The organism is Gammaproteobacteria bacterium (assembly GCA_016705365.1).
Classification (GTDB): Bacteria; Pseudomonadota; Gammaproteobacteria; order Pseudomonadales; family UBA5518; genus UBA5518.
Genome location: JADIYI010000006.1, coordinates 173,015 through 230,685 on the forward strand (window position 1 = coordinate 173,015; position 57,671 = coordinate 230,685).

Here is a 57,671-nt window from a genome sequence, read left to right on the forward strand (position 1 = left end):
GGTGAGGGAGGGATTAATCGAAACAGCCTTTGGGCTGTTTCGACCCTGCGGGCTTCGCCGCTGCGCGGCTCGTTTCAAACTGCTGCGCAGTTAGTGACGCGCGCCATCCCTGGCGCTCGCCCTGCGGGCGCACTCGCTTCGCTCGTGCGTCCAAATCGGCAGTCCTGCCGATTTGTCGAACCGGAGGGTTCGTCCACCCTCCCTCACCGCCAGATACAGAAAAGGCCCCGATGGGGCCTTTCTGTATCTGGCGGTGAGGGAGGGATTCGAACCCTCGAACGGGGATTAGCCGTTACACACTTTCCAGGCGTGCTCCTTCAACCACTCGGACACCTCACCGGAACCTGGATTGCCGCGCCGTGGATGCGGGCCGGCCAAAACGAGGCGCGTACTCTATACAAGAGCATCTTTGCTTACAACCCGAGGACCCGCATCCAGCGCTCACTGGCGCGCCAGCCGGGTGTGGGGAGGAATGGTCTTGCCGGTGCTGCGGAACGGGTTGATATCGATGCCGCCGCGGCGGGTGTAGCGCGCATAGACGCTGAGGTCGCGCGGGCGGCAGCGGTCCATGATGTCGATGAAGATCCGCTCCACGCAATGCTCATGGAAACCCTGGTATTCGCGGTACGACACGAGGTAGCGCAGCAGGGCCTTGCGATCGACGCGGGTGCCGAAGTAATTGACCTGGATACTGGCGATATCCGGTTGCCCGGTCACCGGGCATACCGTGCGGAACAGGTTGCTGTACAGGATCTCGCCGGCCACCTGCCCGTCCTCGACCATCTCGAGCAGACCCGGGTCCGGGCGATAGATCGACATCTTGAGCTTGAGCGTGTCGAGACACTCGCCCTGGAGCGTTGCAACGCCCGCCTGCAGGGCCTGGCTCATCGACAGCAGGTTCACCACCACCGAGGTACCGACCGTGACCGAAAGATCCAGCTCGAGCGTGCGCACCACGTCGTAGGCACTGGCAAAAGTCGTCTGGCTGAAGGAGCAGAGATAAAGCTTCAGCGATTTGGATTCGATCACCGCGCGCGAGTTGCAGGGCACCTGCAGCTGCAGCACGCCGACCTCGGGCTTGCCATCGCGATCGAGCCAGGTGAGTTCCCAGGCGGTCCACAGGTCCGCGCCCTCGAACGGCAGCTTGCCGGCATCGATCAGCAGTTTCTGGCGCAGCCGGTCGCGCGCGATGGGCACCAGCAGCGACGGGGTGTACTGCGAAACCACCTCGCTGCGCTTGCCCAGTGGTGTGTCGGCAAAAAAGCTGTTGTCGCTCATACCCGTATCCGAAATTGCAGCAGCAATTGTAGACCATGAAAACAGCCACACGGCGTGGCCCGCAGCGCCTTGCGCAGGCGTCTCACTGGCGCAACCGCTTCCCGGAATTGAGCAGGTAGAGGCAATAGCACCAGCCGATGACGATGAACAGCGCGATCATCCCGACCGCCATCCCGACATCGATATCCGATACCCCGAGAACCCCGTAACGAAACGCATTGACCATGTAGAGAATCGGGTTGGCCTGCGAGACGCCGCGCCAGAACGCCGGCAACAGGTCCATCGAGTAGAACACCCCGCCGAGATAGATCAGCGGGGTCAGCACGAAGGTCGGGATGATCGTCACATCATCGAAATTGTTGGCATACACGGCGTTGATCAGCCCGGCGAGCGAAAACAGCACCGCGGTCTGGAACACCACCAGGATCGTGAGCGCAAGATGCTGTACCTGCAGATGCACGAAAGCGAGCGACAACACCGTCACGATCAGCCCGACACAAAGCCCGCGCGCCACCCCGCCCAGCGTGAAACCGAGCAGGATGATGTAATTCGGCGTCGGCGAGACCAGCAACTCCTCGATGCTGTGCTGGTACTTGGCGCCGAAAAAGGAGGACACCACGTTGGCGTAGGAGTTGGTGATCACCGCCATCATGATCAGGCCCGGCACCACGAACTGCATGTAGTCGAAGCCGCCCATCTGACCGATGCGCGAGCCGATCAGGCTGCCGAAAATCACGAAATAGAGCGTGATGGTGATCGCCGGCGGCACCAGGGTCTGGGGCCAGATCCGCACGAAGCGCCGTATTTCCTTGACCAGGATGGTGGCAAATGCCATGAACAGCTCGCGCGGATTCATGCCGCGGCCTCGGGGGCCTTGTTCTCGTTCAGCAGACCCACGAACAGTTCTTCCAGCCGGTTGGTCTTGTTGCGCATGCTGTTGATCTGCACCCCGCGCGCCGACAGGCTGGCAAACACCTCGTTGAGCGACTGTTCCTTGTCGACGGCGATCTCGAGCGTATGCGAGTCGATCACGCGCGTCGGGTAGCCCTCGAGCACGATGTCGGCAGGCAGATCACCCGCCGCATCGAGCAGGAAAACCTCGGTATGCAGCTGGCGCAGGAGTTTCTTCATGGTGGTGTTCTCGATGATCTCGCCGTTATCGATGATCGCGATGCTGCGACACAGGCTCTCGGCCTCCTCGAGATAATGCGTGGTCAGGATGATCGTGGTGCCGGCACGGTTTATCTCCTGCAGGAAGCTCCACATCGAACGGCGCAACTCGATATCCACGCCGGCGGTCGGCTCGTCGAGGATCAGCAGGCGCGGCTCGTGCACCAGCGCACGCGCGATCATCAGTCGCCGCTTCATGCCACCCGAAAGATTGCGCGCCGGCTGCTCGCGCTTGTCCCACAGATCGAGCTTGCGCAAGTATTTCTCGGCGCGCTGGCGTGCCAGTCCGGGGGCGAGTCCGTAGTAGCCGGCCTGGGTGGCAAGAATATCGCCGACCTTCTCGAAATGATTGAAATTGAATTCCTGCGGCACCACGCCGATATTGCGCTTGGCCAGCGGAAAGTCGCGGTCGATATCGGTGCCGAATACCCTCACCTGCCCGCCGCTCTTGTTCACCAGCGAGCAGATCACGCCGATGGTGGTCGATTTGCCGGCGCCGTTGGGTCCGAGAAGCGCGAAGAAATCACCCTCCGCGACATCGAGATCGATGCCTTTCAGCGCGGCGAAACCATTGGCGTAGGTCTTGCTGAGGTTGCGGATCTCGAGGGCATTGCTCATGGGGCGCGGGATACTCCGGACTGCGGCCGACTGCGGCGGCGCCGCGGTAGCCGCGTATGGTAAACGCCGCCTCCGGGTGCTGCCATCCCGGGCCGTCGCGATCGCGTTAAATTGCCGGGAATTGCGCCGCGGATCGCACTGCTCGGAGCACCGGGCGCGGCTCACACGACGTCGCCCGCACGCATGCAATTCATGCGCGAAGCCGTGATGGGGGAAAAGAGAAGAGCGCTTCCGCGACCGGAGAGGACGGGGGTCCTTCAGCCGGATCGCGGTTGCGCGTCGGCATCAGAAGCGACGGCGTGGGCCGCTGCTGTCGCGCTCCTTGCGTGCTTCCGCCTGGTTCACCTTGATCGTACGACCGTTCAGATCACGGCCGTTCAGCGCCTTGATGGCTGCGTCGGCTTCCGAGTTGTTGGCCATCTCGACAAAACCGAAGCCCTTGGACTGACCGGTTGCGCGATCGGAGATCACGGTGGCCGAAGTCACTTTGCCGAATGCCTCGAATGCTTCGCGCAGGTCGGCGTCGGTCGTGTTGTAGGAAAGGTTTCCCGTATAGATATTCATTTATTCACCATCTGTAGAAAGAGTGCTGTGCGGTATAAAACACTATCGAATATGCACGAGCACAAACTATCAGATAGCGACTGCAATCGGAGGTCTGTCGCGCTGGCAGGCGCCACTCCGTGGAGTATCCTGCTGTTTGCGAAGCGAATCCGGCTGCAAAACCCGGTCAATATACACGTCTGCGCGCCGCAACGCGCGTTTTGCGAGAAAGCTCGCGCACTGCGCGCGCTCGCTGGCGTCCCCTAGGGAATTACTCGGGCGCTACGCGCCCTCGCCCTTCGGGTCGTCCGAACTGCGTTCGGACGCTCGCTGCGACGCTGCGCGTCTTGCGTCGAACTCCGCTTCGATCACCGCCCTCATTGCTCGCGCACTGCGCGCGCTCGCTGGCGTCCCCTAGGGGATTACTCGGGTGCTACGCACCCTCGCCCTTCGGGTCGTCCGAACTGCGTTCGGACGCTCGCTGCGACGCTGCGCGTCTTGCGTCGAACCGGGGGTTCGAATCTTGTCCCTAGGGGCACCAAATAAAAAAGCCGGCACAAGGCCGGCTTTTTTATTTGGCGTCCCCTAGGGGATTCGAACCCCTGTTACCGCCGTGAAAGGGCAGTGTCCTGGGCCTCTAGACGAAGGGGACAAAACCGAAGTTCCAGGACGGCGCGCATTCTAGGAAGCCCTTGCCGGGGCGTCAAGCAAAGAATCCGGAGGCGGCATTATTGGGCATTGCGAAACTCCGACACGAGTTGCACGGACGCAAGGCGGTCGCTGCGCAACAACCGCCTTGCGCCGCGCCGCGCCTCCAGAGACTCATCCGGCTGCGCGCGGCTCGAGCTCCAGCGAGGCGGAATTGATGCAGTAACGCAACCCCGTGGGGGCCGGACCATCGGGGAACAGGTGCCCGAGGTGGGCGCCGCATTTGCGGCACATCACCTCGGTGCGCACCATCCCGAGACTGCGATCCGACTCGGTCACGAGACACTCGTCGTTGGCCGGCGCATGGAAGCTCGGCCAGCCGGAGCCGGAATCGTACTTGGTCGCGGAATCGAACAGCGGCTCGGCGCAACACGCGCAGCGGTAGATTCCCGATGTCTTGGTATCCCAGTACTTGCCGGTGAACGCGCGCTCGGTGCCCTTGCCGCGACAGATATTGAATTGTTCGGGGGACAGCTTGCCCCGCCATTGCTCGTCGTCCTGATGCTCCGACATGAATGCTTCCTCCCCGCAAGCGGGCACCCCAGCGTGCCCGAAACGCAATTATGCACAGCCCTGCGGCTGCAATTCCGATCACCTCACACCTTACCCTATACTATTGCGTTCATTCCCTGGCCCGAAACCCCGCCATGCGTGACTTTCTGAAATCGCTGAAATTGGCCAACGTCTGCTATGACATTCGCGGCCCCGTGCATGAGCGCGCCACGATCATGGAGGAAGAGGGTCACCGGATCCTCAAGCTCAATATCGGCAATCCCGCGCCTTTCGGATTCGAGGCGCCCGAGGAAATACTGGTGGACGTGATCCACAACATCCCGAAATCCCAGGGCTACTGCGACTCCCGGGGCCTCTACTCCGCACGCAAGGCCGTGATGCAGTACGCGCAGCAGATCCAGATCCCCAACGTCGAGGTCAACGATATCTACCTCGGCAACGGGGTCAGCGAGCTGATCGTGATGGTCATGCAGGCACTTGCCAACGATGGCGACGAGATCCTGATACCTGCGCCCGATTATCCGTTGTGGACCGCCGCGACCACTCTTGCCGGCGGCACCGCGGTGCATTACCGCTGCGACGAGCAATCGGACTGGTACCCCGACATCGCCGATATCCGCGCCAGGATCAACCATCGCACCAAGGCGATACTGGTGATCAACCCCAACAACCCGACCGGTGCGGTCTATCCGCGCGAGATACTCGAGCAGATCGTGGAACTCGCGATCGAGCACCAGCTGGTGATACTCGCCGACGAGATCTACGACAAGATTCTCTACGACGGCGTCGAGCACGTCGCGCTTGCCAGCCTCTCGCCCGAGCCGCTGTGCATCACCTTCAACGGGCTGTCGAAGGCCTACCGCCTGGCCGGATTTCGCTCGGGCTGGATGATCGTCTCCGGCGCCAAGCACAATGCCAGAGATTTCATCGAGGGGCTCGACATCCTCGCCTCGATGCGCCTGTGCGCCAACGTACCCGCCCAGCACGCGATCCAGACCGCGCTCGGCGGGTACCAGAGCATCAATGACCTGGTGCTGCCGGGTGGGCGCCTGCGCGAACAGCGCGATCGCGCCTGGGAACTGATCAACTCGATTCCGGGCCTGAGTTGCGTCAAGCCGCGCGGCGCGATCTACCTGTTCCCGCGCCTCGATCCGAAAGTGCACAAGGTGCTCGATGACGAGCGCCTGGTCTACGACCTGCTGGCGCAGGAAAAGATGCTGCTGGTTCAGGGCACGGCGTTCAACTGGGCCGAGCCCGATCATCTGCGGGTGGTATTCCTGCCGCGGGTCGAGGAGATCGAGGACGCGATGGGACGGCTGCAACGTTTCCTGGCGGGCTATGCCCAGGCCTGAGCGGATCTAGTCAGACGGCGTCGCGCAATCGTCATAACCCAGCGGATACAGAATCGCGTCGCGGTACCCGGTGACTACCTGCATGTAGCGGTGCAGCGCCTGGTCGAGCGCGGGATCGTTGGTATCGACCAGCAGCGGCCGGCCCTGCAGCGCGCCGATCTTGCTCTTGGCGGCCACGATCACGATGTTGTCGATGCCGACGCGCCGGATCACCGCCGCGCTGATCTGCTGGTTGCCGCGTCCGAACACGTGGCCCTGCCCGCCGATCGCGGTGACCACGATGCGCGCGGAACCGCTGTGTTCGCGCAGCAACTCCAGCAGGCGTGCTTCGCCGGCATCGCGCGCGAGGCATTCACGATCGCGCACCACGTCGACGCCGAGCAGCGTACCGTCGATGCCGAGCAGTTCCTTGATCGCGAAGGTGGTGGTGCCCGGACCGAGAATGTACAACTGCCCGGGCTCCATCTCCTCGACGATCTGCGCGGCGATGTCCGCAATCGCCAGTTCCTCGACTTCCCGCCCGCCCACCTTGGTGTGCTGGACGTAGCGTCCCTCGGCCGGTACCCGCATCTCGCCGAAATGGCGCGAGTTCACCCGCCCGCCGCGAAAGGCATCCTCGTCGAGATCGCGCACCTCGCCCGGGGCGATATCCACCAGTGCGCCATCGATCAGCGCGCGCACGACTTCGCCCGCGGCCTCCGGGGATACCGCGTAGACGCCGGAATGCATCTTCACTCCCGCCGGAATGCCGAGCACCGGCAAGCGCGATTCCACCACCGCGCAGAGATCGCGCGCGGTGCCATCGCCACCGGCGAAAAGCAGCAGGTCGACCGGGATCGCGCACAATGCGCGCGCCGCATCCTGGGTGTGCTGCGCCGTGGTGGGGCCGCTGACAGGGGGGCCGACCACCTGCGCCTCGAAGCCTGCCGCGTGTGCGGCATCCATGCCCATGACTCCCGCAGCCGCATACAACTCGATGCGCGAGCGCAGCCCGGTGAGCATCGCAAGTGCACGCACCGCGCGCGCCTGCGCCCGTGGCTCGGCACCGCGCGCCCGCGCCTCGGCTACGATCGCCGCACCATCGCTGCCCTTCAGGCCCACTGCCCCGCCGATTCCGGCCAGTGGATTGACGATCAATCCGAGCCGGAACGGGCGCTCGCCCGGCCCCGGTTTCATCCGTGGAAGCCTGCCGCAAGCAGTTGCGCGCGTTCGCTCTCGCGGGCACTGCCAATATGCCAGGCACCGAGCTCGCGCCGCGCCGGATAATCGCGCCGCAGGCGATCGAAACCGGTGGCGATATCCGCCGGCGTCGCAACCGCGAGCGCGCGCAGCTGCGCATCATCGGTGCGCGGGTCATAAGAGCCGAGCACCGCCTGCTGCCAGCCCGTCGCCTGCGCTGGCACCACCCCGGCCGGCGGAAGTTGCAGCGCGGCGAAGCTCTCGAGCGGCGCCCCGCCCTGCAGGAAATCGCACAGCGCGCGGTAGACCTGCGCCACGCCGCGCAACTTGCCATCCACCGCATAGCCCGCGATATGTGGCGTGCCGATCAGGGTGCGCGCGAGCAGCGCCGGCTCGATCCGCGGCTCGTGCTCCCACACATCGAGCACGACGCCGAGATCCGCGCGCGCGCGCAGCAATCCGAGCAGCGCGGCGTTGTCGACCACCGCGCCGCGTGCGGTGTTGATCAGCAGCGCCCGTGTGGCGAGGGCCTGCAACTGCGCGGCGCCGAGCAGGTATCGGGTCGGGTGATCGCCCTCGCTGGTGAGCGGCACATGGAGGCTCAGCACATCGCAGTCGAGCACCTCGTCGAAGGCGCAGGCCTCGGCAATGCCCTCGACAAACGGATCGTAAACACGACAGCTGATTCCAAGCGCCCGCAAGCGGCGCAACAGCCGCCCACCCACATTGCCGCAACCGACGATGCCGATGCGCCGCGAAGCGATGGATGCCGCATCCGGAAAACGCAATGCCAGCACGCCCAGCACATAATCCACCACCGAATCGGCATTGCTGCCGGGTGCATGCGCGAAGCGGATGCCGAGCGCATCCAGGTCCGCAAGACAGACATGATCGATGCCCGCGGTGGTACTGCCCACGAAGCGCACCCGGCTGCCACGCAGCAGCGCCGCATCGATGCGCGTCACCGAGCGCACCACCAGGATATCGGCATCGCGCACCACGGCGGCGTTGATCGCGCGCCCCGGCAGGCGCTGCACCGCTCCAAACTGCGCGAACAGCTGGTCGGCGCCGGGAATGTTTTCGTCGACCACCAGCTTCATTGCCATCCGGCCCCCACGCCCTGCACCCGCGTCCTGAAACCTGCGTCGAGGCCGTGCTCCTCGACGAATGCCACCAGCGCCGGTACCTCCGGTGCCTGGCGTTCGAAAGCCGGCAGCGCGGCTTCGCCAGCGAGCTCCCCGCAAAGGCAGGTGAGCCGATGCGCCATGCGGATCTGCGCCGCGTGCGCCTCCAGTGCCGCCGCGGTGCGCGCCGCCCCGCGACGCCGCGAGTTCGCGATTTCCCCGGTGGCACCGAGAATGGCCTCGATATCGGGGTAGTCCTGCAGCAACGCGGTCGCGGTCTTGATGCCGATCCCGGGCACTCCGGGAATATCGTCGATCGCATCGCCGGTCAGCGCCAGCAGATCGGGCACCTGCGCGGGACGTATCCCGTGGCGCGCCCGATACGCCTCGTGCCCCAGCGGCTCGCCGCCCGGAAAATCCCACAGCAGATCGCCATCTGTCTGCAGCAGTTGCCCCAGGTCCTTGTCGCGGCTGAGCACCACGCTGCTCAATCCGAGCGCCCGCGCCTGTACCGCCGCGGCGGCCAGCAGATCATCGGCCTCGTAACGCTTGCTCGCCACGCAGCCGATGCCGAGCAGCCGGGTGAACTCGCGGCAGGCCTCGAGTTGGAACGCGAGTGGCGCGTCGGGCAGCACCCGGCGGTTCTTGTAGCCGGGATGGATCTCGTTGCGAAAGCAGCCGCCGAGGCTCTCGTCGAAAGCGGCCAGCACCCGCAGCGGCTGCTCGCGCTCCAGCAGATCGAGCAGGAACGAGGCGTAGCCGCGCAGCGCATGGGTCGTGAAGCCATTGCGCGCATGCCAGCGTTCGGGCAGCGAAAAATAGGCGCGAAAGATATAGATCGAGGCATCGATCAGGTACGCCCGCCTCACTGGCAGCTGTCCGCTGCGAGCAGACGCGTGGCGACGTAGTGTGCGGCGTCCGGCGCGGCCTGCCCGCCCCGCCACCGGCACAGCGCGGCGTGGAACAGCCGCGCGCGCGGCGGCATTCCACGCACGCAGTAATCGCGCGCGGCCGCCGCGATTGCGTGCACAAAAGCGCCGGGGTCGTGCGCGGCGCCGCCGAGATTGTCGATGCTGGGGCGGAACACCGCGCCACAGGCCTCGCTGAGCAACCATTCGAGGGCCTGCGGGCGGGCCTCGAGACGTTCGAACTCGGCCTGCCGGAGCGCATCGCGCCCGTCGGGTGTGTACCAGTAGCCATAATCGAGCTCGCGGCGCCGGGCGCTGCCGGCAATGCACCAGTGGGCGATTTCGTGCAGCGCACTGGCCACGTAATCGTGGCGAAAGATGATGCGCGCCCTGGCGTGTGCGCAATCCGCCGGCACGTAGAGCGGCTCCTCACCGCCCGCGACCAGGCAGGTGTTCTCGCTCGCGCCGAACAACTCATCGAACAATGCGCACAGTTGCCGCGCATCGGGTGCCGCGACGCCGGGCGCCGGGCCCTCAGCCCTGCTTGCGGATGCGGTAGCTGTACTCGCCATCGCGTTCCTCGTCGGCGAGCAGTTCATGGCCCAGAAACTCGCAGAAACGGCTGATATCCCGGCGCGTGGAGGGATCGGTGGCCAGCACCGTGACCACATCATCGGGCGCCATGTCGCGGATGCGGTTGTGCAGCATCATCAGCGGCTCCGGGCAGAACAGCCCGCGCGTATCGAGCGTGGTTTCCACGACGCTCACCCTGCCTGCCCGTCGCTGGCCAGCACGCACCGCCGCGCGGCCTCGGCGCGCGTGAACAGTTGGCAGGTGGACAGATCGGTATCGAAAAACACTTGCACCTCGGCGCGTTCGAGCTGGCGGCGGATCTGCGCGACCTTGGTCGCCAGTTCCACCTCCCGCTCGCCGTATTCGGTTCCCTCGCGGGTCGCGAATTCCTCGATCACTCCGTCGAGCGTGGCGGCGGAGAGCTCGCGCCACGGTATCTCGACATGGCTCACTGCGCGGGCTTGCGCAAACGCAGGGTCATGCGATCGCTCTCGCCGATTTCGAGGTACATGGCGCGGTCCTGTTCGCCCAGCGCGAGCCGCGGCGGCAGGGTCCAGACCCCTTTGGGGTGATCGTGCGTGTCAGCCGGATTGGCATTGATCTCGCTGCTCTGCTCGAGCACGAAACCCGCAGCCGTGGCCGCCTCGATCACCATCGCCTCGGCCATATAGCCCGACTCGATGCTCTGCTCGCGGCTGGTCCCGGTGGCGGCGCGGTGCTCCACGATTCCCAGCACCCCACCCGGCTTCAGTGCCGCGAATGCCGCCTTCATGACGTTGAGCTCGTTGCCCTCGGGTTTCAGCCAATTGTGGACGTTGCGAAACGTCAGCACCATGTCGGCGCTGCCCGCGGGAGCAATCGCAAGCGCACCTGGCGGCGCCAGTTCGGTCACCACCACGCGATCATAGACCGCAGGGTTTGCCGCCAGCTTGTCCCTGAACGCCGCCAGTCCCTTGCGGAAATACTCGATATCCGAGTTCGCGGCAAAATGCGCGGCGTAGAGTTTGCCATTGTCGCGCAGGTACGGCGCCAGGATCTCGGTGTACCAGCCGCCACCCGGCCACAGCTCGACCACGGTCATATCGGGTTTCAGGCCAAAGAACGCAAGGGTTTCGGCGGGATGGCGATAGACATCGCGCGCCCGGTTCTCGGCACTGCGCTGATCGCCGGCCAGTACCGCATCGAAATCCGATGCCGCGTGACTGAACATGCAGAAACTCATCGCGATCGCCGCGCCTGCGGCCAGCCGGCGAATGGCCTGCGGGGAATATTTCATGTCGCTCTCCTGTTGCTGACGGTGTCGGGCACGCTGCGCGGCGCAATGCGAACGCGCAGGTGTGACGGCCTGCTATTATACCGGCCTTGAACGGCTACGGGGCACCGCGCCATGCAGATCCATATGCTGATCAGCTTTATCGCCGATGATCGCCCGGGGCTAGTCAAGAGCCTCTCGGAGGTGGTCAATGCGCACCAGGGCAACTGGCTCGAAAGCCGGATGGCAAAACTCTCGGGAAAATTTGCCGGCGTGGTGCGCGTCGCGGTGCCCGAGGAGCGCGTCGGGGAGTTCGACGGCGCCTTGCAGTCACTGGGCAACGAAGGACTCACCCTGCGTCTCGAGACCTGTCCGGATACACCGGTAGCTGCCGACCTTGTCCCGTACCGGCTGGAAATACTCGGTCACGACCGCCCGGGTATCGTGCATGAATTCTCCGCCGCGCTGGCGCGTCGCCATATCAATGTCTTCGATTTGCGCAGCGACATCACCAGCGCCGCAATGAGCGCGGACCCGCTGTTCACCGCGGTTGCGAGTTTCCATGCGCCCGCCGATCTCGATATCGACGAGCTGCGCGACCAACTCGAGGCGATTGCCGATGAGTTGCTGCTCGAGTACACCCTGAGCGCGCTCTGAGCTAGCGGCGACCGCGGTGCCGCAGCCAGCCCAGCAAAGCCGCGGCCGGCAGCGCGGCGAGAATCATCACGCCGATCAACAGCAGGGTTTTCAGGAAGAAGCGCCCGATTTCCACCGGATCCATATCGAAGCTGTACAGCGCCGACGCCACCAGGCAGGCCAGCGCGATCAGCCCGAAAATCAGGGTGCGGTTGGTACGCAAAAGACGAAACATTCTGTTCTCCCGTTCAGCGATCATCTGGCTGCTGCTTGACCGGGCGCCAGCTCGCCATCGCCGAAGCCCGGATTGTCCACCAGCGCACCGTGCACCGCCACACGCACCAGCCACCAGCCAAGCAGCGCTGCCGCCGCGGCCAGCATGAAGGCCAGCATCGGACTCAGTTCCCACGCGAAACCGCTCAGCAGGGCACCAAGCGCCCCGCCCGCACCAAAACTCACGGCGCTGTAGAGTGCCTGCCCCTGCCCCTGGTGTCCATGTCCGAAATGACGCCGCACCAGTTCCACGCCCGCGGAATGAAAGCTGCCGAAAGTCGCCGCATGCAGGCATTGCGCAATCAGTAACACCCACAGCTTGCCCGCGCCGAGGCCAATCATCAGCCAGCGCAATGCCGCAAGCAACAGGCTGGCCATCAGGATGTCGCGCAGGCTGAAGCGCATCAGCAAGCGGTGAGCCAGCGCGAACACGCCGATTTCCGCCACCACCCCGAGCGCCCAGAACTGCCCGATCGCACCACGACTGAAGCCGTGCTGGTCGAGCAGCAGGCTGAAAAAGCCGTAATACGGCGCGTGCGAGAACTGCAACAGGAAGGCAGCGGCAAGAAACGCCAGCACCACGCGCTGGCGCAACAACGCAACCAGCCCTCCGGGAGCCGGACGGCGCTCGATGCTGCCGGGATCGCGTATCGCAAAACTTCCAAGTGCGATCAGCGCCAGCAGCAATGCCAGCAGCCACGGCAGCTGGCCCACGCTCAGGTGATCGAACAGGACCCCCGAGAGCGCGACCGCCAGCACGAAACTCACCGAGCCCCACAGCCGTACCAGCCCGTAGCGGTGCACCGCGGTGCGCATCGAGGCGAGGGTGATGACTTCGTACTGGGCAAGAATCGCATTCCAGAAGAAGGTATGCAGCGTGGCCATCGCGATCACCCAGGGCAGGTCCTGGCGCCACACCAGGCTGGCCAGCGACGCGAATGCGCCGATCGCGCCCCCGCGGATGATCAGCAGCCGCCGGCCACCTCGATCGGCCAGCCAGCCCCAGAAATTCGGCGCCACGATGCGCGCGCTCGCCATCATTGCCAGCACCGCGCCGATCGCCGCGGCACCGAGCCCGGCCGCCTCGAGATACAGCGCCCAGTACGGCACCATCGCGCCGAGAAACGCGAAGTAGAGGAAATAGAAAGAGGAAAGGCGCCAATACGGATAGCTGGCGCTCTCCGTGCTCATGAACCCTCGGGCGGGGACACGCTCGCCGGCAATACCGGCGTCCTGCAACTCACATCCTGGTTCTGCGCACGATCGCGCAACACATGATCCATCAGCACGAGCGCCAGCATGGCCTCGGCGATCGGCGTGGCACGAATCCCCACGCAGGGATCATGGCGGCCATGGGTCGCGACTTCGATGGCATTGCCGAGGCTGTCGATGCTGCGGGCCGGGATGCGGATGCTCGAGGTCGCCTTGAGCGCGATCGACACCAGGATATCCTGCCCGGTCGATATGCCACCGAGGATGCCGCCGGCGTTGTTCGACAGGAAACCCCGCGGCGTCATCTCGTCGCGATGCTCGGTGCCACGTTGTTCGACCGCCGCAAAGCCGGCGCCGATCTCGACTCCCTTCACCGCATTGATACCCATCATCGCGTGCGCGATATCGGCATCCAGGCGATCGAAGACCGGCTCGCCGAAACCCGGCTGCAGACCGCTCGCCACCACGTTGATGCGTGCCCCGATCGAATCGCCCGCCTTGATCAGCGCTGCCATGTACGCTTCCAGCTGCGGCACCAGCGCCGGGTCCGGACAGAAAAACGGGTTGCGCTCCACCTGATCCCAGTCGAGCGTGGCGGCGCGGTGTGGCCCGAGTTGCGCCAGGTAGCCGCGCACCAGGATGCCGCCGCGCTCGCGCAGGAATTTTTTCGCGATCGCCCCTGCCGCGACACGCACCGCCGTCTCGCGCGCCGAGGATCGGCCGCCGCCGCGATAGTCGCGGAAGCCGTATTTCTGCGTATAGGCATAATCGGCGTGGCTGGGACGGAAGGTGTCCTTGATCGCGGTGTAGTCCTTGGATTTCTGGTCGGTATTCTCGATCAGCAGGCCGATCGGCGCGCCGGTGGTGCGCCCCTCGAACACCCCCGAAAGTATCCTGACCCGGTCCTCCTCGTTGCGCTGCGTGGTATAGCGCGAGGTGCCCGGGCGGCGCCGATCGAGATCGGGCTGCAGGTCCTGCTCGCCGAGTTCGAGCCCCGGCGGGCAACCATCGACGATGCCGCCGATGGCCGGACCATGGCTCTCACCAAAGCTGGTCAGCGTGAACAGACGCCCAATGCTATTACCCGACATGCCTCAAACCCGCTCCCGTCCCTTGACCGGTGACAGTAACCTTTTTGCCTGATTCGTGACAGTAACCTTTTGCCCTTGGGCCAAAGGTTAGCGTCACGAATCAGGCCCCCAAGTCGTGCGCAGCGATCAGCGCAACCCCGTGGCCGCCCTGTTCGAACTCCGGCCACAGGAACGGGGTCCCGGGCCAGGCGCTCTCCAGCGCCGCTGCGCTGTTACCCACTTCGAGCACCAGCAACCCGTGCGCGAGCAGATGCTTGCCCGCCTCGCCCATGATGCGGCGCACCAGGTCCAGCCCATCGTCCCCGGCCGCCAGGGCCATGCGTGGCTCATGCCGGAACTCCTTCGGCAAGGCCTCCATGTCGGGCGCATCCACATAGGGCGGATTGCACAGGATCAGGTCATAGCGCGCATCGCCGAGGGCGTCGAACAAATCCGATTCCACCACCCTCAGCCGATCCTCCACCCCATGCAGCGCGACGTTCTCGCGCGCCAGCGCCAGCGCTGGCGACGAGATATCGCTGATATCGACCGTGGCATCAGCAAAACGCAGTGCTGCGGCAATGCCGATACAGCCACTGCCGCAGCACAGATCGAGAATCCGCAGTGGCGAACTGGCGCTGAACCACGGCTCGAATCCCGCCTGGATCAACTCCGCAATCGGCGAACGCGGAATGAGCACGCGCTCGTCGACCCGAAAGCGCAACCCCGCGAACCAGGCCTCGCCCAGCAGGTAGGCGACGGGCACGCGCTCGACGATGCGCCGCCGCAGCAGCCGCCCGAGACGGGTGCGCTCGCTCGATGCCATGCGCGCATCGAGCACCCAATCCGGGCTGTCGAAAGGCAGACCCAATGCGCCCAGCGTCAGCCAGCGCGCCTCGTCCCAGGCATTGTCGGTGCCATGGCCATAATGCAACTTCGCGGCGCTGAAGAAACTCACCGCCAAACGCATCACATCGCGCAGCGTGTGCATTTCAGCCAGTTCGTGTTCCAGGTCCTCGGCGTGATTCACGGTGCTCTCCAGAATTTCAGGATGCGCGCGGCGATCTCGTCCGCCTGCGCCAGCATATGACAATGATGACAGCCGGCGACGCGAACCACCTCGAGCGCGCCGTACCATGCCATCGCCGGATGATCCGCGAAGCGCCCCGCATTGCCCTCGCTGGCCGCGATCAGCAAGCCGGGCAGTTCCAGGGCGCCCAGCACATGACGCAGATGTTCCTGGCCAAACTTCAATGCCGAGGCGTAGCGCAGCCGCGCATCGGTGCACCAGCGAAACCCGCCGTCGACCTGTTCGATGCCACGCGCGACCAGCATTTCGGCGGCAGCGCGATCGATGCCGGTTGCCTTGCAGCGCGCCTCCACCGCATCGCCCGGCGTCGCGAACACGCGCGCTGCGCGCGGTGCGCGACGCCCGTAATCATGGGCGAAGCTACGCAACTGCCTGACGGTATCGGCTTCATCAAAGGGTGGCGGAATCATTCCGTCGAGCAACACCAGGCTGCTCACCGCGGGTGCTTCGATCGCCGCCATCAGCGTCGCAATCACGGCGCCGCGCGAGTGCCCGAGCAATCCATAGCGCTCGAGGCCGAATTCGCGCACCAGCCCCACCAGGTCCGGCAGATCATCCCAGATGTTGTAGCAGCCATCGGCGCTGCGGTGCGAACTGCGTCCATGGCCCGGCAGATCCACCGCGATCACGCGATAGCCCTCGAGCAACGGCGCGAGCGCGTCGAACGAGGCGGCATTGTCGAGCCAGCCGTGAAGCGCCAGCACCGGGAAATCGCCATCCGCCCCCCACTGGCGATACGCGATGCGCGATCCACGCAGCGCGACCTGCCCTTCGCGCGCGACGCGCAACGACCCGGCGAGCGCAACGCTCACGGCAGCAGTTTCCGCAGCACCGCCTCGCATTCGGACTGGTTCATGAAACGCGGCACCGGATAGAAGCCCTGGGCCTCGTCCAGCGCGCGGCGCGCTATCAGCGGCACATCGGCGGCGCGCAGGGTATCGAGCTTTTCGGGTATGCCGATACGAAGCGCGAGTTCGCGCACTTTCGCGATAAAGCGCTCGGCCAGCACAGCCGCGGATTCGGAGCGCGTGCCGGCGCCGATTGCCAGCGCCAGGTCCGCGAGCCGTGCGGCGGCCGCATCGCGCGAGAAATCGAGAATATGCGGCAGCACGATCGCGTTCGCCAGACCGTGCGGCGTGTGATAGATGCCACCGAGATTGTGCGCGATCGCATGCACATAACCGACGCTGGCCCGGCTGAACGCAAGCCCCGCATAGGTCGAGGCCATTGCCATCGCCTGGCGTGCCTCGAGATCCTCGCCGTGCTCGCAGACCCGGGCAAGATTGGCGAACACCAGCTTCGCCGCGGCCAGCGACAGGCGCATCGTGCTGTCGTTGGCGAAACGCGAAAGATAGGACTCGACCGCATGGGTCAGCGCATCCATGCCGGTCGCCGCGCTGATGTGCGGCGGCAACCCGGTCATCAGCGCGGCGTCGAGCGCGGCCATCAGCGGCACCAGCTTGCCATCGACCACCGGGGTCTTCGCCTGTGCCGCGGTATCGGTGACCACGGCCACGACGGTGACTTCCGAACCGGTACCCGCAGTGGTGGGTATCGCATAGATCGGCAGCGGCGCCAGTTTGACCTTGAAATTCCCGACCAGATCGGAAACCGCCGCGGTGTTGGCAACGCACGCGGCGATGATCTTCGCGGCATCCATCGGCGAGCCGCCGCCGACCGCGAGCACCGCATCGCAGCCATCGCGGCGCGCCAGCGCCACACCGGCCTCGATCTGCCTGTGGGTGGGATCGGGTTCCACCCCGTCATACACGGTACACGCCACGCCGTGCGCTTCGAGAGCCTCCCGCAGCGGCCCGATCAGACCGAGCTTCACCAGCACCGCATCGGTCACGATCAGCACCTTGCGGGCGCCAAGATCGGCCATCGCGCGGCACATCCGCAACGAGGAACCCGGGCCGGAAAGCAGCAGCGGCTGCCCGGCGCTGACCAGTTTCATGACGATTTTCAGGACGAGCAGCTGCAGGTTGTGCAGCAGCAACTTCAGGGTATCGGGCATGGAATACTCCAGTCAGGGAACAGGTGCTTTCGGCGTCAGACCACGACTCGGTCAATCACCCGTCACGAAGTGCCGTTATAAACTGCCACGCAGAGATGCATCAAGCCCCGCTGCGGCGCGCGCGAGAACGATCGGCATGGACAAGAAAGCAACGACGCTGCCGCGCGGGGTAAAGATCCTGCACGATCCGGTGCGCAACAAGGGTACCGCATTCACCGCCAGCGAGCGCGAGATTCTCGGGTTGCGGGGACTGCTGCCACCGCGCGTGCACACCGTCGCGGAGCAGGAGCAGCGCGTGCTGGCGAACCTGCGCTCGCGCGCGACCGATCTCGATCGCTACCTGTTCCTGATGGATCTGCAGGATCGCAACGAGACCCTGTTCTACCGCGTCGTCATGAACCACATCGACGAGATGATGCCGTTGATCTACACCCCGACCGTGGGGCTCGCCTGCCAGACCTACGGCCATATCTTCCGCCGCCCGCGCGGCCTTTACATCGGCAACGACGATCGCGGCCGGATCGAGGCGCTGCTGCGCAACTGGCCGCACCCGGAGGCGCGGATCTGCGTGGTCACCGACGGCGAGCGGATTCTCGGACTGGGTGATCTCGGCGTCGACGGCATGGGTATCCCGATCGGCAAGCTCGCGCTGTATACCGCCTGCGCCGGCATCCAGCCCACGCAATGCCTGCCAGTGACGATCGATGCCGGCACCAACAACGAAAGCCTGCTCGCCGATCCGCTCTATATCGGCACGCCGCGCCCACGACTGCGCGGCGCCGCCTACGACGAACTGATCGAGGAGTTCATGAGCGCCGCGACCAAGGTGTTCCCGGGGCTGGTGATCCAGCTGGAGGATTTCGGCAATTGCAATGCGTTCAGGCTGCTGGAGAAATACCGCGAGCGGGCCTGCGTGTTCGATGACGATATCCAGGGAACCGGCGCGGTGGCCTATGCCGGCATGCTGGCGGCTCTGCGCCTGATCGGGCAGCGCCTCGAGGATCAGCGCATCCTGTTCCACGGCGCCGGCGAGGCCGGCATCGGCATCGGCGAAACGGTGGTTGCGGGGCTGATCGAGCGCGGCATGGACGCCGCCGAGGCGCGCCGGCACTGCTGGTTCGTCGACACCCGCGGCCTGCTGACCGCCGCGCGGGCGGAGATCCCGGCGCAGAAAGCACCGTTCGCGCACCCGCACCCGCCGCTCGCGACGCTGGAGGAAGCCGTCACCGCGCTGCGGCCCACGATTCTCGTCGGCACCTCCGGCCAACCCGGCCAGTTCACAGAGAACATCGTGCGCGCCATGGCAGAGTTCAACCCACGGCCGGTGATCTTCGCGCTGTCGAATCCCACCTCGAAATCCGAGTGCACGGCCGCCCAGGTCTATGGCTGGAGCGATGGCCGCGCGGTATTCGCGAGCGGCAGTCCGTTCGAAGCGGTGACGCTCGATGGGCGCACCCATGTACCCGGCCAGGGCAACAACGCCTACATCTTTCCGGGTGTGGGTCTGGGCCTGATCGCAAGCCGCGCCACCCGCGTCACCGACGACATGTTCCTGGCCGCCGCCAACGCACTTGCGCAACAGGTCAGCGACGAGGATCTCGCACTCGGGCGCATCTATCCGCCGCTGGCGAAAATCCGCGATGTCTCGGCACAGATCGCACTCGAGGTCGCGGAGATCGCCTACCGTCATGGCCTCACCGCACGCGAGCGTCCACCTGAGCCGATGGCCGATATCCGGGAACAGATGTATCGGCCGGAATATCCGCAATATGCCTGAGCGTGCAGCGCGACAGCGCCGCCAGATGTCGAGTCTCCGTCACCTGCCCTGCGCTGAACCCGATAACCCGCAGGGGGCTGGTTACCGCGAAAGACGGGCTGGCGCTTCCCGGCGCAGGCGCGCGGCCCTTCCCTGGCATCGTTCGAGGCACTGACTTTCTGGAACAGCGCATTTTCCGGTACGAAGCCTTTTTCGTGCTCCCAGGGGCGCACCCCCGAGCGCGAAACTCGCGTTCCTCGAGGCGACGCACATGTCAGGTTCATGATCAATCACCTCACCCGGCACTTTTAGGGGGGGGGGGGGGGGGGGGGGGGGGGGGAGGGGGGGGGGGGGGGGGGGGGGGGGGGGGGGGGGGGGGGGGGGGGGGGGGGGGGGGGGGGGGGGGGGGGGGGGGGGGGGGGGGGGGGGGGGGGGGGGGGGGGGGGGGTAACGTTCACTAACGTTACATTACTTTTGAAATGGTATTTGCCCGTGATCCTGCGGTCAATAATATCGATCGAAGCGATGGCTCATCCGCCGGCAATGGCATCCCGGGCCGCCACGTAGCCAAAGGTGGTTGCCGGACCCAGGGTTGATCCCGCGCCGGGATAAGTGCGCCCCATGACAGGCGAGGAACAGTTGCCCGCGGCGTAGAGCCCGGGAATCGGGTCGCCGGCTGCGGTGAGCACGCGGGCGCGCTCGTCCACCTTGAGTCCGCCTTTGGTACCCAGCTCGCCGGGGTAGACTTCGATCCCGTAAAAGGGCGGCTTTTCGATGGGTGCCATGCAGGGGTTCGGGGTGACCGATTTGTCGCCGTAAAAGCGATCGAACGCGTTCTCTCCGCGGGCAAACTCCGGATCCTTGCCCGAGCGGGCGAAGCCGTTCATCCGCGCGATTGTCTCACTCAGGGCATGCGGATCGATGCCCAGCATCATGGCCAGTTCCTCCAAAGAATCGGCTTTCTGGATGAAACGTTTGCGGATATCGCGGTTTACCAGCCAGTCGGGTTGCTGGCCGCCGGGCAACAGCGGTCCCGCGGGATATTTACGGCGAAAGTTCGCATCAAAAACCAGGTATGCGGGAATACAGGGCGAGGTATCGCTATGGTTGGCGTACATCGCCTTGACCACATCGTTATAGGCCGCGGTCTCCTTGACGAAGCGCTTGCCGAGCTTGTTGACGAGCACCCCTCCCGGCAGGGATTTTTCGATGACCAGCATGCGGGCACGTTCCTCGCCTGGAACCACGACCGTCGGCCCCCACCATGCTTCATCCATGAACTCCAGTCCTGCACCTGCTTCCAGCCCCATCTGCAGCGCATCACCTGTCGAGAAGGGATTACCGCAGCTCCAATCGGGGTGCGTGGGATGCGGCAGATACCGCTCGCGCAATGCGGCATTGTTGTCGAAACCGCCAGCGGCGAGCAGTACCCCGCGATCAGCGCGAATGCAGCGCTTCTTGCCCTCATGCTCGACCTGCACGCCCGCGACCCGTCCATTTTCCATGATGATCCGTCGCGCCGGCGTGTTCAGCCACAGCGGGATGTTTCGATCCTTCAGCGACAGGCGCAATGCGCCGATCAGCGCGTTGCCCATCGCGCAGCGACGATCACGCCGCGACTTGAGCCTCCAGCCGAAGTCGCCCAGATATTCGGCCATCCGCTTCGCAAGCAGCTTGATCCAGCCAGGAGAGCGGGTCAGGAACGCCTGTGCTTCCGAGATCACCATCGAGATGCGATTCATGATCAGTTCCTGCGGTGCTGTCTCGCGCATCTCGAGGAACTCCGCTTCGCTCAACCGTCTGCCGTCGAAAGGCGACGCCTCCAGGCAGCGTCCTCCCTCCTTCGCACCTGGCACATCCTGATAGTAATCCGCGTAATCGGGGACGATGTGCATCCGCAGATGGGTGTTTTCGCACAGATACTGCACGGCCCTGGGGGCGTTATCGAGGTAGGCCCGCAGACGTGCTTCGCCAACCTCTTCGCCAACGCATCCCCTGGTGTAGGTGAATGCATCGGCGGGCGAGTCCGTGAACCCCTCCTTCGGCATCAGGTGATTGTTCGGAACCCACAGCCCGCCACCGGACATCGCCGAGGAACCACCGTACTGCGGACTTTTTTCCACGAGCATTACCCTGGCACCAAGATCGTGGGCAGTGATTGCCGCTGACATCGCGGCGGCGCCACTGCCAACGATCAGAAAGTCGACCGCCTCATCCCATTGATTCATTGAAGTATGCCCTGCCATGGCTGTTGGCTTTCACATGCAGTTCGCGAGCACTACCGTGCCGGCGCACACGTCGCGCATCGATGCGTCGAGATTTCCGTCCGGGAAATTATCAATGGCCATCGATCCAGACCATTGATATCGGTCAACATTCCTGACTATTATGACTGCAAGGACTGCGCTCGATTCCCGCTGTTCGGCGACAAGCTGCCGCCCGGGCGTCATGACCGCGGAAGTCCGTACCGGCTTCGGAGGCATCGCTGGTTGCAGAGCACCATCAGGGGCCGCGCAGGTATGCGAATTCATTCCCTATAATCATCCGGCGTACTTTCACCCCTTTTGCGGAGTTGCTCGGGAACCCATGGCGAAGACAGATCTGAAACAGGCAGACCTGGATCACTACCGCAAAACCAATGTCGGCCAGGCGCTGCTTGAAGTCGCCAGGGATTTCCAGAAAGGCGCACTCGAGGAATATTCCAGGGTGGGTCACCGCAAACTGCAATCATCCCACCAGGCGATACTCACTTACCTCAGCCTGGATGGCACCCGACTTACGGAGCTTGCCGGGCGTGCATCGATGACCAAGCAGGCGATGGGACAACTCGTCGATGAAGTCGAGCGTCTCGGTTACGTGGAGCGGATCCCCGATCCGAGCGATGGCAGGGCCAAGATCGTCAGATTTACCCGCAAGGGACGCATGCTGATCAAGGAGGGCACCGAGATCGGCGAGGCGATTCAGCGAAAATACGCGTCCCTGATGGGCGAGACCAAAATGCGGCACCTGCGCGATCTTCTGGAAGAACTGCACCACAGGATTCATCAAAAAGAGCGATGAACCACCCGCGAGCAGGAAGCAGTACGGGCGGCGTTTTCTTCTCCATCCGTCCCCGGATCATGGCGCTCTGATGTTTCCCTCGGCTCAGGGATGTCGTGGCGCCGTGCGATAGCATCGGCGAAAGCCTTCAAAGTGACTTAGCCAAAGCGGCCCGAAGGCCGCCCCACGACACCGCCCGCAAGCGGATCAGTTGTAGTTGTAGACCACGTCGAGCCCGTAGGTGCGCGGTTCCCCGTAGGTGTTTCCGGTAAAACCCAGCGAGCCGAAGTCGATACCCCATTCGCGGTATTCCTCGTCGCTCAGGTTCTTGCCCCACAGCGATACCCGCAGCGAACCCTCTTCGCAGCAGCCCAGCTTGATGTCGTTCAGGCTGATGCGTCCGTTGACCAGGGTACGGTCGTCAGCGGAGTCATACTGGTTGTTGAACGGGTGGAACACGAACTCGTCCTTGTACGCCACATCCACGCGTGCCGACAGCGTCCCGAAACTGAAGGGCTCGAAGTCGTACTGCACCCCGAGCGAGGCGGAGTTCTCCGGCGCCTGGTTTACCGTGGTCACGTTCGAGATATCCTCCATCATGTCCGTGGCCGGGTTGAGCGCCAGGTACTCGTCGAACTCGGCATCAAGGTAGCCGTAGGTCAGGTCGATGGTCAGACCCTCGACCGGCACCATCGCGATATCGAACTCGATGCCTCGATAGGTGCCGGCGCCCGCGTTCACGATGCGGCTCGACGCACCACCGGTACCCGCCTCGAACTGGTTGATCTGGATATCGGTGTAGTCGTTGGTGAATAGCGCGACATTCAGGCGCAGGCGGTTGTCGAGCAGCTCGGACTTGAGACCGAGCTCCCAGGTCTCGACTTCTTCCTTGTCGTACGGTGTCTGGAACGATGGGAGGTTGCTCGCGCGCGCATTGAAACCACCGCTGTTGTAGCCGGTGGCGTAGCTCAGGTAGACGTTTATATCGTCGGTGATCGCGTAATTGCCGTTGACCAGGTAGCTGACATTATCCCACTTGTCGTCGGCCTTGCCGGGAGCAGCCGCGGTTGTGCCAAGTATGTTCTGATTGTAGAGATAGGCATCCTTCTCGTCTTCCGTATAACGGATGCCCAGCGTCAGGTCGAACTGATCGGTGATCGCATACGTCCCCTGGCCGTAGGCTGCCCATGATTTGGCGTGCTGGCCATAGACAAAGTCGACCAGCCCGGGAATACCGGGATCGCTGTCTCCGGGTATCGGCAGGCGCTGACTTCCCACGCACAGGTACCCGCCATAGGCGGCCGGGCAGAAGCCGGCCGCGTCATACAATTGCCCCAGTCCCGGGGTATAGGCGCCCTGGTCAGCGACGAAAGCGATCGGCAGCGAATAGGTTTGCGGATTGGTCTCCTCAACGTCTTCCTCATAGTAGAACAGGCCGCCGGTGTAGTTCAGCTTGTCCTCGAACGCCGTGCCGATGATCTGGAACTCGTGCGAGTCCATATCGATGAGGTCGTCGTCGAGCGCTGCGCTGAATCCCTGTATCGGAATCTTGCCGTTGTTGCCCGCGAACACGCCGTAGAACAGATCGCGCGCCATGTAGGCACCGCCATCATTGTCAAAGCTGCCGTAGCCCCATTCCGTCTTGCGCTTGCCGTAGAGGTACTTCAGTGTGAGGTTGTCGGCTGCTTCCCAGGCCGCGGTGAACGTGTGGCCTTCCACCTGGAGCCAGTCCTCGGTAGCCGAATCGATCCTGAAATCCGTGTGACGATCCTTGGGATTGCCAACGGTGTTGGCCATCTGCCGGTACAACGAGCCGCCATAGGCCTGAAAATCGAACGGCGTCGAGGTGAAGCCGTTGTAAATGCTGGTCTTGACCTCGGTGATCTGGAACGCTGCCGGCACACCTTTGTTGTCGGTATTGTCATAGCTGTAGTCGAAGCTGAGCGACTGGGTGGGTGTCCAGCGCAGCGCGATACGGTAGGCCTCGTTGTCCCTGGACGTCAGGTCGTCCTCGACCGTGGTTGCCGGTTGCACGGGGGCGCCGTCATAGTGGTTGTGCTGCCAGCCGTCGGTCTCCATGGCCATGTAGGAAATCTTGGCGGCGAAATCACCCACTGCCGGCAGGTCGAGACTGCCGCCGTAACGCATATAACCGTAATTGCCCACCGAGGCCTCGACCTTGCCGCCGAGTTCGCCGGTCGGTTTCTTGCTGGTCACGTTCATCGCGCCGCCCGTGGTGTTGCGTCCGAACAGGGTGCCCTGCGGTCCACGCAGCACTTCGATGCGCTCCAGGTCCACGATGTCGAACACCCCGCCGATGGTCTTGCTCACGTAGATACCGTCGATATAGACCCCGACCTTGGGATCGATCAGCAGCGCCGTTTCGCCGATGCCGACACCACGGATATTGATCCCCATATTCGAGTTCGTGCCAACTTGCTTCTGTATGGTCACGTTCGGTGCGAAGTTCGCGACCTGCGTCACGTCGAAAACGCCCAGATCGACGAGTCTGTCGGCGGTAAACGCGGTGATCGCGATCGGGGTGTCCTGCAGCGAAGCCTCACGGCGCTGGGCCGTGACCACGATTTCCTCGAGCCCGCTGCTGCGCGCGTCCTGAGCCATTGCGGGTGCGCCGATGCCTGCGGTCGCGGCAATCGCGAGCGACAGGGCGGACAGGCGAAACTTGTATTGCAGAGGATGGTTACGCACATGAAAGGTCTCCAGATATTTATAGATGCTTGCTTGAATAAAGCAGGGCTCCGTGGATACCGAACCGGATACTCGAGCAAGCGCCCGTGCCTTCAACCGGGTTTCGCTTGCGCGTCATGCCAGCTCCCGACTGGCTAATGAATTCTAGGGGGCCGTATTAATTATCGTCAAGTATCTTGATTATATTTAGCAAAAATCGCACCATGAAGGTCCGCACCGCACTACCATGAGTTGCTCGAGCAGCAGATCATCCATTGAGGTTCGAACCCGATGCAAAAGGAAATCAACGACGCCGGGGAGGCGAGACTGGAGGATATTCCCACCAGGGATCGCCGCTGGATCGGCAAGGAAATGCGTCGTCTCGAGGATCCGGAGCTGGTGACCGGACGCACCGAGTTCATCGATAACCTCAGTCTTGCCGGGATGCTCCACGGCGCGATCCTGCACAGTACGCATGCCCATGCGCGAATCAGGCGTATCGATACCCGCAGAGCGGAACAGCTCGCCGGAGTGAGCGCCGTGATCACCGGCGATGATGTGCGGCGCTGGAGCCATGTATCGAGCGGCTATCCCGAAGGAACAGGCCTCTACTGCCTGGCAACCGACAAGGTGCACTACGTGGGCGAGCCGGTCGCAGCCGTTGCGGCAAGCAGTCGCTACATTGCTGAAGATGCGCTGGAGCTGATCGAGGTGGAATACGAGCCACTCGAGGCGGTGGTAGACACACTCGCCGCAATGCGTCCGGACAGTCCGCGGGTGAACGAAACCCTGCCCTCCAACACGGTATTCCAGCGCAAATTTACCTGGGGCGAGGTGGACCAGGCGTTTGCCGGCGCCGATCATGTTTTCAGGGAGTCGTTTCGCTGGAACCGCGTCGGTGCGAATCCGCTCGAAACCTTCGGCTGCATCTGCCAATGGGACTGCCTCGGGAACGCTGTCACGGTACGCGGCAGCGTGCAGTCGCCCCGCCTGACAGCATTGGCGGTCGCCGGCGTGCTCGGCCTGCCCTCCAACAAGGTACGCCTGATCAGCCACCCGCGTGGTGGGAGCTTCGGCGGCAAGGGCAATCCACGAGCCATCAATATCATCTGCCTGCTGTCACGCAAAGCCGGTGGCGCTCCGGTCAAATGGATAGAGGATCGCATCGAGTACCTCACCAGCGGCGGCGGCCAGTCGTGGGACCGCTTCTACGAGGCGGAGCTGGCGGTGATGAACGATGGCCGGTTCACCGGGCTGCGGATCAGGCTGATCGACGATATCGGCGCCAGCGGCGAGAATTACGGCGCGATCGGTGCCGGCAAGCCGCTGGCGGCGTTCACCGGCTGTTACACCATCCCCGTCGCGTCCTATGACGTCACCATCGTTCTCAGCAACAAACTGTCGACCAGCGCCTATCGCGGCATGGGACCTCCACCGCACTTTTTCGTGCTGGAGCAGATGGTCGATATTGCCGCCCGCCAGCTCGCCATGGACCCCGCCGAGATACGCCGGCGCAACTACATCCGCCCGCAGCAGTTCCCGTACACGATCCCGAGTGGCAACGAGTACGACAGCGGCGAATACGAAAAAACCCTGGACGCCGTACTGAGGCGCGCCGACTATCCCGCGCTGCGCCGCCAGCAGGCCGCAGCGCGCCAACAGGGACGCCACATCGGTATCGGCATTGCCAACACGGTGGAGCCCGGCGTGTTCGACTGGAACGCCTACGCCATCGTCGGCATGCCGGGGATTGGTGTCGCCGAGGGGATAACGATCGCCATCGATGTGTTCGGCAAGATTACCGCCCGCGTCGGTTTCACCTCCGAGGGTCAGGGTCAGTACACCCTCGTCGCGCAATTGCTTGCCGACTATTTCGCCACCGATCCCGAGGAGATCACCGTCATCGCGCTCGACACGCTGTCGGCTCCGCCCGCTTTCGGCCCCGGCGGCAGCCGGCTCGGCGTAGCAATTACCGGCGCGACGATGAGCGCGGCCGACAAGCTCAGGCAGAAGTTGATCGCGATCGCCGCCCCGCTGCTGCAAAGCTCGTCGGAGATGGTGGAACTGCTGGACGGCAGGCTACAACTCGTCGGCATGCCGGATATATCGATGTCACTGGCCGAGGTCGCCGCTGTTGCGCTGTCACGCAGTGATCTGCTGCCGCCCGGCATGGAACTCGGAATGGAAGCCACCAGCGTGTGGACCGCCAAGGGCCGCGAGCCGATCGACGAGCAGGGCCGTGCCAGGAGTTATCTGACTGCCGCCAATGCCTGTCATCTGGTAATGATCGAACTCGATATCGCAACCGCCAAGGTGGAGATACTCAAATACGTGGTCGCCGACGACTGCGGCACGCGGCTCAATCCGGCCACGCTCGAGGGCCTGCTGCAGGGCGGGATTGCCCAAGGCGTCGCGGCCGCACTGCTGGAAGAATACCCCTACAACGAAACCGGCCAGCCCTTGGCCAGCACCTTCATGGATTATCTGCTGCCGACCATCCACGAGGTGCCGATGAGCGAGAAAATCGCCCTCGAAACCCCCTCCCCGGTCTCGCCTCTGGGCGCCAAGGGGTGTGGCGAGGGAGCCATTCATATCACTCCGGCTACCATCATGTGCGCCATCAATGATGCCTTGCACCCGCTCGGTCTGCGGGCGCGCGAGGTGCCCGCCTCACCCAACCGTCTGTGGAAACTGCTGCAGGGCAACGCCAGGGCATGAGCCTGGCTCCGGCGCATCACTCCCGGGAGCGCACTTCCGTCAGGTTCTGCAGCGCATCCTGGATTGCCGCTCCTTCCAGCACCAGCCCGTAACCGGTTCCCTCGAGGATGAGCCGACGCATCCGGCTGACCAGCACGTTGCGCGTGTAACGGCGCGCGATTTCAGGCATGGCGAGCAACTTCACGGCGTGCTCCATCGCTCGCTCGAGCAGCCGCTCCCGCGGCACGACCTCGTTGACGACACCGAGCGCGAGCGCCTCCTGCGCCGACAGGATCTGGCCGCTCAGCAGGAAGTAGCGGCCACGATTGAGACCGAGCAGCTCGAGCCAGATCACATGCACTCCGTCGCCCGGCACCACTCCGCCAGGGACGTGCGGAAGATCCTGGAAGGATGCGTGATCCGCGGCGATCGTGATATCGGCCAGGATGCCAATCTCCGCGTGCACATGCGCGGGCCCGTTGATCGCACCGATGACCGGAATCTCGATATCGAGCAGATTCTGCAGTACCCGCTTGCCCTCCCAGTAGATCTGGTCCCAATGCTCGACCTTGTCGTAGGGCTTGTCCCAGCGTTCCGTTGCGATGAACTCATCGCCCGTGCCGGTGATGATCAGCACCTTGTTGTCGCGATCGGCGCTGATGTCGAAGAAGGCATGCACCCAGTCATTGTGGTGCGCACTGCCATAAACCACGGGGCCATCATTGCTGTGCAGGCGGATCGTGAGGATTCCGCTCGCGGTACGATCGAAACAAATGGTTTTGTAGCGGTCGAAGTAGGCGGGGCGTGCACTCATTGTCATCTCCGTGGCAGCTAGCGGATCGGTGATCGTCCCAAGCTTCCCTGATCACCGGGCGCTTTGTCAATCTGCCTGACCATATCGGATAATCTCGCGGGCAGCATCGCCGCCAAGGAGCGAAATGACATGAGCTGCCGGGTACCGCATGCATCAGATAGCTGGCATTGCCGTATTGTTATACTCGTGCCATGAACAATCTCCGATTCGACAACCGGTTTGTGCGCGATCTTCCCGGCGACCCGGAACAGGGCTTGCGCCAGCGCCAGGTACAGGGCGCCCTCTTCTCGCTCGTGCAACCGACCCCGGTCGCGGCGCCACGCCTGCTGGCGCATTCGCGCGAGGTCGCCGCGCTGCTCGGTATCGACGAACGTGAAATTGCCTCGCAACGGTTTGCCGAGGTGTTTGGCGGCAACGCGCTGCTCCACGGGATGGAGCCCTATGCGGCGAATTACGGTGGTCATCAGTTCGGCCACTGGGCGGGTCAACTCGGTGACGGGCGCGCGATCACGCTCGGTGAAACGATCAACACGCGCGGCGAGCGCTGGGAACTGCAGTTGAAGGGTGCGGGACTTACCCCCTACTCCCGTACCGCCGATGGTCGCGCGGTGCTGCGCTCCTCGGTGCGCGAATTCCTGTGCAGTGAAGCGATGCATCATCTGGGCGTGCCGACCACGCGCGCGCTGAGCCTGGTTGGCACGGGAGATCAGGTGGTGCGCGACATGTTTTACGACGGGAATGCGCGGCCCGAGCCCGGGGCGATCGTGTGTCGCGTGGCGCCGTCCTTTATCCGCTTCGGAAACTTCGAGCTGCCGGCTTCGCGTCAGGATACCGTTGTGCTGGAAAAGCTGGTGGATTTCACGATCGCGCGCGATTTTCCCGAACTCGCCGATGCGGGAGACATCGCGGAGCGACGCAGGCTTTGGTTTGCCGAAGTCTGCGCCCGCACGGCACGCATGATCGTGCACTGGATGCGCGTCGGCTTCGTGCACGGCGTGATGAACACCGACAATATGTCGATCCTTGGCCTGACCATCGATTACGGCCCTTATGGCTGGATCGACAATTTCGACCCCGACTGGACACCCAACACCACCGATGCGCAGGGACGCCGCTACCGCTTCGGGCAGCAGCCGCAGATCGCCTACTGGAACCTGAGCCGGCTGGCCAATGCGCTGGTGCCGCTGTTCCCCGGTGTCGAGCCACTGCAGGCGGGCCTGCAGCGTTATGTGGATGTTTACGGGTCCGGGCAACGCAATGCCATTGCCGCGAAACTCGGTTTGCGCGAATGCCTCGATGAGGATGTCGCGCTGATGGAGGAGTTGCACGGCATGCTGCAGCGCGCCGAGGTCGATATGACGATTTTCTTTCGCGCGCTCGATGCCGTGGATCCGGACGCACCGACCCTGGCACCACTCGCCGAGGCCTTTTACGATGAGGTGAAGATGCGCGATGCCGGGCAGGAACTCGTCGGCTGGCTGGGCAGACTCGGTTCACGCGTCAAACGCGATGCCCTGCCCGCAACTGAACGCCGGGCGCGCATGCATGCGGCCAATCCGCGTTATGTGCTGCGCAATTACCTCGCGCAACAGGCGATCGACCGCGCCGAACAGGGCGACCCTGCCGGCATCCACGAATTGCTCGAGGTCATGCGTCATCCTTACGAGGATCAGCCCGGGCGCGATCAATACGCGGGGCGTCGCCCCGACTGGGCCCGCAATCGTGCCGGGTGTTCGATGCTGTCGTGCAGTTCGTGACGGAATTTCCCTCCGCCGCTCAGCCGCCCGCGAGCTCCAGCAACAAGCGGTTCAGCCGCTGCACATAGGCTGCCGGGTCCTCGAGTTCGTCGCCCGAGGCCAGCTGGGCCTGCTCGAACAGGATGGTGGCCAGCGCTGCAAAGCGGTCCTCGTCGGGCTCGGCATCGAGACGCTTGACCAGCGGATGCTCGGGGTTGAGTTCCATGATCGGCTTGACATCGGGAACCGCCTGCCCGGCCGCCTGCATGATGCGGCGCATCTGCACGCCCATATCGTGATCGCCCACCACCAGGCAGGCCGGTGATTCGGTCAGGCGCGCGGTAACCCGCACTTCCTCGACCCGGGCCTCGAGCGCCTTCTTCACCCGCTCGACCAGGCCCTTGGCTTCCTCGGCCTGCTTCTCGCGCTCTTCCTTGGTCGTGGTGTCGTCGAGCTCTCCGAGATCGAGATCGCCACGCGCAACGTCCTGCAGCTTCTTGCCATCGAATTCGCCGAGATAACCGATCATCCACTCGTCGATGCGGTCATGCAGCAGCACCGCCTCGATGCCTTTCTTGCGCAACACCTCGAGGTGCGGGCTGTTTTTCGCGGTCAGGAAATTGTCGGCGACCACATAGTAGATCGCTTTCTGCCCTTCGCGCATGCGCTCGACGTACGCGGCGAGGCTCTGATCCTGCGCCGGCTTGTCGGTATGGGTGGTCGCGAAACGGAACAGGTGCGCGATCTTGTCACGGTTGGCGAAATCCTCGGCCAGGCCCTCTTTCATGACCTGTCCGAACACATCCCAGAATTTCTGGTAGTCCTCGGGCTTGTCGGTGGCGACATGCTCGAGCATGTCGAGCGCGCGCTTGCTCAGCGCACCGCGCATCGAGTCCACCGCCGCGCTCTTTTGCAGGATCTCGCGCGAGACATTGAGCGGCAGATCGTTGGAATCCACCACGCCTTTCACGAAACGCAGGTACAGCGGCAGGAACTGCTCGGCATCGTCCATGATGAAGGTGCGCTGGATATAGAGCTTGAGCCCGCGCGGCGCATCGCGGTTCCACAGGTCGAACGGCGCATGCGAGGGGATGTAGAGCAGCGAGTTGTACTCGAACTTGCCCTCGACACGGTTGTGGCTCCAGGTGAGCGGCTCCTCGAAATCATGCGAGATATGCTTGTAGAACTCGCGGTACTCCTCGTCCTTGACCTCGCTTTTGGGGCGGGTCCACAACGCGGTCGCCTGGTTGACGGTTTCCCACTCGTAGTGCTTCGGCGCGTCTTTCTTCTCGTCCTTCGCCTCGGCGCTGTCGTCCTCTTCCCCGCTCGCGACTTCCTTTTTCATGCGCACCGGCAGCGAGATGTGATCGGAGTATTTCTTCACGATCGAGCGCACGCGCCAGTCATCGAGAAACTCGCCGGCATCGTCTTTCAGGTGCAGCACCACCGTGGTGCCGCGCGCAGCGCGCTCGATGTCCTCGACACTGAAATCGCTCTCTCCGGAGGATTCCCAATGCACCCCGGCGCCCGCCTCGAGCCCGGCACGGCGCGAATATACCTCCACCCGGTCCGCAACCATGAACGCACTGTAGAAACCTACCCCGAACTGGCCTATCAGCTGGGCATCCTTGCGCTGGTCGCCGCTCAGCTGCTGCACGAACTGCGCGGTACCGGAGCGGGCAATGGTGCCGAGATGGCTGATCGCATCGTCGCGCGACATGCCAATCCCGTTGTCGGTGATCGAGAGCGTCTTCGCATCCTTGTCGACCTCGATGGAGATCGACAGCTCGGTATCCTCGGCCAGCAGTTCCGGTGCCGACAGCGCTTCGAAGCGCAGCTTGTCGGCGGCATCGGACGCATTCGAGATCAGTTCGCGCAGGAAGATTTCCTTCTTGCTGTAGAGCGAATGGATCATCAGGTGCAGCAGCTGGCGCGCCTCGGTCTGGAATCCAAGGGTCTGCTTCTGGTTGTCTGCGGTCATGGGCGGTGGGCTCCTCGTTTGCATTGCACTACGACGAGCCTATATGAGGGCGCAAAAGCCGATTTCAAGTCCAGCGCAGCAGCTCACCGGCCGCGTCGGTGAAATCCCGGCGGCAGCCGGGGATGCCATAAGCATGCTCGACCTGGCCCGGGCTGTAGGAATAACACACGGCATGCATCCCGTGCAGCAGCGCGGATTGGCGGCCTCCGGCCGCCATGTCGTAGCGCCTCGACATCGCCACCATGTAGCCACGCTGCAGCATCAATGCGTGCTCGAGTTCACGCGGCTCCAGATTGGCCCTCGCCCAGCTGCTGAAGCCCCCGAGCACAGCCTGCCCCGCGTAAAGCGCCGGCGTCTCGATCACTCCCTCGCGCATCTCCCAGCCGAGCAGCCGCACGCCATCACGCTCCAGCGTGGCGAGAGTCCTGCCCTCGCGCGCATCCGGAATACAGATCTCGTAGCGGCACTCGGGCTCGGCGCGCAAGGCGTGTCCGACAGCGAGCAATGCCAGGTCGTGGAGATGGGTGCAGTTGGCGCGCGGGTCGATGTGCGCATTCAGTTCCGGGCGGGTGCCGCCGAGCAGTGCGCCGACCAGCGCACGCAACGGTGCCACCGCGCCATCGCAGGTGCTCAGGGGAAAGCGTACCGCGCGCCCCTCGATCGCGGTGACACGCACGCCATCATGTTCCAGCGTGAGCGCAAACGCATGCGCGTCGTCCTCGAGCGCGGCCTCGAGACGGTGCGATCCGGTCGGAACCAGCCGGATCGCGCGCCGATAGCAACCACTGCCGTAGTTTCGATTGAGCGGCGCTATCAGCGCCAGCCCGTCGCCCTCGGGCTGGCGCGCATCGCCAACGGTTTCCGGGCTCACCAGCCGGTGATCTCCCGGAGCGCCGATCCGATATCGGCGAGACTGCGCACGGTTTTCACGCCGGCCGCTTCGAGCGCCGCGAATTTTTCGTCCGCGGTACCCTTGCCACCGGAGATGATCGCGCCGGCGTGACCCATGCGCTTGCCCTTCGGCGCGGTGACGCCGGCGATATAGGACACCACCGGCTTGGTGACGTTGGTCTTGATGAACGCCGCCGCTTCCTCTTCCGCGGTACCGCCGATTTCGCCGATCATCACCAGCGCCTCGGTTTGCGGGTCGTCCTGGAACAGGCGCAGGATATCGATGAAATTCGAGCCCGGGATCGGGTCGCCACCGATGCCGACACAGGTCGACTGGCCAAAGCCCGCGTCGGTGGTCTGCTTCACCGCCTCGTAGGTCAGGGTGCCGGAGCGCGAGACGATGCCGACTCGCCCGGGCTGGTGGATGTTGCCCGGCATGATGCCGATCTTGCACTCGCCGGGCGTGATCACGCCGGGGCAGTTCGGCCCGATCAGGCGCACGCCGAGCTCATCGCACTTCACCTTGCACTCCAGCATGTCGAGCGTCGGCACACCTTCGGTGATGCACACGATCAGGCGAATGCCGGAGTTCGCGGCCTCGAGGATGGAGTCCTTGCAGAACGGGGCCGGCACGTAGATCACCGAGGCATCGGCGCCGGTCTCGGCCACCGCGGCGCTGACGGTGTCGAACACCGGCAATCCGAGATGGGTCTGGCCGCCCTTGCCGGGGGTCACGCCGCCGACCATGCGGGTACCGTACTCGATCGCCTGCTTTGAATGCGAAGTGCCCTGCGAGCCGGTGAAGCCCTGGCAGATGACGCTGGTTTCCTTGTTGATCAGTATGCTCATGGATTACCCCTTGGCTGCCTTGACGACGGCTTCCGCCGCCTCTTTGAGACTGTTCGCCGCAATGATGTTGAGGCCGCTCTCGGCCAGCATTTTCGAACCGAGCGGTGCATTGTTGCCCTCGAGGCGCACCACCACGGGCACCTTCACCCCGACTTCGGATACCGCGCCGATGATGCCCTCGGCAATCAGGTCACAGCGCACGATTCCGCCGAAGATATTGACCAGCACCGCTTTCACGCTGGCATCGGAGAGAATGATCTTGAACGCCTCGGAGACGCGCTCCTTGGTCGCGCCGCCACCGACATCGAGGAAGTTTGCCGGCGCGCCGCCGTGCAGCTTGATGATGTCCATGGTACCCATCGCGAGACCCGCACCGTTGACCATGCAACCGATATCCCCGCCCAGCGCAACGTAATTGATCTCCCACTGCGCCGCATGCACCTCACGCGGGTCTTCCTGCGAGGGATCGTGCATCTCGCGCAGCGCCTTCTGGCGGTACATCGCGTTGCCGTCGATATTGATCTTGGCATCCAGGCAATGCAGGTTGCCGGCCTTGGTGATCACCAGCGGATTGACTTCCAGCAGCGCGAGGTCCTTGTCCTGGAACAGCTTCGCCAGCTTCAGGAAGATATCGACGAACTGCTTGACCTGGTCGCCTTTCAATCCGAGCTTGAACGCCAGTTCGCGACCCTGGTAGGGCTGGGCGCCGGTCAGCGGATCGATCGCCGCGCGATGGATTTTCTCCGGCGTCTCGTGCGCGACTTTCTCGATCTCCACGCCGCCCTCGGAGGAGGCCATGAAAACGATGCGCCGCGAGCCGCGATCGACCACCGCGCCGAGATAGAGTTCATCGGCGATATCGGTGCACGCTTCCACCAGGATCTTGTTGACCGGCTGACCCTGTTCGTCGGTCTGGTAGGTCACCAGGTTGCGACCCAGCCAGTGCGAGGCAAATTCGCGAATCTCGTCCTTGCTCTTGACCAGCTTCACACCGCCCGCCTTGCCGCGCCCCCCCGCGTGTACCTGGGCTTTCACCACCCAGACGCCGCCACCGATCTGTTCGGCCGCTTCGACCGCCTGTTTGGGCGTTTCCGCCGCGTAGCCTTTGGAGACCGGAAGTCCGTAATCGGCAAACAACTGCTTGCCCTGATACTCATGCAAATTCATGGCGTGTTACCGTCCTGCTGTGCTGGTAAGTGAATCCGTGTGAGGCCACGCCTGGCGTGCCTGCTGGTGGGATGCGCCCCCGGGGGCGGGCGCGATTATCCCGGAAAATCGCGGCGGGGCATACCCTATTTGCGGGATTTCCGGTTCGGAATGTGAATCGCGTGGCCAAGGGCGGCGAGCGTGGCCTCGTGCACGCCCTCGGAAAGCGTGGGATGGGCAAACACGGTCAGTGCAATATCCTCGGCACTGGCACCGAATTCCATCGCGATCACCATCTGCTGCACCAGGTCCGCGGCGCTCGGCCCGATGATATGGCAACCGAGAATGCGGTCGGTTTCCTCGTGCCGCAGGATTTTCACCATCCCGGCGGTGTCGTTGGCGGCCAGTGCCCGCCCGCTCGCGGCAAACGGAAACACGCCCGCGCTGTAGGGTATGCCTTCGGCCTTCAATTGCTGTTCGGTGGCGCCGACCCAGGCGACTTCCGGATGCGTGTAGATCACCGAGGGAATGCAGTCGTAGTTGAGCTGCGTCTTGCGCCCGGCGATGCGCTCGGCGACCATCACGCCCTCTTCCATGGCCTTGTGCGCAAGCATCGGGCCGCGCACGATGTCGCCAATGGCATAAACGCCCGGCATATCGGTGCGGCAGTAATCGTTGACGTGCACGAAGCCGCGCTCCTCCAGAACCACACCGCTGTCGGCAGTGCAAAGCCCCTTGGTCACCGGCATCCGACCCACCGAGACGATCAGGCGATCGAATTCCTCGTGCTTCTCCGTGTCGCCCTCGACGTAGCTGACCTTCACCCGCCGCCGGTTCTTTGCGCCCGTCACCTCGGTGGCAGTCACGCGCGCGTTCAGCCGGATATCGAGCCCCTGCTTGCCGAACAGCTTGAAGGCTTCCTTTGAAACCTGCTGATCGACCGCGATCAGGAACTCCGGCAGTGCCTCGATCAGTACCACCTCGGCACCAAGGCGTGCCCACACGCTGCCGAGCTCGAGCCCGATCACGCCCGCACCAACGATGCCGAGGCGCTTTGGCACCTCGGTGAATTCCAGCGCCCCGGTGGAACTGACGATCAAATCATCGGTGAACGGAGCGGACGGAATATTGATTGGCACCGATCCGGTCGCGATGATCACGCTGCCGGCCTCGACGATCTCCTGGCTGCCATCGTCCGCGGTGACTTCGACCCGGCGACCGGACAGCAGCTTGCCGCTGCCATGCAACGCGGTCACGCCATTGGCCTTGAACAGGCCGGCAATACCGCCGGTGAGTTGGCCCACGATCCGGTTCTTGCGCTCGAGCATCGCGCTGACATCGATGGCGAGCTTGGCGGCCGAAATGCCGTGTGCCGCGAATCCGATATGCGCCTCGTGATACTTGTGCGAACTGTCGAGCAGCGCCTTCGACGGGATGCAGCCGACGTTGAGACAGGTTCCGCCATAGACCGGTTTGCCGTCGCGCCCTTTCCACACCTCGACGCAGGCCGTCTTCAGGCCCAGTTGCGCCGCACGGATCGCCGCGACATAACCGCCGGGGCCGGCGCCGATCACCACAACGTCAAATTGCTGTGCCATGTCTGAACTCCGCTGTGTTGTTGCGAGGTCTGCGTCAGAGGTCGAGCAGGATCCGCGCCGGATCCTCGATCATGTCCTTGATCGCCACCAGGAACTGTACCGCGTCCTTGCCGTCGATCAGACGGTGATCGTAGGACACGGCGAGATTCATCATTGGCCGCACGCAGATCTGGCCGTTCTCGACCACCGGCCGGTCCTGGATCTTGTGCATGCCGAGAATGGCGGCCTGCGGCGGATTCAGGATCGGAGTCGAATTGAGCGATCCGAACACGCCACCATTGGTGATCGTGAAGGTGCCCCCGCTGATGTCCTCGATCGTGAGCTTGCCGTCACGCGCCTTCAGGCCGAATTCACGAATTTTCGCTTCCACGTCCGCGAAGCTCATGGTGTCGGCATCGCGCAGCACCGGCACCACCAGCCCGCGATCGCTGGAAACCGCCACCCCCACGTCCTGGTAACCGTGATAGACGATGTCGTTGTCGTCGATCGAGGCATTGACCACCGGGAAGCGTTTCAGCGCCTCGACGCCGGCACGCACGAAAAACGACATGAAGCCAAGCCGCGTGCCGTTGTGGCGCTTCTCGAACATTTCCTTGTACTGGTTGCGCAGATCCATCACCGGCTGCATGTTGACCTCGTTGAAAGTGGTCAGCATCGCGGTATTGCGGGTGGCATCGAGCAGGCGTTCGGCAACGCGGGCGCGCAGCCGGGTCATCGGCACGCGCCGCTCGGTGCGCTGCTCCGGAGCGCGCGCAATCAACGCCGCCATCGGTGTCGAGGGAGCAACCACGGGAGCCAGTGCGGAAGCGGCCGCCACCGGGGCGGGTGCCACCATGGCAGCCGGCTGGGGCTGTTGCAGATGGGCCACCACGTCTTCCTTGGTGATGCGTCCGCCCTTGCCGCTACCCGTCAGCGCGCCGGGATCGAGCCCGTGCTCCGCAACGAGCTGGCGCGCGGCAGGACTCAGCGGGACATCCGCCACCACCGCATCCGCCGCCGGCGCGGTCGCGGCCGTATCGCCATCGGCAACCGCGCCGGCAGTGAAACGCGCGATCACTTCCAGGCTCTGTACCGTGTCGCCCTCTTCCTTCAGGATCTCGCTGAGCGAACCGTCTTGCGGCGCCATGACTTCGAGCACGACCTTGTCAGTCTCGATGTCGGCCAGCACTTCGTCACGCTTGCAGGCCTCGCCCGGGCGCTTGTGCCAGCTGGCCACTGCGCCCTCGGCGATGGACTCGGGGAATTGCGGTGCCTTGATATCGATTGCCATTGTTCGCTTTCCTTTGGAAATTCGGATCAGGGGTTTGGCCAGCGCGGCACCTGCATGCCCAGCGCATCACGCAGCAGCTTGTCCTGCTGCGCGAGATGCAGTGCCGCGTAGCCGGCGGCGGGCGAAGCCGAAGCCTCACGGCCCGCGTATTCCAGGTAGAGGTCACGATTGTGCCCGCGGATGACCTGGCGCATATGGTGCTGGCTGCTGAACCAGGCACCCTGGTTCTGCGGCTCTTCCTGACACCACGCAACTTCCAGCACCCCGCGATACGGCGCGATCGCCGCGAGCAGTTCCTGCTGCGGAAACGGATAGAGCTGTTCGATGCGCACGATCGCAACGTGATCGAGCTTGTGCTCGTTGCGCATGTCACGCAATTCGTAGAACACCTTGCCGCTGCAGAACACGATCCGGGTGACTTCCGCGGGCTCGATGTCATCGATCTCGCCGATCACGTTGTGAAAGCCCCCGTCGGCGAGTTCCTCCAGTGTGGATACCGCGTCCTTGTGACGCAGCAGGCTCTTGGGGCTGAACACCACCAGCGGCTTGCGCACCGCACGCACTACCTGGCGGCGCAGCAGGTGATAGATCTGCGCCGGCGTGGTCGGGATACATATCTGGATATTGTGCTCGGCGCACATCTGCAGGAAGCGCTCGAGACGCGCCGAGGAATGCTCCGGTCCCTGCCCTTCGTAACCGTGGGGCAGCAGCATCGTCAGGCCGCACAGACGTGACCACTTGTGCTCGCCGCTGGTAATGAACTGATCGATCACGATCTGCGCGCCATTGCCGAAATCACCGAACTGCGCTTCCCATACGACCAGCGCGTTGGGCTGGGTGGTCGCGTAGCCGTATTCGAATCCGAGCACCGCGAGTTCGCTCAGCAGCGAATCGTGGATCTGGAACTCGGGCTGGGCCTCGAACAGGTTCGCGAGCGGCACATGGATGCTGCCATCCTTCTGGTTGTGCAGCACCGCGTGGCGGTGGGAGAAAGTGCCGCGCCCCACGTCCTGGCCGGTCAGCCGCACCGGATGTCCTTCCTGGAGCAGCGTCGCATACGCCAGCAGCTCCGCATAGCCCCAGTTCACCGGCATCGCGGCCGCGGTCATCATGCGCCGGTCTTCGTAGATCTTCTGGACCTGGCGTTGCAGCACGAAGCCATCCGGTACCGCGCACATGCTGGTGCCGATCTGCTGCATGTACCCGAGTTCCAGGCGGGTGTCGGCCGGCGCCGTGGTCGAGTGTCCGAGATAGGGTCGCCAGTCGACATAGAGTTCCGGGTTCGGCGTGGTGACCAGCGCCTTGACCACGTGCCGGCCGCTCTCCAGCGCGGCCCGGTAATCGGCGATCAGCGCCTGCTCCTTGTCCGCGCCGAGCACGCCTTCGCGGACCAGGCGCTCGGCGTAAATGGTCCGGGTGCTCGGGTGATTGCGGATCTTCTGGTAGGTCAGCGGCTGGGTGGCGGCGGGTTCGTCGGCCTCGTTGTGTCCGCGCCGGCGGTAACAGACCAGATCGATCACCACGTCCTTGCGGAACTGCTGGCGGTAATCCATCGCCATCTGGGTCACGAACAGCACCGCCTCGGGATCGTCTCCGTTGACGTGGAATATCGGTGCCTGCACCATCTTTGCCACATCGGTGCAGTATTCCGTGGAGCGCGCGTCCTCGCGACAGCTGGTGGTGAACCCGACCTGGTTGTTCACCACGATATGGATCGTGCCGCCGGTCCCATAGCCGCGCGTCTGCGACATCTGGAAGGTTTCCATCACCACGCCCTGGCCGGCAAAGGCCGCGTCGCCGTGGAGAATGATCGGGATCACCTGGTCGCGGTCACGATTCCTGCGCCGGTCCTGGCGCGCCCGCACCGAGCCCTCGACCACCGGTGCGACGATCTCGAGGTGCGAGGGGTTGAAGGCCAGCGCGATATGCATCTCGCCGCCGGCGGTCATGATGTTCGAGGAAAAGCCCTGGTGGTACTTGACGTCGCCCGAGCCCTGGTAAATCGCGCGGCCTTCGAACTCCTCGAACAGGCTCGCCGGATTCTTGCCAAAGATATTGACCAGCACCGCGAGGCGGCCGCGGTGCGCCATGCCGACCACGATTTCCTTGGCGCCGTAACTGCCGCCGCGCTGGATCAGTTCGTCGAGCATCGGAATCAGGCTTTCACCGCCCTCGAGCCCGAAGCGCTTGGCGCCCGGATAGCGCGAGGCGAGGAACTGCTCGAGGCCCTCGGCCGCGGTCAGGCGCTCGAGCAGGTGCAGCTTGACGGAGCGGTCGTACGCGGGTGCCGAGCGCACGCTGTCCATGCGCTGCTGGATCCAGCGCCGCTCCTCGGTAGAGACGATGTGCATGAACTCCGCACCGACCGTGCCGCAGTACGTGTGCTCGAGCGCCTGCACGATTTCACGCAATGTTGCCTCGGTCTTGCCGATATACAGCGTGCCGGTCTGGAACACGGTATCGAAATCTGCTTCCGACAACCGGTGAAACGACAACTCGAGGTCGGGGACGTGCTCGCGCACCAGCAGGCCGAGCGGATCGAGATCAGCCTTCTGGTGCCCGCGCTGGCGGTAGGCGCTGATCATCTGCACCACCCGCACCTGCTTGCGTTCGTACTCGGTGCTTATACCCTGGGCAGCCTCGCCGGCCGGGGGCCGCTGCTTCTGACGCCCGAGCAGCGCAAAATGCTCGCGTACCGTGGAGTGCGGGATATCGATCTGGATGCCATCGACCTGGGGCAGCTTGTCGAAGTAATTGCGCCACTCGCCGGCAACGGAGTTGGGATCGCGCAGGTAGGCCTCGTACATGGTCTCGACATATGCCGCGTTGCCGCCGGAAATATGCGAGCTGCGCCACAGCAGCTCCATGATGCTTTGTTGCATATTGTCCTGCCCTGGGCTTCCGGGAATGGCTGGCGATCGATCGCGCGCGGCGCGTTCAGGTACCGCGCGCGAGCAGCATGTTGCGGATATGACCGATGGCCCGGGTGGGATTCAGGCTCTTCGGGCATACCGCGACGCAATTCTGGATGCCATGACAACGGAACACGCTGTAGGGGTCATCGAGTTCGGCGAGCCGCTCGTCGGTCGCGGTATCGCGGCTGTCGACCAGAAAGCGATAGGCCTGCAGCAGGCCGGCCGGGCCGATGAAGCGATCCGGGTTCCACCAGTACGAGGGGCAGGAAGTCGAGCAACAGGCGCACAGGATGCACTCGTAGAGCCCGTCGAGTTTCTCGCGATCCTCGGGCGATTGCAGCCGCTCGATCGCCGGCACCGGCTGATCGTTGATCAGGTAGGGTTTCACCTTCTCGTATTGCTGGTAGAACATGCTCATGTCGACCACCAGGTCGCGCACCACCGGCAGACCCGGCAGCGGGCGGACCACCAGGCGATCGCTGCGCACGGTTTCCGACAGGGGCGTGATGCAGGCGAGCCCGTTCTTGCCATTCATGTTCATGCCATCCGAGCCGCACACCCCCTCGCGACAGGAGCGGCGATAGGTCAGTGACGGATCCTGGGCTTTCAGCAGCTCGAGCACATCGAGCACCATGAGATCCTTGCCCCCGACGTCGACCCGCAGATCCTGCATATACGGTTCGCGATCGGTCTCGGGGTTGTAACGGTAAACGCTGACTTGCAACATGAGTGACCCCTGATCAGTACGTGCGCTTCTTCGGCTGGAAGGTATCGACGGTTTTCGGCTGGAAGTTCACCGCGCGCTTCTCGACCCGCTTGCCCGCGGGGAAGTACAGCGAATGGCACAGCCAGTTATCGTCATCGCGGTCCGGGAAATCCTCGCGCGCATGGGCGCCGCGGCTCTCGGTACGCTGTTCCGCGGAGATCGCGGTCGCCTCCGCGACTTCCAGCAGGTTCTGCAGTTCCAGCGCCTCGTAGCGCGCCGTGTTGAATGCGTGCGATTTGTCGGAGAGATGCAGGTTCTCGACACGCGGGCGCAGTTCCGCGAGGCTCTGCACGCCCTTGCGCATGAATTCACCGGTCCGGAACACGCCGAAATAGTTCTGCATCACGGTCTGCAGTTCCTTGCGCAGCGCGGCAACGCTCTCGCCCTCCTTGGAGGCGTTCAGGCGGTTCAGGCGGTTCATCGCCTGGTCGACATCGGTGTCGGACGCAGCGCGGTAATCGATGCCCTCACGCAGCGATTTCTCGATGAACATGCCTGATGCGCGCCCGAACACGATCAGGTCGAGCAGCGAGTTTCCGCCCAGACGATTGGCGCCATGCACCGACACGCAGGCCACCTCGCCGCAGGCGAACAGCCCCGGGACCGCCTGTTCCTCGCCGTTGGCGTTGCGGGTGAGGGCCTGGCCGTTCACGTTGGTCGGAATGCCGCCCATCATGTAATGACAGGTCGGCACCACCGGCACCGGGTCCTTGACCGGATCCACGTGGGCAAAGGTCTTGGACAACTCGCAGATTCCCGGCAGCCGCGACTGCAACACTTCCTCGCCGAGGTGATCGAGCTTGAGATCGACGTGATCGCCATTGGGTCCGCAACCGCGGCCGGCGAGAATCTCCAGCACTATCGAGCGAGCCACCACATCACGCCCGGCAAGATCCTTGGCATTCGGGGCATAACGCTCCATGAAGCGCTCGCCGTCCTTGTTCAGCAGGTAGCCGCCCTCGCCGCGGCATCCCTCGGTCACCAGCACGCCGGCGCCGGCGATGCCGGTCGGATGAAACTGCCACATCTCGATGTCCTGCACCGGGAACCCGGCGCGCAGTGCCATGCCGATGCCGTCACCGGTATTGATGTGGGCGTTGGTGGTCGAGGCGTAGATGCGCCCGGCACCGCCGGTGGCAAAAACCGTGGCGCGGGATTTGACGTAGACCGTTTCGCCGGTTTCCATGCAGATCGCGATCACGCCGACCACGGCGCCATCCTGGTTTTTCACCAGGTCAACCGCAAACCATTCGTTCAGGAACGTCGTCTTGTTCTTCAGGTTGGCCTGGAACAGGGTGTGCAGCAGGGCATGGCCGGTACGGTCCGCCGCTGCACAGGTGCGCGCGGCCTGGCCACCCTCGCCGTAGTTCTTGCTTTGCCCTCCGAACGGGCGCTGGTAGATGCGTCCTTCCGCGGTACGCGAAAACGGCAGCCCGAGATGCTCCATCTCGAAAACCGCCTGCGGCCCCTCGGAACACATGTATTCGATCGCGTCCTGGTCGCCGATGTAGTCCGATCCCTTGACGGTGTCGTACATATGCCAGCGCCAGTCATCATCGGGATCGTCGCTCGCGATCGCACAGGTGATACCGCCCTGGGCGGACACGGTGTGCGAGCGGGTCGGATAGACCTTCGAGATCACCGCAGTGCGAAAGCCCGACTGCGCCAGCTGGAGCGCCGCGCGCATCCCGGCGCCACCGCCACCGACGATCACGCCATCGAAGCTGATTGTGCGAATTCTTGCCATCGATCAGTTACCCCACAAGATCTGGACACCCCAGACGAGATACACGAACAACACCAGCGCATAACCGCCCTGGAACACGAGGCGTAGACCGGTGGCTTTCGGGCCCAGCAGCCGCACCGTCAGGTAGTCGGTGCTGACGGTCCACATTCCGATCCAGGCATGCACGACCAGCGACAGCAGCGCCATCATGCTGAACACCTGCATCGCCGCATTGCTGAAATACGCTTTCCACTGCGCATAATCGAGCTCGGGATGCAGCAGCACGAAGCCGCCGACGCACAGCAGGTAGGCCAGCAGTACCACCGCTGTACACCGCTGCAGCAGCCAGTCGGAAAGACCGCTGCGTCCGAAACTGGTGACCGTGGTTACCATATCCATACTCCTGCAAGAACGATCAGAACCGCGGCCACGGTAAACGTGATGCGCGCCGCGCGGACTCCACCGGCGAGCGAATCGCCGATTCCGAAATCCATGAACAAATGCTTTACACCGGCCACACTGTGGTAGATCAGACCGGCGAGGACCGCCCATAAAACAAATTTCGCCAGCGTCGAACCGAGCAGTTCCCGTACCCGGGCGAAACCCTCGGCGGAGTCCAGCGACAGGCCCAGCAGGCAGAGCAGCACCGCGATGCCCACGAACAGGAAAACGCCTGTTGCACGATGCAGTATGGACGCTTTGGCGCCGATGGGCAGGTTGATGGTGCCCATATCAAGATTCACGGGTCTGTTGGGTTTCACGATTCTGATACCTTCCTTTGGCCCCGAGCGGGGAAACGCAAGTAGAAAGAACTGGGAAGTGGCTGTCGCACACCACGGGGGCAGCGTCCGGACGCCTGTGCATCTACCGGAGCAGCTCTTGGGAGCCCCGGCGAATCGCGGCGAATTATAGGTAGATGGCGATGCGATTACAAACAGCCGGAGCGGCTATTTCATTGACAACTCAGCGGCGCGCTCGATAGAGTTACGCCTCGCCGCGCCGGCCATCCGCTGCAAGGAGTATCAAGCATATGACGGGAAAAACCGCCACATTGACCATCGAGGGCGCAGCGACGGAGCTCACGTTGCCGGTCCACTCCGGCACGCTCGGCCCCGATGTCATCGATGTGCAGGGCCTCACCTCGCAGGGCTACTTCACCTACGATCCGGGTTTTGTCTCGACGGCGGCCTGCGAAAGCAAGATCACGTTCATCGACGGCGACGAGGGCATCCTGCTGCACCGCGGCTATCCCATCGAGCAGTTGGCGGAAAAATCGGATTATCTCGAGACCTGCTACCTGCTGCTGAACGGCGAGTTACCGAACGCGGCGGAGAAGGAAAAGTTCGTGAGCACCGTGATCCGCCACTCCATGGTTCACGAACAGCTCCAGTTTTTCTACCGCGGATTCCGCCGCGATGCGCACCCTATGGCCATCATGTGCGGTGTGGTCGGCGCCCTGTCGGCGTTCTACCACGATGCGCTGAACATCACCGACGAGGAGCATCGGCAGATAGCGGCGTTTCGCCTGATCGCGAAGATGCCGACCATTGCCGCGCAGTGCTACAAGTACTCGATCGGCATGCCGTTCATGTATCCCGACAACTCGCTCGACTACTCCTCGAACTTCCTGCACATGATGTTCGGCAATCCCTGCGAGAAGACCCGCGTCAACCCGGTGCTCGCAAAGGCGATGGATCGCATCTTCCTGCTGCACGCGGATCACGAGCAGAATGCCTCGACCTCGGCGGTGCGCCTGACCGGCTCGACCGGCGCCAACCCGTTCGCCTGCATCGCGGCCGGCATCGCATCGCTCTGGGGACCGGCGCATGGCGGCGCCAACGAAGCGGTGCTGAACATGCTCGAGCAAATCGGCGATGAATCGCGCATCGGGGATTTCATCGATCGCGCCAAGGACAAGAACGACCCGTTCCGCCTGATGGGATTCGGTCACCGCGTGTACAAGAATTTCGATCCGCGGGCCAAGGTCATGCGCGAGACCTGTGACGAGGTGCTGGCGGAACTCGGCCTCGAGAACGATCCGATGTTCCGCATCGCCAAGCGGCTCGAGACCATCGCCACCGAGGATCCGTATTTCGTCGAGAAGAAGCTCTACCCGAACGTGGACTTCTACTCGGGTATCATCCTGCGTGCGCTCGGCATCCCGAGCAACATGTTCACGGTCATATTCGCCACCGGGCGCACCATAGGCTGGATTGCACACTGGCACGAGATGATCAGCGCCAGCTACAAGATCGGCCGCCCGCGCCAGCTCTACACCGGCTACACGGCGCGCGATTACGTGGCAATCGACAAGCGCGGCTGATCGGCAGCCCCGAGCACACCACAACCTGTGGTGGAGCGGTTTGCCCGCTCCATGCCATATATGTTTGTCTGGAAGCCGTTTCGCGCCACGCTTGCTCGAGTGGCCGGCTCCTCTCAGGTCCAGCTGCGCACCGTCGTCTCGATGTTCTCCAGACCCTCGTGGCGGAGATCCTTGCCCTTAACCAGGTAGAACACGTATTCGGCGATATTGCGCGAGTGATCCCCGATGCGCTCGAGCGCGCGCAGCGCCCACATGATGTTCATGACCCGCGATATCGAACGCGGATCCTCCATCATGTAGGTGACCAGCTCGCGCGTCGCGGAGCGGTATTCCTGGTCCACGGTCTTGTCGCGGCGCACCACTCCCAGCGCAATTTCCAGGTCGAGCCGCGCAAATGCATCGAGCGAGTCATGAAGCATCTCGCGTACCGTGGCGCCAATATGCCGCAGCTCGTAGTAGCCACGCGGTGCCGCGCCCTCCTCGGTCAGCTTGAGTGCCAGCTTGGCGATCTTTTTCGATTCGTCGCCAATGCGCTCGAGATCGCGCACCGTCTTGGTGATCACCAGCACCATACGCAGGTCGGATGCGGCGGGCTGACGCTTGACCAGGATCCGGGTGGCCTCGTCATCGACCGAAACCTCCATCGCGTTGACCTGCTTCTCGCGCACGAGTATCTCCTCGACCTTGCCGCTGTCGGCCTCGATGATCGCGATCAGCGCATCCTCGATCTGGCGCTCGACGAGACCGCCCATGCCGAGCACATGGCTCCTGATGGCCTCGAGATCAGCATCGAATCTGTGCGAGATATGCGGCTCCAGCTGTGGCTTGTCCATGGTGTTCCCCTGTTGCTCGCGCTAGCCGAAACGGCCGGTAATGTAGTCCTCCGTCAGCTTGTGCTGCGGGGTAGTGAATATCTCGTCGGTAGAGCCTACTTCTATCAGCCGGCCGAGGTGGAAATAGGCGGTGCGCTGCGAGACGCGCGCAGCCTGCTGCATCGAGTGGGTCACGATCGCGATCGTGAAGTTCTCGCACAACTCTTCCATCAGTTCCTCGATCCGCGCGGTGGCGATCGGATCGAGCGCCGAGCACGGTTCGTCCATCAGGATCACCTCGGGGTCGATCGCGATGGTCCGCGCGATACAGAGGCGTTGCTGCTGCCCGCCCGAGAGCCCGGTACCGGGCTGGTCGAGCCGGTCCTTGACCTCCTCCCACAGGCTGGCCCGGCGCAGGCTGTTCTCGACGACCTCGTCGAACTCGCTGCGCCGCGTGGCGAGACCGTGTATCCGCGGACCGTAGGCCACGTTCTCGTAGATCGATTTCGGAAACGGGTTGGGCTTCTGGAACACCATGCCCACGCGTGCGCGCAGTTGGACCACGTCGAGCGCCGGATCGTAGATATCCTCGCCGTCGAGTTGCAGACTGCCCCGCACGACGCAGCCATCGATGGTGTCGTTCATGCGGTTCAGACAGCGCAGGAAGGTGGATTTTCCGCAGCCCGAGGGCCCGATCATGGCGATGATCTGGTTGGGCGCGATATCGAGGCTGATCGAATGGATCGCCTGCTTCTCGCCGTAGAACACATCGACCTCGCGCAGCGCCATTTTCGGCGCCGCGACAAAGGCCTCGCCAACCGTAGCGCCGTGATCGCGCCGGTACGCGGCATCTCCGTCCATAGACTGCTTTTCCCGATCGTTCATTGAAAGACTACCAGCGCTGCTCGAAGCGGTTGCGCAGGAACACTGCCAGCGCGTTCATCAGCACCAGGAACACCAGCAGCACCATGATCGCGGCCGAGGTCAGCGCGGTAAAGCCGCGCTCCGGGCTGTCGGCCCACAGATAAATCTGCACCGGCAGCACCGTCGCCGAATCGAGCAGGCCACCCGGCACATCGACGATGAACGCCACCATCCCGATCATCAGCAGCGGCGCGGTCTCGCCGAGCGCCCGCGCCATGCCGATGATCGCGCCGGTCAGCATGCCGGGCAATGCATTCGGCAACACATGATGCAGCACCATCTGCACCCGCGAGGCGCCGAGCCCGAGCGCCGCCTCGCGCAGCGATGGCGGCACCGCGCGGATCGCGGCGCGACTGGCGATGATCACGGTTGGAAAGGTGACGAGCGTGAGCACCAGTCCGCCAACCAGCGGTGCCGAACGCGGCATGCCGAACAGGCCGATGAACATCGCCAGACCGAGCAGGCCGAAGATGATCGAAGGCACTGCGGCGAGATTGTTGATATTGACCTCGATCAGATCGGTCCAGCGATCGCGCGCGGCGAATTCCTCGAGATAGATCGCCGCCGCCACGCCGAGCGGAAACGACAGCAGCAGCGTCACCAGCAGGGTGAGCATCGACCCCACCGCCGCGCCCCGGATTCCGGCGAGTTCCGGATCACGGCTGTCGCCGCCAAGGAGAAACCGGGTGTTGAAACGCAGCTCCAGGGCGCCGGCTTCGTCGAGGCTCCGCAACCAGCCCGCCTGGTTCTCGCTCAGCCCGCTTGCCGGATTGCCGATGACATCGGCTTCCTTGACGTAGCCGTCGACCCGGGAGCTGGCGAGCAGCCAGCGGCTCTCGCGCTGACCGAGCAAGGCCGGATTTGCGCTCAGGTGATCACGCAGATCGTAGGCCGCGCTGCCACTCAGCAACTTGTTCAGTTCGCGTTTCTGTGCACGCCCACCGACTTCGGGAAAGCGCAACCGCAACGCATCCTTCAGCACGCTCTCGTAATCGGCGCCCTGGAGCTCCTGCTCGCTCGGACGGGGACCGACCCCGAGCAGTTGCGGATCGTAATGCAATTCGAGAGCGATCAGGGTGTGCTGGAACGCCGGGTAACCCTTGATCGCGATATCGGTGAACAGGAATACCAGGCTGGCCAGCGCCATCAGCACCGAAAGCATGCCGTACAGCCGGAAGCGCTGTTCACGGCGGTAACGGCGGCGCAGTCCGCGGCGCACGATCAGGATGGTGGGTTCGCGTTCCTGCTTACTCATATTGCTCCCGATACCTGCGCACGATGTGCAACGCGAAGATGTTCAGACCGAGCGTTACCAGGAACAGCACCAGCCCGAGCGCGAATGCAGCCAGCGTCTTGGGACTGTCGAATTCCTGGTCCCCGACCAGCAGCGTCACGATCTGCACCGTTACCGTGGTTACCGACTCGAAGGGGTTGGCGGTGAGACGCGCCGACAATCCCGCCGCCATCACCACGATCATGGTCTCCCCGATCGCGCGCGAGGCCGCCAGCAGCACGCCTCCGACGATGCCCGGCAGCGCGGCCGGGATCACTACCCGCTTGATGGTTTCGGAGCGGGTGGCGCCGAGCGCGAGCGATCCATCGCGCATGCCCAGAGGCACCGCGTGAATGATATCGTCCGCCAGCGAGGAAACGAAAGGGATGATCATGACGCCCATCACCAGGCCTGCGGCAAGCGCACTTTCCGAGGAGGCAGCCAGGCCGAGCGCGTGGCCGAGATCGCGGATCAGCGGCGCCACCGTCAGCGCCGCGAAAAAGCCGTAGACCACGGTCGGGATGCCGGCGAGGATTTCCAGCAGCGGCTTGAGGCGGCTGCGCATGCGGCGGCTGGCATATTCGCTGAGATAGATCGCCGACATCAACCCGACGGGTACCGCGACGATCAGCGCGATCGAGGAGATCAGCAGGGTACCGGCAAACAACGGTACCGCGCCAAAACGCCCCGAGGAGCCCTGCTGGTCCGCGCGCAATGCGATCTGCGGGCTCCACTCCAGGCCGAACAGGAATTCCACCGGCGAGACCATCTGGAAAAAGCGCCATGACTCGAATATCACCGACAACAGGATACCGAGCGTTGTCACCACGGCCATCACCGCGCACAGCAGCAACAGCCTGGTGAAAATCCGCTCGACCACCACCCGTGCGGCAAATCGCATCGATACGCGGCGCCAGGCCAGCGCCGCACCGATCACGGCGGTTGCGCCGGCACCCAGCGCCATGCCCCATTGCGATTGCCGGCGCAACTCGATCAGGCGCAGCGCCGCCGTGAGCAGCGCGGGATCGCCCGCGTCGCGGGCGGGGTCTCCGGCCAAGATCGCGATCGAGTTCAGCAGCAGGCCATGATCCTGGCCCAGCAATTCAGGGGGAAGCGAGCCAAGCAACAACTGCTCGATCAGCATTCCGTCGAACGTCAGCCACACCGCCATCACCAGCAACGCCGGCAGCAAGGCCATCAGCGCCACATAGGCTCCGTAATGCGAAGGCAGCGCGGGCAGCGCACGCACCCCGCCATGCGCCACGGCAACGGCTGCGGCGCGGGAACTGCCCTGGTAGTACCCGGCCAGCGCGCAGGCACAGATCACGATCAGCAGCGTTCCCGGACTCATTCCACCATCTCCAGAAAATGATCGACCGGCCACCGTCCTCGGGTGGCCGGTCGAGCGCCCGGCTCCAGTTCAGAGCGAGAACAACTTCATGCTCTTTGCATCATTCACGGCGCTGCGGTACAGCTCGGGAGGCAATGCGATCAGGCCGCGATCGGCCAGGTAACCGTCTTCGCCCATCGCGCGCACGCTGACGAATTCGTCGACGAACTCCCGGATTCCCGGAATCACGCCCACATGGGCCTTCTTCACGTAGAAGAACAGCGGCCGCGATACCGGGTAGCTGCCATCGGCGATCGATTCATAGCTCGGCTCCACGCCGGCGATCCGGCTGCCCTGCACCTTGTCGGCATTCTCCTCCATGAAACTGTAACCGAAAATACCCAGCGCCCTGGCATTGGCGCCGAGCTTCTGCACGATCAGGTTGTCGTTCTCACCCGCTTCGATATAGGCGCCGTCTTCACGCACCGCATGGCAGATGGCCTTGAATTTTTTTTCGTCCTGATCCTTGATCGCCTTTATCCAGGGGAATGCCTTGCAGCCCCCTTCCATGGCGAGTTCCGCAAATGCGTCGCGGGTCCCCGAGGTCGGCGGCGGGCCGAGCACTTCGATCGCGGTGGCGGGCAGTGCCGAGTTGACCTGCTGCCAGGTCTTGTAGGGATTCGCGACCAGGGTTTCGCTGCCATCGGGATTTGGCACAGCCTTGGCGAGCGCCAGCCACAGATCCTTTGGGGTGAGGTCATAGATCGGCGCTTCGATCGAGTTCGCCACCACGATGCCGTCGTAACCGATCGTCACTTCCACCACCTCGCCGACACCGTTCTTGCGGCAATCGTCCAGTTCCCCCTGCTTCATGCGCCGCGAGGCATTGACCACGTCAGGGTACTGCACGCCGACCCCGGCGCAGAACAGCTTGATGCCACCGCCGGTTCCGGTGGACTCCACCTTGGGCGTGTTGAAACTGCCACTCTTGCCAAAACGTTCCGCAACCACGGTCGAAAACGGGTATACGGTGGATGAACCCACGATGCTGATGGTATCGCGCTGCGCCAGGGCGACAGGTATGTTGCCGAGCGCAACGAGTGCAATTGCAGAACAGAGCAGTTGTTTCACAGGATTCTCCCGGTTTGAAGGTGGATGCCGGCGCGACGCGTACAGCAATCCGAGCAGCGGCGTCAGCCTATGCCCGGTTCATGACAGGAACATGACATCAGTCCGCGCGCACGCGCTCCGGGCGAAACCGGCACCTGAAGGTGCTGCCGACACCCGGCCGGCTGCTGATGTCGAGTTCCCCGCCGAGGCGCTTCAGCGCGTGCTTGACGATGGCGAGTCCGAGTCCGGTGCCGCCGCTTTCGATCGAGCGACTCTGATCGACACGGTAGAAGCGTTCGGTCAGACGCGGAATGTGGATGGGGTCGATACCGATCCCGTTGTCGCTGACCTCGACCACCGCGGCCGCGGATTGCACCACGCAACTCACCCGGATGCTGCCACCGGGGGCCGTGTACCTGACCGCATTGAATATCAGGTTCGAGAACACGCTCTCCAGCGCCGTACGCTCCCCGAGAATGCGCAGGCCGCGCGTGCAGGCGAGTTCGATCTGGCGCTCCCCGCGGCAGGAGGCCAGCGCATTTTCGCGCACCGAATCGAGCATCGCGCAGACGTCGATCCACTCCTCCCGCGCCGCGGCATCCGGACCGCCCTCGAGCTTCGACAGCAACATCAGGTCGCGCAACAGGAACTCCATGCGTTGCGCCTCGCCCTGCATCTGCGCCAAAGCCCGCTCCACCACCGGCGATTGTCCGGCCTGCATCTGGACCAGCGTATCGACATAGCCGCTGATCACGGTGAGCGGGGTGCGCAGCTCGTGCGAGATATTGGCCACGAAGTCGCGGCGCATGGTCTCGAGATATTTCATCGCACTTGTATCGCGCACGAACACGATCTTGCTGCTGGCGCCGAAGGCCGTCGCCTGCAGCTCCAGCACCCGTCCGGAGAGCGTCAGTTCGAAGCTGCGCTCGAAATCCTGGCGGTTCAGATACGCGGCGAAATCCGGATTGCGCACCAGGTTGAGCAGTTGCTGACCGACATCCTGCGGATAACGCAATCCGAGCAGGCCGCTGGCGCTGGCATTGCACCATGCGATCACGTTGCCGGCATCGAGCATCACCACGCCATCCTTCAGCGCCGCGTAGGATTCGCGCAAATGCGCCAGCGCACCGCCGACTTCGTCGAGACGCTTGCGCAGCCGGGCCTGCTGATAGTACATACGGTCGCCGATATCGCCGAGCATGCCACCAAGTACCGGCGATTCGCGGCGCAACGCATCCTCCGCCAGCCAGTGGTGCAGGCCGAGCAGGCGGCGGTAGCTGATCAGCTGATAGCACAGGACCCCGAGCGCAAATCCTGCCCAGCAGGCATCGAGGGCTCCCCCGAGACCCGCGCCGAGCAGCGCCAGCGCCGCCAGCAGCAACAGATCACGCGCCCATCCGACCGGCCGCATCTCAGCTCGGCGCCGTTTGCGTGGAGAAGCGATAACCGGTACCGCGCACCGTTTGCACGAAGCGCTCGCAGCCGGTGTTGCCGGACTCGAGCGATTTGCGCAACCGGCGTACATGGACGTCCACGGTGCGCTCGTCGATATACACATTGGCGCCCCAGACGTTGTCGAGCAATTGCGCGCGCGAATAGGCACGGTCCGGATGGCTCATCAGGAAATGAAGCAGCCTGAATTCGGTCGGGCCCATAGCGAGGGCCTGGCCGCCGGCATGGACGCGATGGGCGAGCGGGTCGAGACGCAAGCCATCGAACTCCAGCGTACCGCCCTCGTTTGCGGGAGCCGCGCGGCGCAACAGGGCGCGAATCCGTGCGATCAGCTCGCGCGGCGAAAACGGCTTGGTCACATAATCGTCGGCACCGCCCTCGAGACCGTGCACGCGATTTCCCTCCTCGGTTTTCGCGGTCAGCATGATCACCGGAAGGCTGGCCGTCATTTCGTCCTTGCGCAGGCGGCGCAGCAATTCATAGCCGTTGGTGTCCGGCATCATCCAGTCGAGCAGCACCAGGTCCGGGCTTTGGTCGACGATCCGTGCATGGGCCTCGCGCGCGTTCGCGGCCTGCAGACAGTCAAACCCGGCCAGTTCCAGGGCGAGCTGCACCATATCGCGGATCGAGGATTCGTCATCGACTACCAATACCGTCTGTTTATTGCTCATTCGGGGACCGGATTCCACCTTGCTGACCATGACGCGACAAGTAGACGACAGAATTGTGACAGATTGATTATCCACCGGGTGCACGGAGCAGGAACAACCGGTGCGGCAAGGGCTTGCGATTGAAGTCCGGATCGCGGCTCTGCTCGCTCAGATCGCTGATCCGCAGATCGCCGAGCGCTGCGGCGTCGAGCCGGAACCCGCGGCGATTGGTCGAGAAGAGCAGCGAGCCGCCGCTCTCGAGCAGCGCGAGGGCCGCGCGAATCAGCATCACGTGATCACGCTGGACATCGAGCGTGTCCTCCATGCGCCTGGAGTTCGAGAACGACGGCGGGTCGAGAAATATCAGATCCCAGCGGCGTTTCTGGCCCTCCATCCAGCGCAGGCAGTCGGCGCGCTCCAGTTCATGGGAGTCGCGATCGATGCCGTTGAGCGCCAGGTTGCGCGCCGCCCAGTCGAGATAGGTCGACGACATGTCGATGCTGGTGCTCTCGCGGGCGCCACCGAGCGCCGCGAACACCGTCGCCGAGGCCGTATAGCAGAACAGGTTCAGGAAGCGCGTATCGCGCGCCATCGAGGCGATCAGGCGCCGCGCCGGGCGGTGATCGAGAAACAGCCCGGTATCGAGAAAATCACGCAGGTTCACCAGCAGCCGCGCCGGCCCCTCGCGAACCTCGATGAAATGATTGTCGCGCGCGAGACGCTGGTATTGAGCGCTGCCACGCTGGCGCGTGCGGGTTTTCAGCACGATACGCGCCGGCGCGATCCGCAGCACTTCGACGAGCGCCGCGCGCACATCGGCGAGTCGCTCGCGAGCAAGCGCCGGATCGATCGATGCCGGCGGGGCGTACTCCGCCACGTGCACCCAGTCGCCGTAGCGATCCACCGCCACCGCGTATTCCGGGATGTCCGCGTCGTAGACCCGGTAACAGGCGGGCTTTTCGGCCGCGAGCCAGGGCTTCAGGCGACGCAGATTCTTGCGCACCCGGTTGGCGAACATCGCCGCGCCCTCGCCGAGTTCCCGCGGCGGCTCCGGCCTCGCATCGGGGGCTTCGGCGTCCCGGGTCTTGCGCACACTCGCCTGCGGTTCATGGATCAGCAGGCGGCAATCGATGGGACCATTCCTGAATCGGTACTGACGCCCAAACTCCAGGCCCGTGCATTCGGGCAGCGGGCCGTCGGTGGTGAGTATCGCGGCGCGCCAGCCGGCGAATTCCTCGCGTATCAGGTGCCCGAGTTCGGCATACAGCCCGCGCAGCTTCTCCACCTCGCCGAGGCGCTCGCCATAGGGCGGGTTGCAGATCAGCAAGCCGCCATGCCCCTGCATCGCAGTGGGACGCTTCTGTTGCGCCAGCGCGGCGTGCATAAACACGATATGAGCGTCGGTGGCGGCGGCCAGCGCACTGCTTCGCGCATGCTGCAGCACGCGGGCGTCGACATCGGCTCCCGCGATCGGACCCAGGCCCGCAATCCCTGCCACCCGCGCCGCGGTCGCGGCATTGCACATCCGCGTCCACAACCCGGCATCGTGTCCGGCCCATTTCTGGCGCGCGATGGCGCGCGCCTCGCCCGGAGCGGCACCGGCGGCCATCAGCGCGCCTTCGATCAGCAGCGTGCCCGAGCCGCACAGCGGATCGTAGAGCGCGCCGCCCGCCGCCGCGATCTCGGGCCAGCCCGCGCGCAGCAGCAAGGCGGCCGCAAGATTCTCCTTGAGCGGCGCGGCGCCCGTGCCGCCGCGATAACCACGCCGGTGCTGCGCCTCGCCCCCGAGGTCGATCGACAGCCCGACCCGCCCGCGGTGCAGGCGCGCCGCGACCCGGATATCCGGTGCACGCACATCGACATCCGGACGGGTGCCGGTCACCGCGCGCAGGCGATCGACCACGCCGTCCTTGACCCGGCGCGCACTGTAGAGGCTGTTGCGCAATTCATCGGAGGTGCCGACAAAATCCACTGCCATCGTGGCGCCGGGCGTGAAGTGCTGCTCCCAGGGCAGATCGACCACGCCCTGATACAGGGTCTCGGCATCACGCGCATCGACCTCGGCCACGACGACCAGCACACGGCTCGCCACCCGTGACCACAGACACGCGCGATAGCCATCTTCCAGGGTGCCGGAGAATTGCACGCCCCCGGCGCCGGCGCGGGCATCGCGGATACCCGTGGCGCGCAACTCCGCCAGCAGCAGCTCCTCCAGACCACGCGAACAGCTGGCGAAAAAGCGCCGATGGCGCAGCTGGCTGCGCCCCGTTTCCGGGCCGGTATCGCGGCTCATCCACGCTGCCCGGTGCGGATTGCCTGTACCGCCTCGCCGATCAGCGCCGGGCCGTGATAGACAAATCCGGTATAGAGCTGCACCAGGTCGGCACCGCTACGCACGCGCTCGAGCGCATCGGCGCCGCTCATGATGCCGCCGGCACCGATCAGTGCGATCTCGCCGCCGAGACGCTGTGCCAGCTGCTGCATTATCGTGTTGGCGCGCGCCGTCAGTGGCGCCCCGCTCAGGCCGCCGGTTTCCGTGCCATCCGGCAGCCCCTCCACACCCGCGCGCGATACCGTGGTATTGGTCGCGATCAGGGCATCGATACCCTGGCGGCGGGCACTGTCGGCAACCGCGGCGAGATCCTCGGGGGCGAGATCGGGCGCAATCTTCAGCGCCAGCGGCACACGCTTGCCATGGGTCTGGGCCAGCACATCGCGCCGCGCGACCAGCGCCCCGAGCAGCGCCTCGAGCGGCGCGCCGAACTGCAGATCGCGCAATCCCGGGGTGTTCGGCGAAGACAGGTTCAGCGTGACATAGGATGCCACCGCATAAACCCGCTCGAGGCAATACAGGTAATCCTCGGCGGCGCGCCCGAGCGGGGTGTCCTTGTTCTTGCCGATATTGATACCGAGCACCCCGCGGTAGCTCGCTTCGCGCACCCGCTTCACCAGGTGATCCACCCCGGCGTTGTTGAAACCCATGCGGTTGATCAGCGCGCCCGCCCGCGGCAGCCGGAACAGGCGCGGACGCGGATTGCCCGGTTGCGCACGCGGCGTGACGGTGCCGATTTCGAGAAAGCCGAAACCGAGCGCCGCCAGGGCGTCGATATGATCCCCGTTCTTGTCGAGACCGGCCGCGAGCCCGACCGGGTTCGCAAACTCGAGCCCCATCACCCGCACCGGACAACTCCCCTCCCCGGCCCCGAGCAAGGGTGCGGCCAGGCCACAACGCGCCATGAACTCGAGCGAACCGAGCGTCAGCTCATGCGCGGTCTCGCCCGGCAACAGGAACAACAGCGCGCGCAGCGGCCGGTAGGGAATTTTCATGGTCTGGCGTCACCGGCAGGGCACATCAATGAGCCAATCCCGTCACCGGCTGCGACAGCTCGAGCAGACCACGCACCGCCACCGCGTACATGGCGTATTCCTGGACATGCGCGTTGCGGATTTCGGCCACTACCCGCTGCCAGCGCTCGACACCGACAGCCTGGCCCTGCAACCATTGCTCGGGGCGGGCGATCGCATCCGGTGTGCGGGCCACTTCACGCGCCACCCACGCCACGATCGAGCGTACCTGCCAGTCGAGTTCGTCGAGAAACGAATCGCGCGCCATGGCCTGCCAGTAGTTCTCGACCTTCAGCGCCGTGATCTGCTTGCCGAACCAGTAGAAATCCAGTCGTTCGTTCAATTCGAACGCGATCCGCGCGACCACCTCCTCCGCCAGATCCTGGGTGCGCGCCACCTCCACCATGCCGAGCGCTCCGATCAGCATCGTGGAACCCGCCAGCGCCAGCGCCACTTCCCCGGATATTCCGGCATCCTGCAGATCGTGGTGACGCCGCTCCCAGGCTGCCTTCTGCTCGCCGTGCACCAGCTCCTGCATCCCGAGCTGGATCGCGCGCACCTTCGGCGCGAAGAACTCGACCTCGGCGCGCACATCGAGGTGCCCGCGCCGGTTGCGCACGAACCAGCGCGCGGCGAGCCGGATCAGGCGCTGCAGGTCCGCATAGACCTCGAGCTGACGCGCGGCCGGTATGGAGTTGTCCAGCGCCTCGATCGCCTGCCACCAGCGATGCAGGTCGAACACCTCGCGCGCCACCACGTAGGCACGCACGACATCGGCCACCGGCGTGGCGGCGGACTGGCTCATGCGCTCGATGAAGGTGATGCCCATGAAATCGACCAGGTCGTTCGCCAGTTGCGTGGCGACGATCTCGCGCCGCAACGGATGCTGGTAGAGGTCGTCGCGAAAGCGTTCGCACAGGGCAACGGGAAATGCCGTCTCGATGCTGCGCGCCAGGTAATCGTCCTCGGGAATATCCGAGGCGAGAATATCGAGCTTCAGCTGCCCCTTGACATAACAGGTCAGCACCGCGAGCTCGGGCCGGGTCAGCCCCATGCCCTTGATG

General features: G+C 64.1%; 49 protein-coding genes and 2 tRNA genes (1 of these 51 cut by a window edge). 7 read left to right on the plus strand and 44 right to left on the minus strand.

The genetic code is table 11. The features are described from left to right. Window positions 1-248: 248 nt before the first annotated feature. From IPF49_06780 to msrB, 7 genes are all read right to left on the minus strand, one after another. Window positions 249-339: transfer RNA gene (locus IPF49_06780), tRNA-Ser, on the minus strand. Between the two features lie 102 nt (window positions 340-441). Next, complete coding sequence (gene queF / locus IPF49_06785; GenBank protein ID MBK6287329.1) at window positions 442-1,278, minus strand: NADPH-dependent 7-cyano-7-deazaguanine reductase QueF; 837 nt, start codon at window positions 1,276-1,278, stop codon at window positions 442-444. 82 nt (window positions 1,279-1,360) lie between these two features. After that, complete coding sequence (locus IPF49_06790) at window positions 1,361-2,134, minus strand: ABC transporter permease (protein ID MBK6287330.1); 774 nt, start codon at window positions 2,132-2,134, stop codon at window positions 1,361-1,363. Next, a complete protein-coding gene (locus IPF49_06795; GenBank protein ID MBK6287331.1) occupies window positions 2,131-3,066 on the minus strand; it encodes an ABC transporter ATP-binding protein in 936 nt (311 codons plus the stop codon). The genes IPF49_06790 and IPF49_06795 overlap by 4 nt, the downstream gene beginning before the upstream one ends. Window positions 3,067-3,351: 285 nt before the next feature. Further along, window positions 3,352-3,630 carry an RNA-binding protein gene (locus IPF49_06800; GenBank protein MBK6287332.1) on the minus strand — a complete coding sequence of 93 codons (279 nt, stop codon included), beginning with the start codon at window positions 3,628-3,630 and terminating at the stop codon, window positions 3,352-3,354. Window positions 3,631-4,185: 555 nt separating this feature from the next. Next, window positions 4,186-4,261 (minus strand) — tRNA-Glu (locus IPF49_06805). A gap of 170 nt (window positions 4,262-4,431) precedes the next feature. Further along, the gene (gene msrB, locus IPF49_06810) at window positions 4,432-4,830 is read right to left on the minus strand and encodes a peptide-methionine (R)-S-oxide reductase MsrB (protein ID MBK6287333.1); all 399 of its coding nucleotides are present in this window, start codon (window positions 4,828-4,830) and stop codon (window positions 4,432-4,434) included. Between the two features lie 134 nt (window positions 4,831-4,964). Here msrB and IPF49_06815 point away from each other — a divergent pair, with 134 nt between their 5' ends. After that, a complete protein-coding gene (locus IPF49_06815) occupies window positions 4,965-6,182 on the plus strand; it encodes a pyridoxal phosphate-dependent aminotransferase (GenBank protein ID MBK6287334.1) in 1,218 nt (405 codons plus the stop codon). 6 nt (window positions 6,183-6,188) lie between these two features. On the opposite strand, the gene IPF49_06820 is transcribed toward IPF49_06815, so the two are convergent. Genes IPF49_06820 through IPF49_06850 form a run of 7 tightly spaced genes read right to left on the minus strand, consistent with a single transcriptional unit; the run spans window position 6,189 to window position 11,242 of the window. Beyond that, entirely contained in the window at window positions 6,189-7,358 is a 1,170-nt protein-coding gene (locus IPF49_06820) for an ATP-NAD kinase family protein (GenBank protein MBK6287335.1), read from the minus strand. After that, on the minus strand, window positions 7,355-8,467 hold the full coding sequence (locus IPF49_06825) for a 4-phosphoerythronate dehydrogenase (GenBank protein ID MBK6287336.1): 1,113 nt from the start codon (window positions 8,465-8,467) through the stop codon (window positions 7,355-7,357). Before IPF49_06825 ends, IPF49_06820 begins: the two co-directional genes overlap by 4 nt. After that, the gene (locus IPF49_06830) at window positions 8,458-9,354 is read right to left on the minus strand and encodes a flap endonuclease (protein MBK6287337.1); all 897 of its coding nucleotides are present in this window, start codon (window positions 9,352-9,354) and stop codon (window positions 8,458-8,460) included. The genes IPF49_06825 and IPF49_06830 overlap by 10 nt, the downstream gene beginning before the upstream one ends. Continuing rightward, complete coding sequence (locus IPF49_06835; protein MBK6287338.1) at window positions 9,351-9,965, minus strand: elongation factor P hydroxylase; 615 nt, start codon at window positions 9,963-9,965, stop codon at window positions 9,351-9,353. Before IPF49_06835 ends, IPF49_06830 begins: the two co-directional genes overlap by 4 nt. Continuing rightward, the gene (tusA, locus tag IPF49_06840) at window positions 9,928-10,161 is read right to left on the minus strand and encodes a sulfurtransferase TusA (GenBank protein ID MBK6287339.1); all 234 of its coding nucleotides are present in this window, start codon (window positions 10,159-10,161) and stop codon (window positions 9,928-9,930) included. Before tusA ends, IPF49_06835 begins: the two co-directional genes overlap by 38 nt. Continuing rightward, window positions 10,158-10,418, minus strand: coding sequence for a YheU family protein (locus IPF49_06845; GenBank protein MBK6287340.1), 261 nt, complete (start codon window positions 10,416-10,418; stop codon window positions 10,158-10,160). Before IPF49_06845 ends, tusA begins: the two co-directional genes overlap by 4 nt. After that, complete coding sequence (locus IPF49_06850) at window positions 10,415-11,242, minus strand: class I SAM-dependent methyltransferase (protein MBK6287341.1); 828 nt, start codon at window positions 11,240-11,242, stop codon at window positions 10,415-10,417. Before IPF49_06850 ends, IPF49_06845 begins: the two co-directional genes overlap by 4 nt. Window positions 11,243-11,353: 111 nt before the next feature. Between IPF49_06850 and IPF49_06855 the strand changes: the two genes are divergently transcribed. Further along, a complete protein-coding gene (locus IPF49_06855; GenBank protein ID MBK6287342.1) occupies window positions 11,354-11,875 on the plus strand; it encodes an ACT domain-containing protein in 522 nt (173 codons plus the stop codon). 1 nt (window position 11,876) lies between these two features. Here IPF49_06855 and IPF49_06860 read toward each other — a convergent pair whose 3' ends face one another. The 6 genes from IPF49_06860 to IPF49_06885 form a co-directional block, all read right to left on the minus strand. After that, window positions 11,877-12,089: a hypothetical protein gene (locus tag IPF49_06860; protein ID MBK6287343.1), complete on the minus strand. Its 213-nt coding sequence runs from the start codon at window positions 12,087-12,089 to the stop codon at window positions 11,877-11,879. A gap of 20 nt (window positions 12,090-12,109) precedes the next feature. Next, the gene (locus IPF49_06865; protein MBK6287344.1) at window positions 12,110-13,318 is read right to left on the minus strand and encodes an MFS transporter; all 1,209 of its coding nucleotides are present in this window, start codon (window positions 13,316-13,318) and stop codon (window positions 12,110-12,112) included. Continuing rightward, the gene (gene aroC / locus IPF49_06870) at window positions 13,315-14,430 is read right to left on the minus strand and encodes a chorismate synthase (protein MBK6287345.1); all 1,116 of its coding nucleotides are present in this window, start codon (window positions 14,428-14,430) and stop codon (window positions 13,315-13,317) included. Before aroC ends, IPF49_06865 begins: the two co-directional genes overlap by 4 nt. A gap of 100 nt (window positions 14,431-14,530) precedes the next feature. Next, complete coding sequence (gene prmB, locus IPF49_06875; protein MBK6287346.1) at window positions 14,531-15,547, minus strand: 50S ribosomal protein L3 N(5)-glutamine methyltransferase; 1,017 nt, start codon at window positions 15,545-15,547, stop codon at window positions 14,531-14,533. Continuing rightward, window positions 15,436-16,311, minus strand: coding sequence for an alpha/beta fold hydrolase (locus IPF49_06880; GenBank protein ID MBK6287347.1), 876 nt, complete (start codon window positions 16,309-16,311; stop codon window positions 15,436-15,438). Before IPF49_06880 ends, prmB begins: the two co-directional genes overlap by 112 nt. Beyond that, window positions 16,308-17,516, minus strand: coding sequence for an iron-containing alcohol dehydrogenase (locus IPF49_06885; GenBank protein ID MBK6287348.1), 1,209 nt, complete (start codon window positions 17,514-17,516; stop codon window positions 16,308-16,310). Before IPF49_06885 ends, IPF49_06880 begins: the two co-directional genes overlap by 4 nt. A gap of 136 nt (window positions 17,517-17,652) precedes the next feature. Between IPF49_06885 and IPF49_06890 the strand changes: the two genes are divergently transcribed. Continuing rightward, window positions 17,653-19,293 carry an NAD-dependent malic enzyme gene (locus IPF49_06890; GenBank protein MBK6287349.1) on the plus strand — a complete coding sequence of 547 codons (1,641 nt, stop codon included), beginning with the start codon at window positions 17,653-17,655 and terminating at the stop codon, window positions 19,291-19,293. A gap of 509 nt (window positions 19,294-19,802) precedes the next feature. Here the strand turns inward: IPF49_06890 and IPF49_06895 are convergent. Further along, on the minus strand, window positions 19,803-21,500 hold the full coding sequence (locus tag IPF49_06895) for an FAD-dependent oxidoreductase (protein MBK6287350.1): 1,698 nt from the start codon (window positions 21,498-21,500) through the stop codon (window positions 19,803-19,805). Between the two features lie 358 nt (window positions 21,501-21,858). Here IPF49_06895 and IPF49_06900 point away from each other — a divergent pair, with 358 nt between their 5' ends. After that, the gene (locus tag IPF49_06900) at window positions 21,859-22,332 is read left to right on the plus strand and encodes a winged helix-turn-helix transcriptional regulator (GenBank protein MBK6287351.1); all 474 of its coding nucleotides are present in this window, start codon (window positions 21,859-21,861) and stop codon (window positions 22,330-22,332) included. 186 nt (window positions 22,333-22,518) lie between these two features. Here IPF49_06900 and IPF49_06905 read toward each other — a convergent pair whose 3' ends face one another. Continuing rightward, window positions 22,519-25,020: a TonB-dependent receptor gene (locus IPF49_06905; protein ID MBK6287352.1), complete on the minus strand. Its 2,502-nt coding sequence runs from the start codon at window positions 25,018-25,020 to the stop codon at window positions 22,519-22,521. 270 nt (window positions 25,021-25,290) lie between these two features. Between IPF49_06905 and IPF49_06910 the strand changes: the two genes are divergently transcribed. After that, complete coding sequence (locus tag IPF49_06910; protein ID MBK6287353.1) at window positions 25,291-27,717, plus strand: xanthine dehydrogenase family protein molybdopterin-binding subunit; 2,427 nt, start codon at window positions 25,291-25,293, stop codon at window positions 27,715-27,717. A gap of 16 nt (window positions 27,718-27,733) precedes the next feature. On the opposite strand, the gene IPF49_06915 is transcribed toward IPF49_06910, so the two are convergent. Further along, window positions 27,734-28,516: an enoyl-CoA hydratase/isomerase family protein gene (locus IPF49_06915; protein ID MBK6287354.1), complete on the minus strand. Its 783-nt coding sequence runs from the start codon at window positions 28,514-28,516 to the stop codon at window positions 27,734-27,736. Between the two features lie 185 nt (window positions 28,517-28,701). Here IPF49_06915 and IPF49_06920 point away from each other — a divergent pair, with 185 nt between their 5' ends. Then, window positions 28,702-30,267, plus strand: coding sequence for a YdiU family protein (locus IPF49_06920; GenBank protein MBK6287355.1), 1,566 nt, complete (start codon window positions 28,702-28,704; stop codon window positions 30,265-30,267). A gap of 19 nt (window positions 30,268-30,286) precedes the next feature. Here IPF49_06920 and htpG read toward each other — a convergent pair whose 3' ends face one another. From htpG to sdhC, 11 genes are all read right to left on the minus strand, one after another. Then, window positions 30,287-32,227 (minus strand): molecular chaperone HtpG, encoded by a 1,941-nt coding sequence (gene htpG / locus IPF49_06925; GenBank protein ID MBK6287356.1) that lies wholly within the window; start codon window positions 32,225-32,227, stop codon window positions 30,287-30,289. 64 nt (window positions 32,228-32,291) lie between these two features. Beyond that, window positions 32,292-33,098, minus strand: a complete 807-nt coding sequence (locus IPF49_06930; protein ID MBK6287357.1) for a DUF2889 domain-containing protein — start codon at window positions 33,096-33,098, stop codon at window positions 32,292-32,294. Further along, on the minus strand, window positions 33,095-33,967 hold the full coding sequence (sucD, locus tag IPF49_06935; protein ID MBK6287358.1) for a succinate--CoA ligase subunit alpha: 873 nt from the start codon (window positions 33,965-33,967) through the stop codon (window positions 33,095-33,097). Before sucD ends, IPF49_06930 begins: the two co-directional genes overlap by 4 nt. A 3-nt stretch (window positions 33,968-33,970) precedes the next feature. Next, on the minus strand, window positions 33,971-35,134 hold the full coding sequence (sucC, locus tag IPF49_06940) for an ADP-forming succinate--CoA ligase subunit beta (protein ID MBK6287359.1): 1,164 nt from the start codon (window positions 35,132-35,134) through the stop codon (window positions 33,971-33,973). 125 nt (window positions 35,135-35,259) lie between these two features. Next, on the minus strand, window positions 35,260-36,711 hold the full coding sequence (gene lpdA / locus IPF49_06945; protein MBK6287360.1) for a dihydrolipoyl dehydrogenase: 1,452 nt from the start codon (window positions 36,709-36,711) through the stop codon (window positions 35,260-35,262). A gap of 34 nt (window positions 36,712-36,745) precedes the next feature. Continuing rightward, window positions 36,746-37,981: a 2-oxoglutarate dehydrogenase complex dihydrolipoyllysine-residue succinyltransferase gene (gene odhB, locus IPF49_06950; GenBank protein ID MBK6287361.1), complete on the minus strand. Its 1,236-nt coding sequence runs from the start codon at window positions 37,979-37,981 to the stop codon at window positions 36,746-36,748. Between the two features lie 26 nt (window positions 37,982-38,007). Then, window positions 38,008-40,863, minus strand: coding sequence for a 2-oxoglutarate dehydrogenase E1 component (locus tag IPF49_06955; protein MBK6287362.1), 2,856 nt, complete (start codon window positions 40,861-40,863; stop codon window positions 38,008-38,010). Window positions 40,864-40,918: 55 nt separating this feature from the next. After that, the gene (locus IPF49_06960) at window positions 40,919-41,623 is read right to left on the minus strand and encodes a succinate dehydrogenase iron-sulfur subunit (GenBank protein MBK6287363.1); all 705 of its coding nucleotides are present in this window, start codon (window positions 41,621-41,623) and stop codon (window positions 40,919-40,921) included. Window positions 41,624-41,636: 13 nt separating this feature from the next. Continuing rightward, window positions 41,637-43,409: a succinate dehydrogenase flavoprotein subunit gene (locus IPF49_06965; GenBank protein MBK6287364.1), complete on the minus strand. Its 1,773-nt coding sequence runs from the start codon at window positions 43,407-43,409 to the stop codon at window positions 41,637-41,639. 3 nt (window positions 43,410-43,412) lie between these two features. Continuing rightward, complete coding sequence (gene sdhD / locus IPF49_06970; GenBank protein MBK6287365.1) at window positions 43,413-43,781, minus strand: succinate dehydrogenase, hydrophobic membrane anchor protein; 369 nt, start codon at window positions 43,779-43,781, stop codon at window positions 43,413-43,415. Beyond that, window positions 43,775-44,149: a succinate dehydrogenase, cytochrome b556 subunit gene (gene sdhC, locus IPF49_06975; protein ID MBK6287366.1), complete on the minus strand. Its 375-nt coding sequence runs from the start codon at window positions 44,147-44,149 to the stop codon at window positions 43,775-43,777. The genes sdhD and sdhC overlap by 7 nt, the downstream gene beginning before the upstream one ends. A gap of 269 nt (window positions 44,150-44,418) precedes the next feature. Between sdhC and gltA the strand changes: the two genes are divergently transcribed. Further along, window positions 44,419-45,711 (plus strand): citrate (Si)-synthase, encoded by a 1,293-nt coding sequence (gltA, locus tag IPF49_06980; GenBank protein ID MBK6287367.1) that lies wholly within the window; start codon window positions 44,419-44,421, stop codon window positions 45,709-45,711. A gap of 113 nt (window positions 45,712-45,824) precedes the next feature. On the opposite strand, the gene phoU is transcribed toward gltA, so the two are convergent. The 10 genes from phoU to IPF49_07030 all read right to left on the minus strand — a co-directional run. Further along, window positions 45,825-46,544: a phosphate signaling complex protein PhoU gene (gene phoU / locus IPF49_06985; protein ID MBK6287368.1), complete on the minus strand. Its 720-nt coding sequence runs from the start codon at window positions 46,542-46,544 to the stop codon at window positions 45,825-45,827. A gap of 21 nt (window positions 46,545-46,565) precedes the next feature. Further along, a complete protein-coding gene (locus IPF49_06990) occupies window positions 46,566-47,408 on the minus strand; it encodes a phosphate ABC transporter ATP-binding protein (protein MBK6287369.1) in 843 nt (280 codons plus the stop codon). 7 nt (window positions 47,409-47,415) lie between these two features. After that, window positions 47,416-48,702 (minus strand): phosphate ABC transporter permease PstA, encoded by a 1,287-nt coding sequence (gene pstA, locus IPF49_06995; protein ID MBK6287370.1) that lies wholly within the window; start codon window positions 48,700-48,702, stop codon window positions 47,416-47,418. Next, window positions 48,695-50,071, minus strand: coding sequence for a phosphate ABC transporter permease subunit PstC (pstC, locus tag IPF49_07000; protein MBK6287371.1), 1,377 nt, complete (start codon window positions 50,069-50,071; stop codon window positions 48,695-48,697). Before pstC ends, pstA begins: the two co-directional genes overlap by 8 nt. 69 nt (window positions 50,072-50,140) lie before the next feature. Beyond that, the gene (locus tag IPF49_07005) at window positions 50,141-51,181 is read right to left on the minus strand and encodes a PstS family phosphate ABC transporter substrate-binding protein (GenBank protein MBK6287372.1); all 1,041 of its coding nucleotides are present in this window, start codon (window positions 51,179-51,181) and stop codon (window positions 50,141-50,143) included. A 97-nt stretch (window positions 51,182-51,278) separates the two neighbouring features. Continuing rightward, complete coding sequence (phoR, locus tag IPF49_07010; protein ID MBK6287373.1) at window positions 51,279-52,571, minus strand: phosphate regulon sensor histidine kinase PhoR; 1,293 nt, start codon at window positions 52,569-52,571, stop codon at window positions 51,279-51,281. A gap of 1 nt (window position 52,572) precedes the next feature. Continuing rightward, window positions 52,573-53,283 carry a phosphate regulon transcriptional regulator PhoB gene (phoB, locus tag IPF49_07015; protein ID MBK6287374.1) on the minus strand — a complete coding sequence of 237 codons (711 nt, stop codon included), beginning with the start codon at window positions 53,281-53,283 and terminating at the stop codon, window positions 52,573-52,575. A 67-nt stretch (window positions 53,284-53,350) separates the two neighbouring features. Beyond that, window positions 53,351-55,555: a bifunctional 23S rRNA (guanine(2069)-N(7))-methyltransferase RlmK/23S rRNA (guanine(2445)-N(2))-methyltransferase RlmL gene (gene rlmKL / locus IPF49_07020; protein MBK6287375.1), complete on the minus strand. Its 2,205-nt coding sequence runs from the start codon at window positions 55,553-55,555 to the stop codon at window positions 53,351-53,353. Continuing rightward, window positions 55,552-56,589, minus strand: coding sequence for a quinone-dependent dihydroorotate dehydrogenase (locus IPF49_07025; GenBank protein ID MBK6287376.1), 1,038 nt, complete (start codon window positions 56,587-56,589; stop codon window positions 55,552-55,554). The genes rlmKL and IPF49_07025 overlap by 4 nt, the downstream gene beginning before the upstream one ends. A gap of 25 nt (window positions 56,590-56,614) precedes the next feature. Continuing rightward, window positions 56,615-57,671: the end of an NAD-glutamate dehydrogenase gene (locus IPF49_07030; protein ID MBK6287377.1), read on the minus strand. Its footprint extends 3,803 nt past the window's final position; 1,057 of the gene's 4,860 nt are visible here — the last part of the coding sequence; its start codon lies off the right edge, out of view — the gene reads right to left on this strand; it ends in the stop codon at window positions 56,615-56,617.

Bases quoted from the DNA above. Each gene is read 5' to 3' on its own strand.
- queF (MBK6287329.1), bottom strand. From the start codon at position 1,278: ATGAGCGACAACAGCTTTTTTGCCGACACACCACTGGGCAAGCGCAGC.
- IPF49_06790 (MBK6287330.1), bottom strand. From the start codon at position 2,134: ATGAATCCGCGCGAGCTGTTCATGGCATTTGCCACCATCCTGGTCAAG.
- IPF49_06795 (MBK6287331.1), bottom strand. From the start codon at position 3,066: ATGAGCAATGCCCTCGAGATCCGCAACCTCAGCAAGACCTACGCCAAT.
- IPF49_06800 (MBK6287332.1), bottom strand. From the start codon at position 3,630: ATGAATATCTATACGGGAAACCTTTCCTACAACACGACCGACGCCGAC.
- msrB (MBK6287333.1), bottom strand. From the start codon at position 4,830: ATGTCGGAGCATCAGGACGACGAGCAATGGCGGGGCAAGCTGTCCCCC.
- IPF49_06815 (MBK6287334.1), top strand. From the start codon at position 4,965: ATGCGTGACTTTCTGAAATCGCTGAAATTGGCCAACGTCTGCTATGAC.
- IPF49_06820 (MBK6287335.1), bottom strand. From the start codon at position 7,358: ATGAAACCGGGGCCGGGCGAGCGCCCGTTCCGGCTCGGATTGATCGTC.
- IPF49_06825 (MBK6287336.1), bottom strand. From the start codon at position 8,467: ATGGCAATGAAGCTGGTGGTCGACGAAAACATTCCCGGCGCCGACCAG.
- IPF49_06835 (MBK6287338.1), bottom strand. From the start codon at position 9,965: ATGGCGAGTACAGCTACCGCATCCGCAAGCAGGGCTGAGGGCCCGGCG.
- IPF49_06850 (MBK6287341.1), bottom strand. From the start codon at position 11,242: ATGAAATATTCCCCGCAGGCCATTCGCCGGCTGGCCGCAGGCGCGGCG.
- IPF49_06855 (MBK6287342.1), top strand. From the start codon at position 11,354: ATGCAGATCCATATGCTGATCAGCTTTATCGCCGATGATCGCCCGGGG.
- IPF49_06860 (MBK6287343.1), bottom strand. From the start codon at position 12,089: ATGTTTCGTCTTTTGCGTACCAACCGCACCCTGATTTTCGGGCTGATC.
- IPF49_06865 (MBK6287344.1), bottom strand. From the start codon at position 13,318: ATGAGCACGGAGAGCGCCAGCTATCCGTATTGGCGCCTTTCCTCTTTC.
- aroC (MBK6287345.1), bottom strand. From the start codon at position 14,430: ATGTCGGGTAATAGCATTGGGCGTCTGTTCACGCTGACCAGCTTTGGT.
- prmB (MBK6287346.1), bottom strand. From the start codon at position 15,547: ATGGTACGGCGCGCTCGAGGTGGTTCGCGTCGCCGGCTGTCATCATTG.
- IPF49_06885 (MBK6287348.1), bottom strand. From the start codon at position 17,516: ATGCCCGATACCCTGAAGTTGCTGCTGCACAACCTGCAGCTGCTCGTC.
- IPF49_06890 (MBK6287349.1), top strand. From the start codon at position 17,653: ATGGACAAGAAAGCAACGACGCTGCCGCGCGGGGTAAAGATCCTGCAC.
- IPF49_06895 (MBK6287350.1), bottom strand. From the start codon at position 21,500: ATGAATCAATGGGATGAGGCGGTCGACTTTCTGATCGTTGGCAGTGGC.
- IPF49_06900 (MBK6287351.1), top strand. From the start codon at position 21,859: ATGGCGAAGACAGATCTGAAACAGGCAGACCTGGATCACTACCGCAAA.
- IPF49_06910 (MBK6287353.1), top strand. From the start codon at position 25,291: ATGCAAAAGGAAATCAACGACGCCGGGGAGGCGAGACTGGAGGATATT.
- IPF49_06915 (MBK6287354.1), bottom strand. From the start codon at position 28,516: ATGACAATGAGTGCACGCCCCGCCTACTTCGACCGCTACAAAACCATT.
- IPF49_06920 (MBK6287355.1), top strand. From the start codon at position 28,702: ATGAACAATCTCCGATTCGACAACCGGTTTGTGCGCGATCTTCCCGGC.
- htpG (MBK6287356.1), bottom strand. From the start codon at position 32,227: ATGACCGCAGACAACCAGAAGCAGACCCTTGGATTCCAGACCGAGGCG.
- sucD (MBK6287358.1), bottom strand. From the start codon at position 33,967: ATGAGCATACTGATCAACAAGGAAACCAGCGTCATCTGCCAGGGCTTC.
- sucC (MBK6287359.1), bottom strand. From the start codon at position 35,134: ATGAATTTGCATGAGTATCAGGGCAAGCAGTTGTTTGCCGATTACGGA.
- lpdA (MBK6287360.1), bottom strand. From the start codon at position 36,711: ATGGCACAGCAATTTGACGTTGTGGTGATCGGCGCCGGCCCCGGCGGT.
- odhB (MBK6287361.1), bottom strand. From the start codon at position 37,981: ATGGCAATCGATATCAAGGCACCGCAATTCCCCGAGTCCATCGCCGAG.
- IPF49_06955 (MBK6287362.1), bottom strand. From the start codon at position 40,863: ATGCAACAAAGCATCATGGAGCTGCTGTGGCGCAGCTCGCATATTTCC.
- IPF49_06960 (MBK6287363.1), bottom strand. From the start codon at position 41,623: ATGTTGCAAGTCAGCGTTTACCGTTACAACCCCGAGACCGATCGCGAA.
- IPF49_06965 (MBK6287364.1), bottom strand. From the start codon at position 43,409: ATGGCAAGAATTCGCACAATCAGCTTCGATGGCGTGATCGTCGGTGGC.
- sdhD (MBK6287365.1), bottom strand. From the start codon at position 43,781: ATGGTAACCACGGTCACCAGTTTCGGACGCAGCGGTCTTTCCGACTGG.
- gltA (MBK6287367.1), top strand. From the start codon at position 44,419: ATGACGGGAAAAACCGCCACATTGACCATCGAGGGCGCAGCGACGGAG.
- phoU (MBK6287368.1), bottom strand. From the start codon at position 46,544: ATGGACAAGCCACAGCTGGAGCCGCATATCTCGCACAGATTCGATGCT.
- IPF49_06990 (MBK6287369.1), bottom strand. From the start codon at position 47,408: ATGAACGATCGGGAAAAGCAGTCTATGGACGGAGATGCCGCGTACCGG.
- pstA (MBK6287370.1), bottom strand. From the start codon at position 48,702: ATGAGTAAGCAGGAACGCGAACCCACCATCCTGATCGTGCGCCGCGGA.
- pstC (MBK6287371.1), bottom strand. From the start codon at position 50,071: ATGAGTCCGGGAACGCTGCTGATCGTGATCTGTGCCTGCGCGCTGGCC.
- phoR (MBK6287373.1), bottom strand. From the start codon at position 52,571: ATGCGGCCGGTCGGATGGGCGCGTGATCTGTTGCTGCTGGCGGCGCTG.
- phoB (MBK6287374.1), bottom strand. From the start codon at position 53,283: ATGAGCAATAAACAGACGGTATTGGTAGTCGATGACGAATCCTCGATC.
- rlmKL (MBK6287375.1), bottom strand. From the start codon at position 55,555: ATGAGCCGCGATACCGGCCCGGAAACGGGGCGCAGCCAGCTGCGCCAT.
- IPF49_07025 (MBK6287376.1), bottom strand. From the start codon at position 56,589: ATGAAAATTCCCTACCGGCCGCTGCGCGCGCTGTTGTTCCTGTTGCCG.